Below are 57,671 nucleotides of genomic sequence, written 5' to 3' on the forward strand. Positions count from 1 at the left end.
GTCAAAAAAGTCAATGTGGTCCTGGAGAAAAAACAGCTTCAGGACGTGGTGGCCAAAGTGGTGATGGTGATGGACGCCTCTGGGAGCATGACCTCAAGTTACATGAACGGCACCGTGCAAGCGGTGGTGGACCGGGTGGGCGTGGTGGCCATGCGCCTCGATGATGATGGGGCTCTGGAAAGCTGGTTTTACGCAGACCGCTGCAAAGCCACCCCGGATGTCACCCTGGACAACATTCATAACTACGTGAAAAACCACGTCAGAGGGCAGTTTCTGGAGATTTTCAAAGGGCTCGGGGTGGGCAACAATGAGCCGCCGATCATGCGTGCCTTGATCGACAAACACCGCAACTCGCAACTTCCGGTGCTGGTGGTTTTCATCACCGATGGAGGCATCTACAAAGCCGAGGAGATTTCCAGACTGCTCCGTGACGCCTCAAATTTACCGATTTTCTGGCAGTTTGTGGGGGTGGCTGGAAGGGGCTATGGGGTGCTGGAAAAGCTGGATGACCTCTCGGGTCGGGTGATTGACAATGCCGATTTCTTTGCCGTGGATGACCTGCGCCTGATTTCCGATGACCAGCTTTTTGAACGCATGCTGAATGAATTTCCGGGCTGGATTCAGGCTGCGAAAGCCAAAGGCATCCTGAGATGAGGGACAAACAACCCCTTCCTGTCATGTGGTTTACCTCTGGTTCACTTGTGCAGATCTTTGGTTCAGTTTGCACGTAAACCACAAGCAACATTGTCCTGTTGCGGTGACAGCAAGATCGGCGTGTGGCGTGGAAGTATACACCCAGACTGTCACAACCCGAGTAACGATTGCAGAGGGGCCTGAACTTTCGGGGTATACTCCGGGATGGAACAAGCGCACAAGGGTCAAAAAACCCTTAAGGAGGAACGTTTTGAAACTCCACGAATACCAAGGTAAAGAACTGCTGCGGCGTTTCGGCGTCAACGTGCAGGACGGCAAAGTCGCCTACACCCCTGACGAAGTTCGCCAGATTGCACAGGAATACGGTCAGTCTGTGGTCGTCAAGGCCCAGGTCCACGTCGGCGGACGTGGCAAGGCCGGTGGCGTGAAATTCAGCCCCACCCCGGACAAGGCTTACGAAAACGGCCAGAAAATTCTCGGCATGGACATCAAAGGCCTGACCGTGAAAAAAGTGCTGGTCACCAAAGCCGTGGACATCGACAAGGGCAAAGAATACTACGTCGGCATGATTGTGGACCGCAACGTGCAATCCTACACCCTGATGGCCTGCGCCGAAGGTGGAATGGAAATTGAAGAACTGGCCGTGGAAAAACCCGAGGCCATCATCAAGCACCGCGTGGACCCCGTGGCCGGACTGCGTCCTTACGAGGCCCGCGAAATCGCCCTCAAGGCTGGCTTTCAGGGCAACCTGAACAAACTGGCCGACATGATGGTGAAAATGAGCAAGGCTGCCTTCGAACTGGACGCCAACCTCGTGGAAATCAACCCCCTGTTCGTTGGTGAAGACGGCGTTCCTCTGGCCCTCGACACCAAATTCGATGTGGACGACAACGCCATGTACCGCCACAAAGACCTCGCCGACTGGCGCGAACTGGAAGCCGAGCACCCTCTGGAAATCGAAGCCAGCAACTACGGTTTCGCTTACGTGAAACTGGAAGGCAACGTGGGCGTGCTGGGCAACGGAGCAGGCATCGTGATGACCTCTCTGGACGTGGTGAATCGCGCCGGAGCCAAGCCTGCCAACTTCCTTGACATTGGTGGTGGCGCCCGCGCCGACATCGTGTACAACGCCATCAAACTGGTGTCCAAGGACAGCGATGTGAAAGCCATCTTCATCAACATCTTCGGGGGCATCACCCGCGCCGATGAAGTGGCCAAAGGTGTGATTCAGGCCCTGAAAGACGGGATCCTGACCAAACCCGTGCGCATGCGCATTGCCGGTACCGCTGAAGAAGAAGCCAAGGCCCTTCTGGCCGAAGTCAACAGCGACCTGATCCAGATGTACCCTGACATGTTCCAGGCCGCAGAAGCTGCTGCTCAGGAGGCCAACAAATGAGTATCCTGATCGATCAAAACACCCAAGTGCTCGTGGTGGGCATGACCGGACGCGAAGGGGCCAACCACACCAAAGCCATGCGTGAATTCGGCACCCAAGTGGTGGCTGGTGTCACCCCCGGCAAAGGTGGCCTGACCCACGAAGGTCTGCCTGTTTACAACAGCGTCAAAGATGCACAGGCCAACCACCAGATTGACTGCGCCATCATCTTCGTGCCCCCCGCTGGTGCTGCAGATGCCGTGCTGGAATCTGCCCACGCTGGCGTGCCCCTGATCGTCCTGATCACCGAGGGTGTGCCCACCATCGACATGATGCGTGCTGTGCAGGAAGTCAAGCAACTGAACGCTGCCAGCCTTGCCGAAGGTGGCAAAGGCATCCGTCTGATCGGTGGCAACTGCCCCGGTCTGGTGTCCAGTGGCCTCAGCAAAATTGGCATCATGCCCAACAAAATTTACAGCGAAAAAGGCCGCATCGGTCTGATTTCGCGCTCTGGCACCCTCACCTACGAAGCCGCCAAGCTGCTCGGTGATGCCGGGCTGGGAACCAGCACCACGGTGGGCATCGGCGGAGACCCCATCATCGGCACCACCTTCGCTGACGTGCTTCCCCTCTTCGAAGCCGACCCCGAGACCGACGCCATTGTGGTCATCGGTGAAATCGGTGGCGCAGACGAAGAAGCCGCTGCCGAATACATCAAAAACCACATGAAAAAGCCCGTGGTGGCTTTCATCAGTGGTCGCAGTGCCCCCAAAGGCAAGCGCATGGGTCACGCAGGCGCCATCATCATGGGCAACGTGGGCACCCCCGAGTCCAAACTGGCTGCCTTTGCAGATGCCAACGTGCCTGTGGCAGACACCATGCCCCAGATCATTGACCTTGTCAAACAGGTTCTGAACAAATAAAAGCAGCTGAATTGTTTTCACTTTGCCTCTGGTGATCAGGGGTAAGTGAAAACCCCAATACAAAGCACAGGGTTCATCCCTGTGCTTTTCTTTTGCAACAGATGCCACTTTCAGAGTAAATTGGAAGCAAATCCAAACGTTCCTGTGCGGGTGCATCAGGGCTTTCTTTCCCATGTGCTCCGCACATTTTGCTTTTGGTGGGACCCCATCACAAATGTTGTGGTGTGTCTGCATCGAAAAACGACACAGGCATTCCGTACCCTTTGCGTCTTCAACCATTCTCCTCGGGAGGGATCAACCCATGCACATCTGCACCTTCGACACAGAAACCGTTGCTTCCAAAGAAACCCTCTGGCAACTGTGGACGCAGCCCAAACATTGGCCCACCTGGGACATTGAACTGGATTCTGCAGAGCTTTCAGGGGCATTCAAACAGGGCGCAACCGGAACTTTCAAATACAAAGACGGTTCCACCAGAGCATTCACCATCATCAAATGTGTGATGCTGGAGAGCTATGTGTTGTCTGTGCAATACAGCAAAGGGGTGGAACTCACCATCACCCGTGACCTTCACCAGCAAGGCGACAAAGTGCATTTCAGGCAAGAATGGAACCTGAATGGTCCTCCCCTGACCATGTTGTTTCAACGGTCCAAAAAAGACCTGCTGTACCAGCAAGGCCTGAAACAAATGGAAATTGTTCTGAAGATGCTCAACAACGAATATTCTCCCTTCAAAGAAGGGGCGGGCTCTGGGGCCAAAAGCTCTGCACTGTAACATCAAAACAAGATGTCAAAAAGAAAACAAGGAGAGGAAATTTTCTCTCCTTGTTTCAGTTGAATCTTCAGATGACTCAGAAAGCAATGTTTTCGTTGGTGATCTGGGTGACCGTGCAGCTCTGGTAAACAGGCACTTTTGCTCCAGAAGTGAACGTTGCAGTGACATTGTCGGCGGTGGCACGCACCCAGCCTCGGAAGTCACCCACCTTGTTGGAAACCGTGACAGTTTTGACCTTGTCCTCTCCCTTGGGAACAACCACAATGGCTTGCTTGTCCACCGAAGCAGGCAAAGGGTTGGTCTGGCTGTCTGCACGGAAAACAAACGAATAAGAAGTGGCATCACTGGACAATGAGCTGGCAGGCACAGAGGTTCTGAACTTGTCGTCCACTTTTTGTCTGGTTTCACTGTAGAGGCCCAACTCCAGAGCATCAAGGTCAGCGTTGGTGTTGAATTTCAGGGCAACCAGGGTGGTGGAGGATTCCGTGCCGTTGAGGTTGGTCACACGGTCACAACCCACAAAAGTCCCTCCAGCAGTGCGGTATTCGGTGCGGATCTGCATGGTGCTGGTGAGGCTCAGAACAAAAGCCACACTGCAGGCAGAGAGGGTGACGGTTCCAAGGGCAACAGGTAAAAGCCATTTTTTCATGTGGTCCTCCGGGGAGATCAGAAATCAAAAACACGTCTGGTTCGCCTGCCATGTCAACAGGCACAAACCTTCTGGCTACAGTCTGCCCCATTTCTGCTGACCATCCATTAGACCGCCATTTATTTGAATTTTAGGGAGTGTTTACCAAGCGTTAAGGGTTCAAGGTCTGGTGGATGGTTTGAAGCAATTCACCATTGTCGTGGGTCAGTTCCCAGAACATGATTCCCTGCAGGTTGCGCAACTGCATGTATCTGATTTTGGCTTTGATGGAACGTGGATTTTCGAAGGTGATGAATGTTCCCTGCTGGGCATCAAAAAGATAAGGGACTTCCGCTTCCAGATGATAGTAAGGTGCAAACCTCTGGTTGGAATCCAGAAATTCTTGCACCAGCAGCCTGTAATCCAAATCTCCATCAAAACACTCCCCAGAGTGTTTTTGGAACAGCCCGGTGTTTTGTGATGGGAGGTTTTTCCACATCCGGCCATAAAAGGGAATCCCGAGCACCAGTTTCTCTGGTGGCACACCCAGATGGATGGCTGTTTGAACCGTCTGGTGGGCACTGTACTGGGTTTCAAGGGGTGCATTTTGCACAGCGAACAAATTGTTGTGAAAGGTGGTCAAGGGTTGAACTTCACCTGTGAAGTCATAGGTCATCAGGTGGATGCGGTCTGTGACGAGAGAGAGTCCTTTGAGGTCAAAATCGTGGATCAGACGCTCTGGAGCGGCAGGAACCGCAACAGACAATTCGTAGGTCTGGCCAGTGTCCTGAGCAAGCAAATCCAGAGCTGCCCGAAATTCTTGCATCAGGAGGGTGAAATGGTGGGCGTCTTCAGGGTGATGGTGGTTGTGGTCGGGGCCACCCTGTGTGGGGTATTCCCAGTCCAGATCGAAACCATCAAAAATGCCTGCTGCATGTTCTGGAAAAACATCGGCAACGCATCCCAGCAAAAATTGACTGATGGCCGATTCGATGAACTTTGCTCTGGATTCGGCAGTGCATGCCATCTGACTGAAGTGCTGTGATCCCATCCAACCCCCAATGGACACCAGCAGTTTCAGATGGGGATGCTGGGCCTTGAGGTGCCTGAAGGCCGCAAAATTGCCTTTCAATGCCCCTTCTCCTGTGCCCACTTGAAAACCTGTCTCTGCTTTTAAATCAAGGTGTTCATCTGGCAGGGTGCAGAGGCCCTCTGGCGAAATCCCAGCAAAGGCATAACACACATGGGTGAGCATGGTGGCAGGAATGTGGGAAACAGGGAATGCACCGGATTTCCATGAAGGGAAGTAAGCAATCACAGCAGTCATGTGTTCATCACACCATGGTCAGGGTCAAATTCCCATCATGATTCCAACAATGTCTGATGGATGCACAGACACACCTTCTGAGCCACAGCGCCTGGCAGCCATTTTACAAAAATGTGACATGATGGGCAGGATTTTTAAGGCCAAACTCGGGGTTTGCCCGATTCTTTGATAGATGCTTTGCCTGAGTATGCAATCTGTATACAAAATGTTAAATTGCACTCACTCAAAAAAACAGCCTGCGCCTTCGGGGCATGGCCTTAAGGAGTTGTTTGTGAAAAAATTGCGTGCATTGTTGGCCCTCACCTTTGCTTCTGTCGCCCTGACCGCCTGTGGCACCGTCCAGACCCCAGAGAACAGCAACACTGAAGTTTCAGAACAGATCGTTTATGGCACCATCAGTGCTGTGGGCAGCCGTCCTTACATGGTCGCGGTGCAACGCTCCAATGCCCTGACCCGCAATTGGTGTGGAGGCAGCCTGATTGCCAGCAACTGGGTGATGACCGCGGCCCACTGCGTGGAAGGCTACACTGCCAGCAGCTTCAAAGTCCGTGCAGGGGTGTACAACCTGTCCAGTTCAACAGAAGGACAGACCCTCAGTGTCTCCAACATTTACATCCACCCCAGCTATTCAGATGTGGGCTATGGGTATGACATTGCCCTGCTGAAACTGTCTGCCAATGTCACCCACCCCAATGCGGCTCCTGGAGCCATTCCGAGCAGCACTGTGGACTCCACCCTGGTCCAGAGCGGGCAAACCGCCACGGTTTCAGGATGGGGCCTGACTGAGTTTGGCTCCTCTTCCAATCAACTGCGTGAAGTGACCATTCCCATCACTCCAGATGGATCCCCTTGTGGTGGCACACCCGCCAACACCATCTGTGGACCTTACTATCAGGGCAAAGATTCCTGCAATGGAGACAGTGGTGGTCCTCTGGCCCGCAGGTACAACAGCAAGAACTACATCCTTGGCATCGTCAGTTATGGTCCCACCGAGTGCCGGGGTCAGGGGGTTTACACCAGAGTGGGCAAATATGCCAGCTGGATTCGCAGCATCTCTGGTGTGGTTGCACAGTAACACCAGAACCAGCAACAGCAGAGTCAAATGGAAAGTATTGAACCTCTCGGGCGTCACCCGAGAGGTTTCTCATGCATATAACTGATAATTGAGTATCATTAATCGGTATGAAGCGTTTTCTGTTCCTGATGCTTGCACTGGGCACCTCTGCCCACGCCAAAATGAATGTGGTGGTCACCATCCAGCCTTACTACAGCATTGTGAAAAACATTGCAGGCGACAAAGCCACCGTCACCCGACTGGTTCCTGTGGGAGCCAGTCCAGAGATTTTTGAACCCACACCTGCAGACATGAAAACCGTGTCCAGAGCCAAAGTGGTGTTCATGAATGGCCTCGGGCTCGATGAATGGTTGCAACCGGTCATCAAAAACAGTGGCACCAAAGCCACCGTTACGGAGTTTGGAGAGGTCCTCAAATTCAAACCCATCGTGGCTGAAGAACATGCTGGAGAATCTGAAGAAGAACACGAAGGACACGGGCACGAAGGAACCGACCCTCACATCTTTCTGGATGCCAGCATCATGGCTCTGGCTGCCACCCGTGCTGGAGCAGACCTTGCCAAAGCCGATCCAGCAAATGCCAATTACTACCAATCCAGAGCCAAAGCCGAAAACCAGAAGCTTTTGAAGCTGCATGCAGAGCTGAAGTCCAGCCTCAAACCTGTGGCAGGCCAGAAAATCGTGACTTTTCATGGGGCTTTCAACTACTATGCCAGAGCGTATGGCCTGAAGGTTGCTGCTGCCATTGAACCTTTTCCCGGCAAAGAACCCAGTGCACGCTATGTGACCGAAGTGGTGAAACTGATCCGGCAGCAAAAAGTCAAAGCGGTGTTTGCAGAGCCTCAACTTCCAGAAAACGCAGCACGCACCATTGCAGAGAGTGCAGGAGCAAAATTGTTTGTGCTTGATCCAGAAGGAAGCAAACTCAGCAGCGATTACTACGGCATGATGCGTTACAACCGGGACAACCTGCTCAAAGCCCTCAAGTGAACCCCAACAAAAACACCCGCGTGCCGCCGCGGGTGTTTTTGCAGGAAAGGAGAAGAGGAAAGGGAGCCCTCTGGGGGTTTTATTGGACTTCTTTGTCGGTCTGAACGTCGCCGATCAGGACGTAACTGTCCAGTTTGCCTTGTGGAAAGATCAGCAGGTTCAGTTGCTTGGCAGAGCCACGGTTGGCTAGGGCCACTTCGTTTTTCCAGCCTGAAGCTTCGGTTTTGAAGTTGGAGGCATTGAGGTCCACTTGCAGGTCCGTCCATGAATTGGCTTTCAAGTCATATTGCACAGATTCGTGCCATTGCCAGTTGCCTGTGGAGATGGCCACACCAATTTTCATGTCCTGATTGGTGGGGTTGTAAACTTTCACATTGAACACGCCCACATTGCTGAAGTTCCAACCTGCATCTTTCATGGTGCTCATGACCACTTTGGCATCTGGCTTGCTGTTGCTGTTGAAGGCCAGTTTGTAGAAATTGCCCTGCATTTTGCCGGGATAATTGGCTGTGGCAGGTCTTTCTGTCAGAGACGGCACTTGTGTGATGGTCCCTGAGATCTCAGACCAGCCAGGAACTTCCCAACGCATGGCCACATTGAGCAGGGAGAAGCCAGCAAACCCAGTGGCAGGGGCAGTTGCTGCAGGCTGAGCAGGTGCAGGTTGAGCCACAGGTTGCTCTGCTGCTGGAGCAGGTGTTGCTGCAGGCTGGGGAGCAGGGACACTGGAGGAGGTGCTCTGGGTGGCTGTGGGGGCACAAGATGCCAGAGCGAGCGTGAGGGCAAATGCAGCAAGGGGTTTCCAGGTGACGTTCACATTCATTGCACAACCTCCAGAGAAGGAACCAGGTTCAAAAATGCCACCTCCTTCAGGGGTTGAGGAGGTGGAGCACGCAGACAGAGCACCTTGGTGGGCGCAAGGAGAAGGGTGCTCTGTCTTTCACTGCTGCAAAGTGTCAGAGGGATCGGCAGTGCAGGCGAAGCAAAGTGAAAGAGTGGGCCTGTTGTTACGTGTCTTGTTTAGTAAAATACAACTTTGTTTACGTCTTGTCAAGCGGTCTCAATTGAGCGTTTCAATCACCATTTTCGCTTTACATCTGACTTCACAAAGCCGATGGCATCTTCGTTATTCAACTAAACAAACTTCTCACTCTTTCACATCTCACTAAACATCAAAAAAGCCCCCTTGCGGGGGCACTGGAATCCTGTGGTTCAAGCAAAGCGGGTGATGCGTTCAACCGTGTGGCGGTGTGCAGATTTGCCTTCTTCGGCAGCTTTGCCCACAGGGAGCAAGGCAGCAATCTGGACATGCTCAGGAAGGCCAAGCAGTTCTTTCACTTGTGCAGGGTTGAAACCCAGCATGGGCACAGTGTCATAACCCAGACCTCTGGCAGAAAGCATCAAGAAGCCCAGCACAATGTTGGCCTGGGTGTTGGCCCAGACAGCACGTTGCTCCACAGACAGACCACCAAAAGAACCTTCGAAGGTTTGACGCTGACGGGTTTTGCCCTCATCGCCATACAGGGGGTGGGAGGTCTCCTCTACAGTGGCCATCACGTCTTCCATGTCGCTGTAAACCACGATGGTGTAAGGAGCAGAGGTGATTTGGGTTTGTCCATAAGCTGCGGCTTTGACTTTTTCTTTGAGCTCGGGGTTTTCAATCACCACAAAACGGGCGGGTTGTGCATTGAAAGCAGTGGGAGCCAGGCTGCCCAGACGCAGAATTTCCAGCAAGTCTTCTTTGGGCATGGTGGGTTCATACTTGCGGATGCTGTGACGGGTCTCGATGGCTTCTTTCACGGGGAGGGTTTTGGTCAGGGTGTTTTGCATATCGCTCATGAATTGATAGTAGTATATTTTTTAAATTGTTATGTGACTTATATTGCATTCGATTTTTTGCGCTATACTGGATGCATGACTGAAGATGGTTTTTGCCCCGTGCATCACGCCATTCAGATCTTGCAGGAAAAGTGGACATTGCACATCATCCGCACCCTGCTGCAAGGTCCGTGTGGTTTCAATGAACTTTCCAGAGCGGTCGGTGGTTGTAACCCCGCCACCCTGACCCACCGTCTGGAAAGCCTCGAAGAGTTGGGGTTGGTCAAGAAAGAAGTGCTGTCCATGATGCCGCCCCGCTCCAGTTACAGCCTGACTCCCGCAGGCGTCGAACTGCAAGGGGTGGTCGATGCCATTGGGAAATGGGCCATGAACCATTTGTCCACTTGCAAAGCCAAAGCCCAGAGTGTAAAATAGAACGGTTGGCTTGAATATGTAACTTTTGAAAAGTTACTGGAGTTTCAGGCCATGGGTAAGACGCCTCTGGACATGACTTTCTTGGGGGAGCACTTACCCAAGAAAGGGTTACAAATGCAGTTTAGTGATTTTGACCTCCACGCTGAGGTTGTTTCTCGTCTTGCCGCGCGTGGAATCGTTACCCCCAGCCCCATCCAGGCCGAGAGCCTCCCACACACCCTCAACGGGAAAGATGTGATTGGACGCGCCCGGACGGGCACCGGCAAAACGCTCGCCTTCGCGTTGCCCATCATTGAAGGCCTTGTGCCCAGCAAAGAATTCGGTCGCGCACCTCGCGCACTGGTGCTGGCACCCACCCGCGAACTGGCCAAACAAATCGCCGAAGAATTCAACCAGAGTGCCCCCGGGCTCTCCATCACCACCATTTACGGTGGATCCAGCTACGTCATGCAAGAGAAAGCTCTGGGACGTGGCGTGGACATCGTGGTGGGCACCCCCGGACGCATCATCGATCACCTGGACCGCAAAACCCTGGTGCTCGATGAAGTGCAGTTTGCTGTGCTGGATGAAGCCGACGAAATGCTCAACGTGGGCTTTGCAGAAGATGTGGAAAACATCCTGCGCCACACTCCCGAAGAGCGCCAGACATTGCTGTTCAGCGCCACTTTGACCGATTCGGTGATTCGTCTGGCCCGCAATTACATGCGCGCCCCCATCACCGTGGACTTGATCGGTGAAGACGCACCCAAAGCAGCCCAGACCGTAAAGCACCTTGCCGTCAAAGTGGGACGCAGTCGCACCCGCGTGCTCGTGGACCTGCTGAGCGTGTACAACCCTGAGCGTGCCATTGTCTTCACCCGCACCAAGCGTGAAGCCGATGAACTCGCCCTCGAACTCATTGGTCGTGGCATCGAAGCCGAAGGTCTGCACGGTGACCTCGCACAGGCCCAGCGTGAACGCGCTCTGGCTGCCTTCCGCAGTGGTCGCACCCGCGTGCTGGTTGCCACCGACGTGGCTGCCCGTGGCCTCGACATCCCTGAAGTGGACGTTGTGGTGCAATACCACGTTCCTCAGGACCACGAGTCTTACGTGCACCGCTCTGGACGCACCGGACGCGCCGGACGCAACGGGGTGGCCATCGTGATGTACACCCCCAAAGAGCAGTACGCCATCCGTCAGCTTGAAAATGCCACCGGAGCCCGCTTTGAAAAAATCGAGCCCCCCACCCCTGCTGAAGTGTACGCCTCCAACATGCGCAACGTGGCCAACATGGTCAAAAACGTGCCTTCCGAAGTCTCTGGAATGTTCCTCGGTCAGGCCGAAGAACTGATGGCCGAGTTCGGCGTGGAAGCCCTCGCCAAAGCACTGGCCCGCATTGCTGGAGTCACCGAGCCACCCCGCAGCGTCAGCCTGTTGAGTGGCGAAGAAGACTTCGTGACCGTCACGCTCCGTGCTCCCCGCATGACGGTTCCCCGTGCTGTGGCCCTGATTGCCCGTGGTCTGAACATCGAGTCCCGCTCCCTTGGAAAAGTGCGCCTCTTTGAAGGTGGCGCTGTGGCAGACATCCCCACCGACCGCGTGGAAGAACTGCTGGCCCTGAGCCCTCTGGAAGAAAAAGTTCAAGTGGTGAAAACCCAGGAACTGCCAGAGCTGCTGGAAACCCCTCAACGTGAAGACCGTGGTCCCCGTCAGGGTGGCGGTTACCGTGGCAATGACCGTGGTGGATACCGTGGCAACAACGACCGTGGTGGCGATCGCGGCGGATACCGTGGCAACCGTGAAGGTGGCAGCGGAAGCAGCGACCGCGAAGGCGTGTACGCTGGCAACCGTGAAGGTGGCCGTCGTCCTTACCAGAACCGCAAGCGTTACTGATCGTCAAAGCCTTAAACCTCCTGCTTGATCGCAGGAGGTTTTTTTGTGTGTTTCACACTGTCATGCTGGTCTCAGGAACTTGACATGAAGAAAGTTCGTATCGGGATTTGGAGGAGCCCCAAATGCCCAGAGGCCACAACAAAGACCGTTTTCAAATCATGGGTTACATTGCTGTTTTGATGGTGTCTTTCATGTTGAGCTGGCACATCCTGTCTGGCTTGCTTGAAAAACTCTGACATCCAGCAACAAAAAACCCGGACTTTGCCGGGGTTGGGTGGTTTTTGCTTGCTGCTCTGTTTTTTACAGGTTCAGGGTTAGAGTTCCTCTACGTATAGGTCTTCCCCATCCACTATGGCTTTGTACAGGCGCACGGCCTTCACGGCAGGCATCTTGGTGGCTTTGCCTGTGGCCAGTTCGAAGCGGGCACCGTGGGCCTCACAGGTGATCTGGCCCTCCTCAAGACGGCCCCCTTCCAGAGCCACACTCTCATGGGTGCACATGTTTCTCAAGGCATAAAATTGGTTCTGGTGGTTGACCACCAGAACACTTTGACGTCCCACCCGCACACTTTTCTGGGTGCCCTCGGGCAGGTCCTGAATTTTTCCAACCAGAACTCGCATGGTTTCCAAATTAGCACGCCTGAAGGGCAAGGACTGTCATTTGCGTCCGAAGACCACGTAATTGCTGAACCCTTGCGGTTTCAGGGCATTGATCTGGTGGGTCAGACCGGGATAACCGGGTCCCACCTGCAAACCCATCCAGAGCGGTCTCGGGCTGCGGCTGCGCAAGGTGTAAGCCAGCACCTTGAGCGCCGACACATTGGTGCTGTAGGCCATGGGAATGAACACATCAATGCCTTTCCAGCGGGTCCAGACCTGCTGGGTTTCGGGTTTGTAGAGGGGATAATAGGCGTTCACCGCAGCGGTGACCAGTCCTTTGCCTCCGGCTTCACGGTAGGCTTTGCTCATGCCCGAGGCGGCCTGTGCCAGCACGTCCTGACGGAAACTGTACCACTTCATGTTGGTGACACTGGCTTTTGAAGCGGTTTGCTTTTCAAAGGTGGCCACAGACTGAGGGTGATAACCGAAATCGTCTTTGGAGGGATAACGCAGGTAATCCAGATGCAGACCCACCTCTGGATAATTTTCAGCAAGTTCGGCACTGAGGTTGTACACCACCTGACGCACCTCAAAGAGGGCAGGATCCGCAAACCCCATGTGCAAACCCGTGTCTCTGCTGCGCACCCCACTGGCACTCAGGGTTTCCCATTCGGGATGCTCATCGAGCAGACCTCCAGAGATGCCGTACTGTTTCGGAGGTGCCCAGTAAAACACCTCCAGCCATGCATGCAAACGCAACCCGGAGAAAGCTGCCGCTTCTGCAAACTCATTGAGCAGGTCACGGCCTGTCAGCTCTGGACGCATTGGGGCCACTGCAGACGGATAAATGGTCATGCCGTGGTAAAACGTCTCGATGAAAACATCGGTGTAGCCTTCTTTTTTCAAATCGGCCATCAGGGCTGCCACATTTTGAGCCGGTGACGGTCGAACCCACACCCCCATGATTCCCTGCCGAACATTGGCCGCAGGCAGCGGAGGCAAATCGGGAATCACGATGTTCTCGGGGGTCTCCTGATCCAGCACACCCTCTGGGGCCTCTTCCTGAGCAAAGGCCAGAGAGGTGAAGGTGCACATCACCAACAACACATAACGCCACCATTTCATGGGATTCACCTTAGCAGGGAATTGTGGAAGGGGGGTGATAAAGCGGTTAGGCATGGGTGGGTCATGGGCATTTTTACCGAGCAGAAATGCTCAAGTAGGGGCGAGGCGTGCCTCGCCCCTACTTCTGCCTCCGCTTACAACTTCGGCAAATTTGGCACCGACTGGCTGCAATTGCTGGTGATCTGCAGGATCTGACACACCAGTTGCCCGGTGGAATTCACGCCTGCTGCACCAGAGGGGGCTGGAGCGTAAACCCGTTCTTTCCAGATTTGCCAGATCATCATGCCGTCACCGGGTTTGCCATTGGCCTTGATGTAATTGGCAAGGGTTTCCACGTTGTAGGCTTTGCTGGCGTCGTTCAGGCCGTCGTACATGAAGTTGCGCCATGTGGGGCCGTAATCCACGCCAGCTTCTTTGTTGAGTTTGAGGACTGCACCTCCTGCACCTTCAGGAGCAGGTTCCAGACCCATGGCAATGGGACCACTGTAAATGGCACGGTAAGATTCAAAGGATTCTCTGGGGTCAAAGTAAGTGCCTGCATCGTAAGACATCAGGTTGATGTGACTGAGTTTGCTGCCCTCTTTTTTGACGAGGTTGTACATGGTGCCACCATAAGGGGAACCCCACTGCACTTTGCCTTCTTCCCACTGGGTGCCTTTCACGTAATAAGCCCCTGTGGACCATGCAGCAATGGAAATCCCGAACTTCAGACCTCTGGATTGGATGGTGCTGTAGGTGTTGTTGAGGATGTTGATGGCTTTGGTGTCCCCGGGGCAACTGAAGTTGGTGGCATCTCCAGAGCAGGCACCTGTGGGGGCTTCCCAATCGAGGTCCACGCCATCCACGCCCAGATCTTCGGCCAGATCGATCAATCCAGAGGGGTTGAAGCTGTCCCAACCGTGCTGTTCGTTGGAGTAGGTCCATCCGCCCACCGAGAGGTACACTTTGGTGCCTCTGGCTTGCAGGGCATCGATGTTGGCAATCAGTTTTTTGGCCTGCTCGGGGGTCATTTTGACCGGCGGGCTCCAGGGGTTGGCGGCAGCCCCTTCCACGAATTGCAAGCCGGTGTTGGTGTCGCTGAAACCGTTGACCAGATAATCGCCCTTTTTGTAGGCCAGTTGGGGTTTCACGAAAGACAGGTTGACATGGGTGTAATAGCTCGGGATGTTGGCTGGCACCAGATCGTTCAGGCTGGTGTTCCAGCTTCCGGCATAACCCACATAAATCCGGTTGGGTTGAGGGGGGGCAGGCAGGTTGACGGTGGCACCCACTGCTGTGCTGGTGGTGCTGTTTCCGGCAGCATCAAACGATTTGGCAGTGTAGCTGTAACTGCCGTTCTGGGCACCGCTGGTGAAGGGATCAGCGTAAGTGTAAGGGGCGGTGGTGTCGGTGTTGATCAGGGTTCCATTGCGGTAAAACTCCACTTTGGTGACACCCACGTTGTCGGTTGCCGTCGCACTCAAGTTGATGTTTCCAGAAGCGGTCAGGTTGGCTGGCGAAACGGTCAGGCTGGCTGTTGGAGGTGTCGTGTCTCCAGAGCCGGGAATGTTCACTGTGGCGGTCACAGCAGCGCTGGTTTTGGTGTTTCCTGCAGCGTCAAAGGCTTTTGCAGTGTAACTGTAAGAACCATTCTGGGCACTGCTGGAAAAGGACTCACTGTACTCGTAAGGAGCGGTGGTGTCGGTGCCCACCAGAGCCGTTCCCTTGTAGAATTCCACTTTGGTCACGCCCACGTTGTCCGTGGCATTCGCAGTCACTTTCACCGAACCCGCAGCGGTCAGGGAAGCTGGACTGACGGTGGCAGAAACCGTGGGAGCGGTGGTGTCAGAGGGTGCACCTGCACAAGATTGACCATTGATGGTGCATGCGGTCACGCCACTGAAGGCTCCGGTGCCAGAGTAAGACACCGTGACGCTGCCTCCAGCAGGGATGTTGTTTCCACCCCAACTGTTCGGAGTAATGGTGTAGCTTCCATCGGCATTCTTCACCGCATTCCCACCTGCTCCCCAGGGGGTGCCAGAGAGGCCTGCGTTGCCGTTGAATTTGAAGTTCAGGGTCCATGTGCTTACGGCACTGGTGGTGTTGTTGGTGAGGGTGATCAGTCCGTTGAACCCTCCATCCCACGTGCTGCTGGTGCTGAACGTCGCGGTCAGTCCTGTGGCCTGTTTGTTCAATACAGCGCTGGGAACTTGGCTTTGCAACTCACTCTGGCTGCACGCGGCAAGCCCGAGGGTCAGAAGAAGCAAGGTGGTGCTTTTCAGATGTTTGATCATGGTTCACCTTCCTGAACAGGGCTTACAGAACGCCCTTGAAAATGTTGTGGTACTGGTAGGGCGCGGTGTTTTGCATGCTGCAAATGGCGAGGCCAGCGCCGTTTTTGCAGGGCTGGTCCCTCTGGATGGCCCAGAATGACACCAGTCCAAGGCCTTTTCCTCTGGCCCAGGTGGTCAGGTCTCTGGCATCTTGCAGGGTGAAGATTTCCGAGGCAATGTCGTTTTGCCCGATCATGGGGGTGGCCCCGAGCATTTTGTACACTTCTGCGTCGGTCTTGGTGGGCAGCAAAGCTTTGAGTTGCTTGAAGGTCTCCTCTACCGCAGAGATGCTGGCATCGGCCATGGTGCGTCCGCCGGAGTAGTAACTGCCGAAGTCCATGGTCATCAGGTTGACCTTGTTGATCTTGACCCCTGCTGTAAGGGCCGATTTGACCACATTCAGGCCTGCTGCAGGCAAACCTCCGGGGGTGTTCCAGCGGTCCATCGGGACGGCGGCCAGTGTGAAAGACACCTTCACATTGGGATTGGAAGCCTGGAGTCGTGCCAGAGCCTGTGCCCGTTTGCTGTTGATGGCATCGGTCATTTCAGCGGCCTGTTCGACATCGAAGTCCAGATCGGTGAGGCCGGTGCGGTCCACAAAACCTTTCAGTGCAGCGTACAACTGGTCCACGGTTTTGCAGGCCACATCGCTTTCCAGATAGGTGCCGTTGGCCCCTCCAAAAGACACTTTGAGCTGTCCTCCAGAGGCTTTGAAGGCGGCAATGTCGTTTTTCATGTCCCCTTCGATGCGGTTCACGGAGCCATCGGTGGTGATCGAGCAAGAACCGTAAGGGGCAATCACGAACGCCAGAGTGGCACCGTTCAGTCCCGTTTTGGTTTTCATGTCTGCCAGAGAACCGAACAGGTAATCGGTGGTGTTGCCCCATCCCCATGTGTAGAAGTAAGGCGCATATTCTGTGCCTGCAACAGGTCCAGTGGGAAGATTGACGGTCACTGTGGTGGCAGCACTGGTGGCATTGTTTCCTGCCGCGTCAAAGGCTTTTGCCGTATAGCTGTAGCTGCCGTTCTGGGCACTGCTGGAGAAAGATTCACTGTACTCGTAAGGAGCGGTGGTGTCGGTGCCCACCAGAGTGGTCCCTTTGTAGAATTCCACTTTGGTCACGCCCACGTTGTCCGTGGCATTCGCAGTCACTTTCACCGAACCCGCAGCGGTCAGAGAAGCTGGACTGACCGTGGCAGAAACCGTGGGAGCAGTGGTGTCTCCAGAGCCGGGGATGTTCACTGTGGCGGTCACCGCAGCACTGGTTTTGGTGTTCCCAGCAGCATCATACGATTTTGCAGTGTAGCTGTAGGATCCATTTTGAGCACTGCTGGAAAAAGCGTCCGCATGGCTGTAGGGCGCTGTGGTGTCGGTGTTGATCAGGGTTCCATTGCGGTAAAACTCGACTTTGGTGACGCCCACATTGTCGGTCGCTGTCGCATTCAGGGTCACGCTGCCAGCCGCAGTCAGGGTGCTGGGAGAGGCCGTCAAACTTGCTGTCGGAGCAGTGGTGTCTGTCACCGTGCCACCAGAGCAGCTCTGGTTGTTGATGGTGCATGCGGTCACGCCACTGAAGGTTCCGGTGCCAGAGTAAGACACCGTGACGCTGCCTCCAGCAGGGATGTTGTTTCCGCCCCAACTGTTCGGAGTAATGGTGTAGCTTCCATCGGCATTCTTCACCGCATTCCCACCTGCTCCCCAGGGGGTGCCAGAGAGGCCTGCGTTGCCGTTGAATTTGAAGTTCAGGGTCCATGTGCTTACGGCACTGGTGGTGTTGTTAGTGAGGGTGATCAGTCCGTTGAACCCTCCATCCCACGTGCTGCTGGTGCTGAACATCGCGGTCAGTCCTGTGGCCTGTTTGTTCAATACAGCGCTGGGAACTTGGCTTTGCAACTCACTCTGGCTGCACGCAGCAAGCCCGAGGGTCAGGAGCAACAAAGAGACAGATCTGAAGTGTTTGAAGGTGGATGGTCTGGCGGGGTGGTTCACAGTGCCTCCTGTTTTGCGGTCAGGGGTCATCAGGGGGATTTCGGCCAATGAAAAACCGTCAGGATGAAGTGGAGGAATCACCCTGACGGTCAAGCGGAATTACTTCAGTCCGTTGTAGATGGCTTTGGCAAGGGTGGCGTTGGCATCGTCGCCGTCCAGAGACCAGACCATGCTGCCGCCCAGTCCTTTGGCTTTGATGTAGTTGGTTTTCTCAAGGATGACCTGCTCATCGTCGTAGCTCCAGAAGGTGGTGCCATCGAAAACCCACATTTGCTTGGTGACGGGATCGCGGTACTTGGTGCCTGCGAAGTTCTTCAGCACTTTGTAGTCTTCGATGCCCGCTTCATAGGTGCCACGTGCGGCTCCGGTGGCCCTCTGGTACAGACCGTTGTTGGTGTTGGTCACACCGGTCCATCCACGTCCGTAGAAGGGAATGCCGATCACCAGTTTGTTGGCAGGCACACCTGCGGTCAGGAAGGCGTTCACGATGGTGTCCACGCTGTAGTTCTTGACCACTCCGGTGCCGGGATCGTTGGGGTTGGGGTAAAGGTTGCTGTGGAAGTTGGTGGGTCCGGTGGCATCCCAGGCACCCCGGAAATCGTAGGTCATGATGTTGATGAAATCGAGGTAGTCTTTGTACAGGTTGGGCTCTTGATTGGCCAGTTTGTCCACACCACCGGGCGCAGCAATGGTCAGTTCGTACTTCTTGCCGGTGCTGGCGGTCAGGGCGTCGAGCTGGGTGCGGAATTCTTTGAGCAGCAAGGTGAAATTCTGCTTGTCGGCTGCGCTGACCGTGTTGGTGGGCAATCCGCCACCACCGGGGTATTCCCAATCGATGTCGATGCCGTCAAACACGCCAGCACCCACTCCTGCTCCACCTGTGGCAGAGCCGGGATCCAGAGGCAGGTTGCCTTTGATGTACAGGTCGATGCAGCTTGAAACGAGGGTTTTGCGCAGGGCATCGGTGCTGGAGGCATTGGAGAACCACTTGCTCCAGGTCCATCCGCCCAGAGAAATCAGCACTTTCATGTTGGGGTATTTGGTTTTGAGTTTCTTCAGCTGGTTGAAGTTGCCTTTGAGTTTCTGGTCCCAAACGTCGGCCACACCATCCACGGATTCAGCAGCACTGAAGCCTTTCTGGTAGTCGGCCCAGCCGTCTCCCCCATCCTGATTGCCAGATTCGGCTCGGGTCACGATGCCGCACTTGTAGGTGCCATCTGGTTGTGCATAAACGTTGCCGAATGCGTAGTTGATGTGGGTGAGGGTGGCAGCCGTGCCACTGGTGTCGATGTTTTTGGGCAGGTAACCCCGGCCATAAATGCCCCACTGGGCAAAGTAAGCCACACGCTTCAAGCCGGTTGGAGGTGGGGTGGTGGGCAGGTTGACGGTCACTGTGGTGGCAGCACTGGTGGCATTGTTTCCTGCAGCGTCAAAGGCTTTTGCCGTATAGCTGTAGCTGCCGTTCTGGGCACTGCTGGTGAAAGACTCGCTGTACTCGTAGGGAGCGGTGGTGTCCGTGCCCACCAGAGCCGTCCCTTTGTAGAATTCCACTTTGGTCACGCCCACGTTGTCCGTGGCATTCGCGGTCACTTTCACCGAACCCGCAGCGGTCAGGTTGCTCGGGGTGGCAGATGCACTCACGGTGGGTTTGGTGGTGTCTCCTCCGGTGCCAGAGATGTTGACGGTGACGCTGGCAGCAGCGCTGGTTTTGGTGTTTCCAGCAGCGTCAAAAGCTTTGGCGGTGTAGCTGTAGCTGCCGTTCTGGGTGCTGCTGGTGAAACTGTCGCTCAGGCTGTAAGGGGCGGTGGTGTCTGTGCCCAGCAAGGTGGTGCCTCGGTAAAACTCGACTTTGGTGACACCCACATTGTCGGTGGCCGTTGCGCTCAGGGTCACGCTGCCAGCCGCAGTCAGGGTGCTGGGAGAGGCCGTCAAACTTGCTGTAGGAGCAGTGGTGTCTGTCACCGTGCCACCAGAGCAGCTCTGGTTGTTGATGGTGCATGCGGTCACGCCACTGAAGGCTCCGGTGCCAGAGTAAGACACCGTGACGCTGCCCCCAGCGGGGATGTTGTTTCCGCCCCAACTGTTCGGGGTGATGGTGTAGCTTCCATCCGCATTCTTCACCGCATTCCCACCTGCGCCCCAGGGGGTGCCAGAGAGGCCGGCGTTGCCATTGAACTTGAAGTTGAGGGTCCATGTGCTTACGGCACTGGTGGTGTTGTTGGTGAGGGTGATCAGTCCGTTGAACCCTCCGTCCCATGCACTGCTGGTGCTGAACGTCGCGGTCAGTCCTGTGGCTTGCTGGGTGAATTTGGCACTCTGGACGGGGGTGGTGTCACTGGAGCAGCCCACAAATGTGACGGCACCCATGAGCAGAAGACTGGTGATGAGAAATGACTTCTTCACAGTAAAAGACCTCCTTGCGTGCAGCTCTCTGCACACATGTTCGATGCAAGTTGAAAGGGTTGTGTAACCAAACCATATCAAACCACTTTAGAACCAATTTCATTTCTGTCTAGACAAATTTTACCGGTATATCAGTGGTTTTTTTCACGAAGATCGATATATTTCTCTTGTCAATCGCAAAATGTCGTCAAACTACGTGAAATCCCCAGTATCGAAAGATGAGTACCAATTTAATACCAATAGGGGCTCTGGTCCCATGTTTCAGGCTTCCAACCAGACCAATTGATCATCTGGTCTGGTCCAACTGCTCAAACTGATCAAATCATACTGGATCCAAAATACATTTCCTGATCCAGCACAAAAAAGCAGCACAAAAAAAGAGATCCGCCTGAGCTGACCCCTTCCAACAGATTCCAGAGTGAGGCTTACTGCGTTGATCAATGAAATGGGAGGATTCAAACGAATCCTCCCATTTCAAAAAACCCTTTCCAGAAAGACAACCTCTGGGTTTTCTGTCAAATGCTTTAAACTGCGCCCACTTTTTCGGCAATGATGCCCTCGATGTATTTCACCACGTTCTCCAGAGGCAAACGGGACAGCACATCTTCAAGGAATGCCGTCACCAGCATTTTCTCAGCACTGGCACGGGGAATGCCACGGGAAAGCAGGTAGAAAAGCTGCTCCTGATCCACAGGTCCGGTGGTGGAACCGTGGGAGCAACGCACATCGTTGGCATTGATTTCCAGCTGGGGGATGCTGTCGTTGCGGGCTTCGCTGGACAGCATCAGGGTGCGGTGCTTCTGGTAAGCATCGGTTTTCTGGGCACCCAGATCCACCTTGATCATGCCGCTGAACACCCCTCTGGACTCGTGGCTGTTCACGCCTTTGTACAGCAGGTCAGAGTGGGCGTGGGGAGCAGCATGGTGTTGCAGGGTGTAGTGGTCAAAGTGCTGGTCTTCGGAAGCGAAGTACAGACCCAGCATTTCACTGCTGGAGCCCTGACCACGCAGGTAGGACTGCATTTCGGTTCTGGAGAGGTCTGCACCCATGGTCACCACAAGGCTGTTGAGGGTGGCGTCACGGTCCACATCGCCACGCTGACGCTGGATGTGGGTGACCCCTCTGCCCCAGTTCTGAACGCTCACGTAACGCAGGTTGGCCCCCTGACGCACGATCAGTTCGACAGCACCGAAAGCGTAAGCATCGGAAAGTTCATGGCTGTCCTGCTCGTCAATGAAGGTGACTTTGGAGTTGGCCTCTGCAACAACCAGAGTGCGGGTGGCGGTGTAGGCTCCGCTCTCCTCCATCACGCGGAAAGAACCCAGAGGGAGGTCCACTTCCACGCCACGGGGCACGTACACAAAAGCACCGTTGGTCCAGACGGCAGCGTTCAGGGCACTGAACTTGCCTTCGGAGGGATCGGGGGATTTGCTGGGGGTGGTGCCGGGGGCAGCAATGGTGGTGTCGTCGGGCACTTCGGCAGGCACGATGCTGTACAGGTGTTTTTGCACCAGTTCAGGGTGGCTTTGCAGGGCGCTCTTCAGGTCGGTGAAGATCACCCCTTTGGCAGCCAGTTCCTCTGGAACGTGCTTGTAGACCACATCGGGACCATTGAACACCAGGTAGCCAGCCACGTCGGTGCTGGACAGACGGGCTTTGACCAGTTCAGGCAGTTCTTCAGCGCTGCTGACAGGCTGCACCACCTGAGCAGGCTTGAGGCTGCCCAGATCGATGTAGGACACATCGGTGTACTTCCATGCTTCCACCTTGCGGTTGGGCACGGACAGGGTTTCAAAAAGGCCAAAAGCCTCAACGCGTTTTTGTGAAAGCCACTCGGGCTCACCGGTTCGGTTCAAAATCTGGGTCATCTGTTCTCCTCGAATTCAGGGGACTGCACATCACAGCTTGATGGGTGAAGGATCCACCATTTCGGCTCTGGGGACAAAACTTCTCAGGAGGGCACCCACCATGTCTCTGGCGGTTTGCTGGTCACTGCCCCCGAAGTAGAAATTGCGGCTGTAATTGTAGCGCCAGAGGGTGTCTCCGGTTTTGCGTTCAATCACCCGCAAAGACACCTGCGAGATGGACTGTGGATCGTTCGGTTTGTTGCCCGAGGTGCTTTCCACATTGGCCACCAGCAAGAGGTCTCCATCGGTTCTGGCCGGATCCCACAGCAACTTGAACCTGCGGGTTTCCAGTTCGGTGGCCAGCAGGTCTTTGAAACGGCCTCCCAGAGCACCCGAGAATTCACCCATCACAAAAGCATCCACGACCATGGGCTTTTTGAGTTCTTGCTCGGGAGCAATGGGGGTGGCATTCAAAACCGAGGCCGGTGCACAGGCGGTGAACGCCGTGCAAAGCAGGAGTGCAGTCCAGAAGCGTTTCATGGTTTAACCGACAGAGCCTTCCATTTCCAGCTCGATCAGGCGGTTCAGTTCCACGGCGTATTCCAGAGGCAGCTCTTTGGCCACAGGCTCAATGAATCCGCGCACGATCAGTCCAGCAGCTTCATCCTCGGAGAGGCCGCGGCTTTGCAGGTACAGGATCTGCTCGTCGTTGATTTTGGACACTGTGGCTTCGTGGCCCACCGAAGCGTCTTTTTCCTGAATTTCGATGTAAGGGTAGGTGTCGGTGCGGGCTTCTTCGTCCAGCAGGAGGGCGTCGCACTCCACATTGGATTTGCTGCCGTGGGCACCTTCGTAGATTTTCACCAGACCACGGTAGCTGGAACGGCCCGAGTCTTTGGAAATCGACTTGGACACGATGGTGCCGGAGGTGTTCGCAGCAAAGTGCACGATCTTGGCCCCTGCATCCTGGTGCTGACCGCGTCCTGCCATGGCGATGGAGAGCACTTCCCCTCTGGCCCCTTCTTCGAGGAGGTAGCAGGCTGGGTACTTCATGGTCACCTTGGACCCGAGGTTGCCGTCCACCCATTCCATCACGGCGTTTTTGTACACCGAGGCACGCTGGGTCACCAGGTTGTACACGTTGTGGCTCCAGTTCTGGATGGTGGAGTAACGGAAGCGTCCACCTTCACGGACCACAATTTCAATCACGCCAGAGTGGAAGCTGTCACGGCTGTAACTGGGAGCGGTGCAACCTTCGATGTAGTGGGCCTGTGCGCCTTCTTCGCAGATGATCAGGGTGCGCTCGAACTGACCGGCGCTCTCTGCATTGATGCGGAAGTAGGTTTGCAGGGGGATGTCCACCTTCACCCCTTTGGGGATGTACACGAAAGAACCACCGGACCACACAGCGCTGTTGAGGGCAGCAAACTTGTTGTCCTCTGGGGGAATCACGGTGGCAAAGTATTCACGGAAAAGGTCAGGGTAATCTTTCAGACCGTCTTCGATGGACACGAACACCACCCCGAGTTTTTCCCACTCCTCTTTGAGGTTGTGGTACACCATCTCGGATTCGTACTGTGCGCCCACACCGGCCAGTGCAGCACGCTCGGCCTCGGGGATGCCCAGACGCTCGAAGGTTTGTTTGACGTCATCTGGCACATCGTCCCAGCTTCTGGCGTTCACGCCTTCGGGCTTGATGTAGTAGTAAATTTCGTCCATGTCGAGGCCAGAGAGGTCTGCACCCCAGGTGGGCATGGGTTTGGAGTAGTAGATGTCGAGGGCTTTCAGACGGAATTCGAGCATCCACTCGGGTTCCTCTTTGGCCTTGGAGATCATTTCCACCACTTCACGGCTCAGGCCTTTGGGGGCCTTGACCGCATAGCGCTCGGGGTTGGACCAGCCGAACTCGTAGGTGTTGTTGATGCTTGCGATTTCTTCAGACATTGCTGTCCTCCTGTGTGGGCCGAGTCTGCATTAGACTTCCCACGTTGAACGGTAGTCGCGGTTTTGAAGCCTGTCCAGCAGTTCTTTTTTGACGGTGAGGGTCCTGAGAAGACGGGCTTTCAAGTCTTGCCCTCCGGGGGTGTCCAGAATTTCGCCGTTTTCGATGTCGGCACTTCTGGCATAAACCATGTAAGGGTTGATGATGCACTTGAAGTCCAGCATGAGGGACATGGCCGCAGAAGAATAGGACATGTAACTGTGGTGCAGTCCACCCACACTGACAAAAGTGATGATCTTGTCGAACCAGACGGCAGTGCGTCCCAGCTCTGGGTAGTGGGTGCCCACCGTTTCGATCAGCTTTTTCAGGTTGGCGCAGATGCTCCAGTTGTACACCGGAAACATCAGGATGATCCCCTCTGCTCCCAGAATCTTCTCGCGCCAGAAGCGGTTGTTCGGATGCTGGAAAATCTGGTCGTTGTCGAAGTCTGGCAAAGGATGGTCTCCATAATCCAGCCACTCAAACTCTAGGGTGCCCTGAACATGGTCCTGCATCCATTGAGCCAGCATTCTGCCTTTGCTCTCTGGGTCAAGACTGGTTGAAATGAGGATCACTCTGGACATGGGACAACACCTCGGGAAGGTTTAGAGATGAACAACTTGAACACAAAAGGAGGTTCTTTCGAGGTTGAAGGAGATCGCATAATAAGTATCGTGGCCTTCTGAATCGGGCATTTGATACGAATTATAACCCACCTTTTCAGGCTTCTCTTTCAGCAAAGGGCAATCTTTCGATAAAGTCTTTGCTATGCGAGAAGTAAAATCATCCGCGTGCGCTTGGACCTGATAATGATGTGTCTTTCCCTGAACAGTTTCTTGGATTTCACCCCATTTGACTTTTCCGAACTCCACATCATAACAAATTCCTGCACCATCACGACATTCTGCTTTTGAACTCTTGACAAGACGAACAGACTGAGATTGCCGAGATTTCACGGACATCTTTACACCACCCTCAAAGAGATTGGATGATTTCTCAGAAAAATGAACAGTGCCTTTTTGCTCAGGAAACACTTCCTGAAAGATGGACATGTTCACCTTTTGATCATTCTGTGCAGTGATGAGAGAAACCACCGCATTCAGCCCCAGAAGAACCATCACCCCTCCAAGGCAACCCCATCGCTTTTTGAACCTTCGAGGCATTCTTACGCGTTGGCGAGTTCTTTGACCCAGTCGTAACCTTCGGTGTCCAGCTTCTTGGCAAGCTCAGGGCCACCGGATTCCACAACGCGACCATTGACGATCACGTGAACTTTGTCAGGGACGATGTAATCCAAGAGGCGCTGGTAGTGGGTGATGATCAGGCCCCCGAGGTTTTCACCGCGCATGCTGTTCACACCTTTGGAGACGATTTTGAGGGCGTCCACGTCAAGGCCAGAGTCGGTTTCGTCCATGATGATGTACTCGGGTTCGAGCATCAGCATCTGGAGGATTTCGTTGCGCTTTTTCTCGCCGCCAGAGAAGCCTTCGTTGAGGTAACGCTCCACGACGCTCTCGGGCCATTCGAGGACTTCAAGGGCTTTGGTGAGTTTCTGATAGAACTCCATGAAACCCACTTCCTCGCCTTCGGCTTTGCGGGCCTGCATGGCCAGACGCAGGAAGTTGGCGATGGTCACACCGGGGATTTCCACGGGGTACTGGAATGCAAGGAACAGGCCTTTGCGGGCGCGCTCGTCGGGTTCCATTTCGAGGATGTTTTCGCCGTCGAGGAGGATTTCGCCGGATTCCACGGTGTACTCGGGGTCACCGATCAGGACTTTGGCAAGGGTGCTTTTTCCGTTGCCGTTGGGTCCCATGATGGCGTGCAGTTCGCCTTTGGGCACAATCAGGTTCACGCCATTCAGAATTTTCTTGTCGCCGACAGAAACGTGCAAGTCACGGATTTCCAGTTGATGGGTCATGTGGTGTTGCCTCCATTTTTTGTTGTCCCACTCTGGTTTTTGGGTGGGACAGTTGGGGTGGATCAGAACCTCTCTTATTGAGACTGATTCCTAACAAGCCCCATTGTAGCCGTCCAACCCCACAAAGTCGAGTGATTTAGTGCAGATTCTGAACCCCTGTCAGAACAGCCAGAGGAACAGGAAAAGAAACTCAACTTTCCTGTACCAGTTCAATGAAAAACCGCACCACCTGAGGGTCAAAATGCTTGCCTGATTGTTCCTGAATGTAAGCCAGCACGTCTTCCTCTGGCAGGCCTTTGCGGTAAGGGCGGTCGCTGGTCATGGCGTCCCACACATCCACCACTGAAAAGATCCTTGCAGACAGGGGGATCTCATCTGCTTTGAGGCCCAGAGGATACCCCGACCCATCCCACTTCTCATGGTGATGGTAAGGGATGTCGAGGTCGTTGCGCAGGTATTCGATGTCACGCAGCATGGCTCTGGCCCACACGGGATGCTGCTTGACCACATCAAATTCCTGGGTGGTGAGCTTGCCCGGCTTGTGCAAAATCTGATCTGGAATGGCCAGTTTGCCAATGTCATGCAAGAGCGCTCCACGCCGGATGTGTTCGAGTTGCTGCCCGGAGAGGCCCATTTTTCGGGCCAGTTTCAGGCTGCCTTCCATCACCCGTTTGGAGTGGCCTTCGGTTTCCTTGTCGCGCAAATCCAGAGCCCGAACCCAGCCTTCCAGGGTGGCATCGTAGGTGTGAATCAGTTGCTGGTTGCTGATCTTCAGGTCGCGGATCAAACGGTGCTGGTACAGGGCAATCGCCAGATGGGACGCCAACAGTTCGAAGAAAGACAACGACCATCCAGAAGGCTCCAGAGGGCTTCTGTGGAAAATCTCCAGAATCCCCAGCAGGTGGCCTTTCACACTGAGGGGTGTTCCTGCATAGCCCACAAATCCTTCCCTGAGCAAGAAACCTCTGGATTGTTCATCAAAATCTGCCGGATCCAGCACCGAAACCACATGGGTTTTGATGGGTCCCAGCACCTCTCCAGCCAGACCGTAATCTCTGGAAATGCGGAACCCATATTCGGTGGGTGTGCGGTGCCCAATGGTGTCGATGAGCTCCAGCATCTGGTCCTGTTCATCCCAGAGAAAAAAGACTGCAGCATCGGCTTGCAGGGCTTCACGGGTGTAATAAAGCACCAGTTTCAGGGTGTCCTGCCATTCCAACTGGTCGGTGATGGCCACCTGCAATTCCTGAAAATACTGCAAAGCATTCAGGTAACGCTGGAAGCCGTGGTGCCGTTTCACCGCCTGCTGAACGGTGCTGGACAACTCTGGCAACAGCTCCCAGAATTCCCCCTGCAGGGTCCAGCAATGCACACGGTGGGCATCCAGAGGAACACAAAACACCTCTGGCGAAAGCGTCAAATTGGACTTTTCACAGGTCTGCTGGTGCAACACCGCAAAACCCATGTCTTGCAAAAAAAGGGTGGTGTGCTCCAGAATCTCTGGCTCTGAACTCTGTTGTGGCAGGTTTTGCAAAAACGCTGTCCAGCGCTGGAAGTACACCAGATCTGGCAAAACCAGTGTGGAAAGATCATGCAACCTGAAAAACTGCCATTTGCCCAGCTGTTTTTGCAAATGCCCACTGTGTTGAAAACCCAGTACAGCTTGCTGCAAATCATCAGACAACAGCCATCCAGAGGGGGCTTGCAGCACTTTGCCCTCTGTGCTGATGATGACAGGTATGGGTTCCACCCTCTGGCCAGTCTGCTCCATTCCTGAAATCAGTTTAGGACAAAAGCTGACTGGAGCCTGATGGGAATTCCATCCGCAAACTGCGAAAACACCCAAAACCATCAGACTTGCATTTTCAAAATCCCCTGCTGGATTGTGGGTTCACCACAGGAAGCAACGTCAGCCTGAAAGCATAGCGTTGTGCTCCACGCATCTGGGCATAACGCTGGAACAGCTCCAACAAGTCTTTTTGAAAAGCCTGCGCCTCCTCAAAGTCCAGTTGAAGGTAGGGATACATGAAATTGAGCATGATGGCTTGCTCTGGCTGCACCTCCAGATCTTGCTGGGCGGAAAGGGCCAGTCTGGCATGCAAAGCCCCCTCTGGCCCAGCACTGAACCTGAGGCCCCAATCCTGATGCTGTTCTTCGAGCAGATGCACCAGTTGGTCCCTCAGGAAAGCACCCACCTGCATTTCCACCTGCTCGAGGTAACTCTGGAGGTTGAGGGCACGGGTGACAGAGAAGGGCACAAAATACACACTGGCAGCAGCCCGGTACAGTTTCATGGGTCTGCCCGCCCGGGTTTTTTCTCCCACCTGTTCCAGCAGTCCCAGTGCAGTGAGTTTCCTGAGGGAATAAAGCAGGCTGTTGGTTTCCACACCCAGTTGCTGGGCCGCTTCATGGGCCGTGAGGGATTGTGGCAAAAAAACCGCCAATGTGCGCTGGATTTCAGGTTTCAGCAGAGCATCTGCAGCATCCTGATGCTGCACCGTCAAGGTTCTGTCCAAATTTTCACCTGTCATTTCACGTAGCTTACCTCAATACTTCAGACATGACCGTTTCAGCCCCTCAAAAATCTCAAACGCATCCTGTGGTTTTTTTGCATGGTGCAGGCATCACTTCATGGATGTGGGAAGACCTTCTGCAGGGCCTTTCTGGAGTGGATGCTTTTTCTCCCGACCTGCCCGTTTTTGATGCCCAATTCACCTTGGAACACACAGCCAGAGCCTTGCTTGCAAACATCGAACAGCGTTTTTCAGGCGAGAAAGTCCATCTGGTGGGCCACTCTCTGGGAGGGGTTCTGACCCTCAAATTGCTGGAACTTCAAGCCGAGCAGTTTCATTCTGCCGTGGTGATGGGTGCAACAGTGCTTCCCATGGGCCAATTGCAGGTTTTGCTTCCCGTGATGGAGTGGATGTTGCCCCTCAACCAGACCCCCTTGATGCTCACTCTGGCAGCCAGAGCCATGCAAGTTCCACCCCATCAACAGGACAGGTTCATCCACGATCAGCAGCGCATGACCCGTGCTGCTTTGCGTCAGGTCATGCAAGAAGTGAACCGCTACAGGATTCCAGAGGCCCTTTCAAACTGTGAGGTGCCTGTGCTGGCTCTGGTGGGCTCTCAGGAGGTGGCTGTGAACCAACGCAGTGCAACAGAACTGGTCAAACGGCTTCCCAATGCACAAATGAAAACCATTCCCAAAGGCCACCATGCATGGTTTGTCCAGTTTCCCAAGCTGTTCACTGAAATTGTGCAAACATGGCTGGCACAAAACAGCCAGCAACACAGCCCACAAGACCTTCAGATTGGGAAAGCATGACCTGCTCATGAAAACACATGGTTCTGGACAACTTTGGGAATCGTAACGTGCATCCCTACCCGAGTGCCTGACAAATTGGGTAAACTGCTCTCATCCTTCGGGGCGGGGTGAAATTCCCCACCGGCAGTGAAGGGTCCCGATGAAAAGAACGGACCCTCAGCCTGCGAAGCCTTGCAAACCCCAACCGCAAGGCCCGAACTGGTGCAATTCCAGTGCCGACGGTCACAGTCCGGATGAGAGAAGGAGACTCCCACATGCCCCCGCATGCTGGGAACATCATTTTGCACCAGAATTTTTCCCCGTCAGACACCGGTCTGATGCAGGAAGCTTTGATGCTTGCTGCTCGGGCACTGGGTCGCACCAGCCCCAACCCTCCCGTAGGCTGCGTGATCGCAGTTCACGGACAGGCTGTGGGCAAGGGCTTCCATCCCAGAGCCGGTGAACCCCATGCAGAGGTGTTCGCCCTGCGTGAAGCTGGACCTCTGGCCAGAGGCTCCACCGCTTACGTCACCTTGGAGCCTTGCTCCCATCATGGGCGCACCCCTCCGTGTGCAGATGCCCTGATTGAGGCCGGAGTGGCCCGGTTGGTCGTTGCAGCCGTCGACCCCAATCCTCTGGTGGCCGGAAAGGGCATCCAGAAACTGCGTGCTGCTGGCCTTCAGGTGGAGGTGGGTTTGCTGGAAGATCAGGCCCTGATCCAGCAGGCCGGTTTTCGCCAGAGGGTGGTCACAGGTCGCCCGAGGGTCACCTACAAGTTCGCCCAGACGCTGGATGGCAAAATGGCCCCACTGGAGCCAAAGCAACTCTGGTTGACCGGACCCGAGGCCAGAAGCTTTGTGCATGAGCTGCGAAACCAGACCGACGCCATTGCTGTGGGCAGCCAGACCGTGCTGACCGATGATCCAGCCCTCACCACCCGCCTTGAAGGGCAAGACACCCGTGATCCCAGACCTGTCATCTTTGACCGCTCTGGACGGGTGCCTGTGGATGCAAAAGTGTTCAGGCCCGGAGCCATCGTGGTTACCGAAAGCCAGCAAACGTACCCCGAGCAGGTCCATGTGATTCGCACCACCGATTTGCAGGAGGTGTTGCAGGAACTGGGCAAGCTCGGGATCAATTCCCTGCTGCTGGAAGGCGGTCCAAACCTTGCCTCTGAATTTCTGAAAGCGGGCTTGCTGGATGAACTGCTGGTCCTGATCTCACCCAAAATCATGGGCAAAGGCCAGAGTCCTTTGTGGCTGGACCTGCCAGAATTGCAACTTTTGCGGGATGTGAAGGTGCAGCAACTCGGGCAGGACACCCTGATTCATGCCCTGTTGCATGACATCGAGCGGGTCTCCATGCCTGAAATCACAGCTTACACAGAAAAAGTGGAGGATTGACATGTTCACTGGAATTGTCGAACAAACCGGAAACATCCGTCTGGCCGAGTGGTCTGACGGTCATTTGAAAGTCACCATTGATCCCCAGAAAATGTGGACGGATCTGGCTTTGGGTGAAAGCATCGCGTGCAATGGAGCCTGCCTGACTGTGGTGCAGTGGGATGACAAAGGCTTTCAGGTCGAGCTTTCGCAGGAAAGCGTGAACAAGACCTCAGCCCTCTGGAACGTTGGCGACACTGTGAATCTGGAGCGGGCCATGCCTGCCAGTGGCCGTTTCGGAGGCCATGTGGTGACCGGGCATGTGGACGGCACCGGAACCGTGCTGGAGGTGGAGGCCCAGCCCGGAGCCTACATCATCAAAGTGGCGGTCCCAGAGGAAGCCTCCCGTTACCTGATCCCCAAAGGCAGCATCACCGTGAATGGGGTCAGCCTGACCGTGGTGGATGTGGGCGGTCCTGCGGGCAGCAAAGCGGATTTGCAGGTCAATGAATTCACTCTCTGGATCATTCCGCACACGCTGGAAGTCACCAGCCTGAAAGGCATCCAAGCTGGAGATCAGGTGAATCTGGAATACGATGTGCTGGCCAAATATCTGGAACGCCTGACTCTGGTGGGAGGTGCAAAGTGATCTCCCCCACCCATGAACTGATTCAGGACATCCGTGAAGGTCGTCCGGTGGTGCTTGTCGATGATGAAAACCGCGAGAATGAAGGGGATGTGGTGGTGGCCGCAGAATTTGCCACCCCCGAGATGATCAATTTCATGGCCCACAAAGCCTGCGGTCTGATTTGCGTGTCCATCACGCCAGAGCGTGCTGCAAGTCTGGATTTGCTGCCGATGGTCAGCAAGAACAGCGATCCCAATGGAACGGCATTCACGGTCAGCATTGACCACACCTCCAACAGCACCGGAATCAGTGCCAGAGACCGTTCAAACACCATTCTGGCCCTGCTGGATGAGGATTCCAGACCAGAGGATTTCCGCAGACCCGGTCACATCTTTCCTCTGGTGGCCAAACCCGGAGGGGTCCTCAGGCGTGCTGGCCACACCGAAGCCGCTGTGGATCTGGCCCGACTGGCCGGACTGAAACCTGCTGGCGTGATCTGCGAAATCATGAACGAGGACGGCGAAATGAGCCGCCTGCCGGACCTCCTCAAATTTGCTCAGGAGCATGGCCTGAAAGTGGGCACCATCGCAGACCTCATCGAATACCGCTTGCAGCGTGAGCCATTCGTGGTCGAGCAAGCCAGAGCCAAACTGCCCACCGATTACGGCGAGTTCGAAATTGTGGGGTTTGAAGACACCCTTTCTGGGAAAGAACATGTGGCTCTGGTGATGGGTGAAATCACAGGTGAACCCGTGCTGGTTCGCATGCACAGTGAATGCCTGACTGGCGACGGTCTGCACTCTCTGCGCTGTGACTGTGGTGCCCAGAGGGACGCAGCCCTGAAAGCCATCTCGGAGGAAGGCCGAGGGGTATTGGTGTACCTGCGTCAGGAAGGCCGGGGGATTGGCCTGCTGAACAAAATCCGCGCTTACGCCCTGCAAGATGACGGAGCAGACACCGTGGAAGCCAACCAGAAACTGGGTTTCGCTGCGGATTTGCGGGATTTTGGCATTGGAGCCCAGATCCTGCATGGACTCGGGGTGCGCCAGATCCGCCTCCTGACCAACAACCCCAGGAAATTGCACTCCCTGTCCGGTTTTGGATTACAGATCGTGGAACGGGTGCCCCTGCAAGTGGGGCGCAACAAGTTCAATGAACATTACCTCAACACCAAAAAGGAGAAACTGGACCATATGCTCTAGTGCTCTGGAGCAGGGTGCAGCAGAATTCTGAGCATGAAAGATCCCATCGTTCTGGTCCACGGCATCAACGATTCCAGTGCAGGCCTGCGCACCATGCGTCAGGTGCTGGAGCACCATGGGCACACGGTTTATGCACCGGACATCAAGCCCAACGATGGCAGGCACGGCATCCCCAGAATGGCAGCGTTTCTGAAAGACTACATCGAAAGCAAACTTCACGGCAGCACCTTTCACCTGATCGCTTTCAGCATGGGAGGGATCATCAGCCGGTACTACCTGCAAAAACTGGGAGGACTGGCACAGGTGAACCGCATTGTGCTGATTTCCAGCCCCCATCTGGGAACGGTGTGGGGAAAGGTGTATCCCCTGCCAGCAGTCAGGGACATGACTGTGGGCAGCAAATTGCTTTCCGAACTCAATCAGGAACCCTCCCCTTTTCAGGACCGCCCCTGCCTGACCCTCTGGACCCCTTACGACGTGACGATCTTCCCTGCCAGACACTGCATCCTGCCCAACGCCGAAAACCATGAAGTCAAAGTCTGGAGACACGGGGCCATGATGAGAGACCCCAGAGTGATCAAAAAAGTGGTGGAGTTTCTGGATCAGGAACCCCATCCAGCCATGGAAAATCAGGCTCTATCCTGAAAGGAAGACCCCTTTGCTTGAGTTTGGGCATCCAATCCAGAACCTGTTGGGCCAGCAACGGCTCAGGAAAAATCCATTGACCTTCAAGAAACTGCTCCCTGAGAAGCCAACTGGGTTTTCCAGTGAGGCCTGCAAGGGTGGCAATGGTTTTAAGCCTGCCCTCTGGCATTTCGAGAAGGGTGAGGGTGTATTTTTGGGGGTCAGAAAGGCTTTCAGGCGAGTGGGCTGGTCTCAAGAAAGATTTTCCTCCACCCATTCCGAAAAGAATCATCCCATGTTGAGGACATCTGTAGATGATCGATGGACCTTCATTGTCAACATCAACCTGTTGATGGCACTTTGCACAATACGTCTTCCCATTCTGTTCGTAAAAAACATCATTCATCACTCTTCCATCACCGTTTTTCTCCCCTCCACCCCTATGGAGAGGTTGACCGTCCGACCTGAGCCGTGGGACCGATGGGAGGTGCCTTTCAAAACCGTGTAGGCCTGTCCGGGAGCAAGGACCACAGGTTCCCGGTCTCTGAATTCCAGCGTCAAAACACCTTGCAGGCAGACAAACGTTTCATCGCTGTCGGGGTGGTGGTGCCAGGGGTACTGCCCTGAGAACACCGAGAGGCGCACGCTGTGGTCGTTGGTTTGCGTGGTCCAAAGGTTGGTGTATGCCTCTGTGGCCTGCGCTGCAAGAGCTGCAAAGTCGATTTTTTCATTCATGGGGACCTCCCCTTTCGAAAGGTTGTGGAACATGCGCAAAGTTGAAGCAAATCTGCTGGCAAGTGGCCTGAAAATCGCCATCGTGAACACCCGCTGGAACCATTTTATTGTGGACCGTCTGGTGGAGGGGGCTGTCACCGCCTTCAAACAACATGGAGGCAACGAAGAAGACCTGACCCTGTATACTGCGCCCGGTTCTTTTGAGGTGCCGCTGATTGCCAAAAAACTGGCCCAGAGCGGCAAGTTCGATGCCGTGGTTTGTCTCGGGGCGGTGATCAAGGGCTCCACAGACCACTATGATTTTGTGGCTGGAAGTGCGACTTCAGGGATTGCCTCGGCAGCTCTGGATACCGGGATTCCGGTGGCTTTTGGGGTGCTGACCACCGACAGCATCGAGCAGTCCATTGAGCGTGCTGGAACCAAAGCAGGCAACAAAGGCGCAGAAGCAATTCTGGCCGCCATCGAGACCGTGAACCTGCTGAAATTGATCGACTGAGTTTGTTTTTGAAGCAAGCCCGTAACCCAGAGCAATAACGCTTTGGGCTTACGGGTTTGTTTGTGGGGGTGGGCCATGTGTGGGATGTCCTCTGGGGTTTGAAACGGTAGAATGTCGGTCATGGTTCACAGTTTCAAAATTGACCTGAAGGGCATCATTGACCTGCTCTCCAATCACCTGTACTCCGATCCCAGCGTGTTTGTGCGCGAATTGCTGCAAAACGCCGTGGACGCCATCACCGCCAGAAAGAATGCTGGAGAGGTGTTCGAACCCAGCATTCAGGTGCACATTGAAGAAAACGAACAGGGCAAACGCCTGATTTTTGAAGACAATGGCATTGGCCTGACCGAAGCCGAAATCCACGAATTTCTGGCCACCATTGGCCGTTCCAGCAAACGCATCTCCGAAGCCAGAGCCTCTTACCTCGGGCAGTTTGGGATTGGTCTGCTGTCCTGCTTTATGGTGTCCAGTGAAATCCGGGTCTACACCCAATCTTCCAAGGGTGGGCCTGCTGCTTGCTGGATTGCTCAACCGGATGGCACTTATGAAATCACCTCCACCACGGAAGCCCCTGAAGTGGGCACACGCGTGATTCTGGATGCCAGAGAGGATTTCGATTACCTTTTTGAATTTGACAACCTGAAAGAAGACCTGCTGGGTTACGGTGAAATTCTGCCTTATCCCATCCATCTGGGCAGCAACACCGAGCAGGTGCATGTGAACGCCACCTATGTGCCGTGGTTGGTGTACGCAGAAACCGGCGATCCTGCCTTGAAAGAGCAGGTGCTGGGCTACGCCAGAGAGCGCCTGAACCTGCAAGCTCTGGACTGCTTTCCTTTGAAAACCAAAGCAGGTGGAGTCAGTGGGGTGGCTTTCGTGTTGCCTTACAGCACGCAGGCCAACGCCAGACAGTGGCACCGGGTGTACCTGAAGAACATGCTGCTCAGTTCACAGATTGACAACCTGCTCCCAGAGTGGGCTTTCTTTGTGCGTTGCTTCCTGAATGTGCAAAACCTGCATCCCACAGCATCCCGCGAGTCTTTCTATGAAGATGACCTGCTTTCTGAAGCGCGCAATGAACTGAACCAGCAAATGCAGGCGTGGCTGCGTCACCTGACGCAGCACGATCAGGAGGGCTTGCGCAAACTGCTGCAACTGCATTACCTGCCGATGCGGGCTCTGGCCGTGGACAATGACGAGTTTTACCAGCTTCTGGTGCACAGTTTCGTCTTTGAGACCAGCACAGGTCGCATGACCTTGCAAGAATATTTGCAGCACAACACCACCATCCGTTATGTGACCAACCTGGACCAGTTCAGGCAGATTGCACAGGTGGCGTCGGCGTATGGTCACAGCGTGATCAATGCAGTGTACACCTACGACATCCCTTTGCTGCGCAAGTACACCTCGATTTTCAATGTGGCGACCGAGGAAATCGATGCCACCACCTACGCGCACACGCTGGAGGATGTGCAGTCTGACAACCTGCACAACTTCTTGCTGCTGGCGCAAGATGCCCTGTCGGCTCTGGACTGTCAGGTGACCGTCAAACGCTTCATGCCCGAGGGTTTGCCAGCACTGTTCATTGTCAGCGAGGTGCATCAGGAACTCAGCGATGTGGAGCAGGCACAGGAGGTCAGCGACGACCTGTGGTCGGATGTGCTGGAAGATTACGCTTCGGAATTGCGGTCCATGCGGGTGGCGCACTTGCACCTGAACTTCAACAACAGCCTGATCCAGAGCATGCTGCACGCCGAAAACCCCAAAGTGGTGCGCAGACTGGTGCAAATGCTGTACGTGCAGGCCCACCTGCTCGGGCACCATCCGCTCAGGCAAGAAGAACTGGCCCTCCTCACCGAAGGCTTGCAGGAAATGATGTACTGGGGTCTGCGTGCAGACCGCCTGCTCAACTGATCCCCTCTGAACCTGAAACCACATGGGTGCAAACATGGAAACCATTGAAGAACTGATTGAATTGGCCCAGTCTCAGGGCAGCGAAGAAGAAAGCCTGCCTTTCTGGGAAAGGGCCGTGCGCCTTGCAGACACCCAGAGGGACATCGAAGCCGGGTTCCGCACCCGCATGGAACTGGTGCATGCCGCCACGTTCTCTGGACATCCCAACAAAGCCCTCGTGCATTTTGCATGGCTGATGGGCACCTTCGACAAAAACCGCGAGTTGTTCCGACATCAGGAAATGTACCTGATGTGGGCCTACAAGTGGATTTTGCATTCGATCTTCGCCTACCCGAATTTTTCACTGCAAAGGGCTTACCAGTTGCAGGAAGATTTTGAACGGCGCACAAGGCAACTCGGCTCTGGGGCGCATTACCACGCTTACCAGTCCCTCAGGCTTGCCCTGCACATCGGAGACATGAAAGCCGCCGAGCAGGCCTTTCTGGCATGGCGCAGAATTCCCAGAGACGACCTCAGCGACTGCGAAGTGTGCGAGAAAAACAAGGTGATGGGTTACTACGAAGCCCGCGACGACTTCCAGAGCAGCATCCGTCTGGGCGAAGAAATCCTGCGCAGTGACCGCAAGTGCCACAACGTACCCACCGTGACTTATGGCAGTTTGCTGTATCCCCTGTTCAAACTGGGCAGGATGGATGAAGCGAAGCAATACCATCTGGAGGGGGTCATCAAAGCCAGAGGGGACCGCAACTTCATTCCCACTGTCGCTGAACATGTGCAGTTTCTGGTGCTCACCGAGAATCTGGATGCAGCCCTCAGGCTCTGGATGGACCACTTCCAGTTGGGTTACACCACCCGAGATCCGCTGGACCGCTTTGATTTTGTGCTGTCTGGTGCAGCCCTTTTTCAGGTGCTGTCCGAGACCCGCACCCATCTGGATTTGCCGTTCCCCAGCCACTTCAAAGGGTTTGAACTCTCTGGCAGGTATGAACCTTCGGTGCTGTCCAGCATGTTCTTGCAGGATGCTCAGGACCTTGCAAGCCAGTACGACAAGCGCAATGGGACCGGGCGTTTTGCAGGTGTGGCGCAGAACTGGATGACCCGTGCCACACAGGAAAGAAAAGCTTTTGCCTTGACCTGAGGTTTTGCTGGTTTTCTCCTGTCGAATCACATGAAAGTTGTGAAAAGTCTATTGAACTCTGGAGGGCTGAGGGAGAAGTGGCTTCCCCAGCCCTTTTTCATGGCTTTTTCGTAAGCGATCACGAGAATTTATGCAAAACATTTTTAAAGGCCAATGCCCTGGAAGCCGACCTTTACATTTCCAAAGAAAACCCGCATTCCTGAAAAATACTCAGCTTCAGAAAATTTCTGACCCTTTTGAGGGATTGTTCAGAGGCAGGACAATTGCCCTGCAGATCAACGAAACATTCACTTTGATTGTACTGAGTATATGAAATTTTATTCACCATTCTCTAAATTTTTGTTCTACAATGGAATTACAGTTTTAGAAGGCTGCAACTTCCCTGACAATCCACTCCACTTCTGATCTGAAGGAGGCTGAGATGAAAATCCTGAAAAAGCCCGTAAGTGTTGGCATGCTCACACCCCCTCGGCAAGTCATTTTCATCCGGGAAAGCGAACTTCCCACCAGCGATGTGCAAACCCTCAAAGACGCATTCTTTGGCGCAGAACACAACCCCTTCGTGGAAGTGCGCTGTGAACACGGTTACATCACCGCCATGGTCAGCGACCACCAGCAAAGCGGATGGTTCATGCTCACCTGCACCAGTGGCCCACGCACCACCTCCAAAAGCGTTGCCTGACCCGAGCCGCACCTCAGGCACCTCTTCACGGGGTGCTTTTTTTTGGACTTATACTGACAGCATGACTTCCCCTGAAGGGCAAAAGGGACTCTCTGACCTGCTGCTCCACCCCTACCCAAGCCCTCAACACCGCAAAGACACCCTCATGCTGTACGGCGAGCATCTGCTGGGTGCCCTACCACTGGATGTGATCGAACTGACCGCCCAGAGGGTTCCTGTGGGCGTGGCTTATGTGTTGCCTTACACCCAGCCCACCCAGCCATCCAGCAAGTGGGCAGAGGTGTTCCGCATCGAATTGTTGAAGTCTGTACAGGACAGCAACGTGCAAGAGCAGCTTCTGGTCTATCTGTACACCCTCTCCCAACAGCATCCCTTTTTGTTTCAGCAGGTGCTGCAACTGCATGGAAATGCCCTGAAACAACGTGCTGTGGAAGACGAACAGGTGTACCGCCTGCTCATCCACCATTTTGTCTTTGAAACCCCCTTGGGCCGAATCACACTGGATGAACACTTCAAACACTCAGGACACCTGCGTTACATCACCGATCCCCACCAGTACCAGCAAATCCAGAGGGTTGCTGCCGCCCAGCAACACCTGATCCTCAATGTCGCATTTGATCAGGATGCAGCCTTGCTTGCCCGGTACCACGGTTTCTACCCGGAATCCAGCGTGGACGCTCTGGATGCAGGACAGTATGCAGACCTGCTGCCTGCCATCGAAGTGACCGGGAACTGGCTGGAAACCGCCCAGAGCCTGCTTGCTCCCCAGCTGGTTCAGGTGGAGGTGCGCCATTTCCAACCTGCCCATCTGCCTGCCCTGCTGGTCGCCAGCGAAGCCCACCTGAAATTCCGCCACCAGAACCCCGCAAGGACCTCGCCTGTGGTTCAAGCCATGGTGAAAGAACTGATGTCTCAGGGACAACTTCCAGCCATGCGTCTGGTGCTCAACCATGCCCATCCTCTGGTGCAAGAACTCACCCTGATTCAGGATCAAGCTGTTCTGGAGGAGGTCCTGAAAATGATTTACCTGCAAGCCCGCATGCTGGGAAACCTGCCCATGGGCGAAACCGAACTGCAAATGGCCTCTGGCGGATTGCAGCAACTGCTGGTGTGGGGTTTGCAGGCAACGCGTTTCAGGGATGTGAATTAGGGCAGAAGGCGGAGAGCAGAAGGCAGAAGGCACTTTGAAGCTCTGGCTGACATCCAGAGGACCGGTTTTGGGTTTTCCGATGTGACCGACTTGAGCAGATCGGCCTTTAATCTTGCTTTTTCAGTCACTTTACTCGAGCAGAAAACCCATGTGGAAAACATGAAAGGCAGTTTGGGAGAGGGTTTGGAATGATTGTGGGATGTCCAGCCTTCTGCCTTCTGCAGGGTAGCCGCAAAGTCGCTGTTCGGGCGATGAAAAAAGAAAGAGCCGTCAGCCCTCACCGTTCAGCCGTCAGCCAGAAGGAAAGTCTTCTTCCAGTCGGTTGAGCTTGCCAAATCTGATGGGGCTTGGCCTTTGGGTCTTGCTGCTGTCGAAAGCAAAAGCCTCTGGATCCGCTTTTTACTGAGCGCTGATGGCTGACTGCTACTGCTGACCGCTTTCTCAGTCGGCCTGCCAAACTTCAGACTTTGCGGTGAACCTGCTGCCTTCTGCCTCTCTGGATGTCACCTTTGACCTGTACAGAGTACAATGACCACCGTGAACATTCCTCTGTTGGCCATCGATGTGGGCAACACCAGCACGGTGCTGGGTCTGCTGCAATCGGATGGCACCCCCATCCGCAGTTTCCGCATTCGCACAGACCGGGATGCCCTGCCCGACAATTACGCGCTGATGATCCGCAGCCTTCTGGACCTTGCCAAAGTGCCAGAGCCCCACAGTGCCATCATTTCCAGCGTGGCCCCTCCAGTGGGACAGAACATCATGGTGGCTTTGCAGGAGTATTGGGGCATTCAGGTGATCGAGGTCGGACACCACAACCTGAAGGTGCAAATCGACCTGAAAGACCCGACCACCGTCGGCGCAGACCGTCTGGTGAACATGTTCGGGGTGTGGGAACACGTTCCAGAGGGCAGGTACGCCATCATCGTGGATTTTGGAACGGCCACCACCTTCGATGCCATCCAGTCCCCGAGGCGCTTCATGGGTGGGGTGATTGCGCCCGGTCCATCCACGGCAGCGGATGCCCTGTTCAACAAGACCGCCAAACTGCCAAGGGTGCCTCTGGTGGCCCCGCCTGCTGCGATTGGACGCACCACCCCCGAGGCCATCCAGTCCGGTCTGGTGTATGGCTACGTGGAAATGGTGGACGGCATGATCCGCCGTCTGGGAGAAGAGATGCCCGAGAAACCCATTGTGGTGGCCACTGGGGGTTTTGCCCGCACCCTGAAAGGTCTGTGTCGCAACATCGATGTGTACGATGACGATGTGACCATCAAGGGGTTGATCAACATCTGGCACGAACATGCTGAGGATTGAGTACCAGGCCGTACCCAGAGCGGACTTTGCCGTGGGCACTTCCCGCTTCAGCATGGACCTGAACATGCGTTTTTACAGCGATCAGGACCTGATGCTGTCGGTCTCGGGGATCCATCTGGAGTGCATTTTTGACCTCAGGAACTGGCTGATCAGCGATTTCTTTTACCAGAAGCATTTTTTGATGAGTGACGCTTCTTACGACGCCCCCATCATTGTGGGTTTGATCCATGTGCCCCACGAGCAGGGGTGGCGCATTCTGGGCCATCAGCAGGAAAACCAGTATTCGGTGTTCCCGAGAATTTTTTCTGAGTCAGAAATGCATGAAGGGCTGACCCAGTTTTTTCAGGAGATCCGCGCCGATTTGCGCTCCCATGAGGTGTACCTTTAACGGTCATGTTTGAGGTTGCGGCTTTTCTCAAGGGCCTCACGGTGGGTTTCACCCTGATTGTTGCCATTGGAGCACAGAATGCATTTGTACTCCGGCAAGGTCTGGCACGGCAACAGCCGTTCTGGATTGCCCTGACCAGTGCTCTGGGGGATGCCTTCTTGATCACCCTCGGGACACTGGGCGTAGGCTCTCTGATTGCCAGTGTTCCACTTTTACGGGGTCTGGCGCTCTGGGGAGGGGCTTTGTTTTTGCTGTGGTTTGGCGTCAAAAGTTTCCGTTCTGCCTTTCAGACATCAACCCTGACCCCCATCCAGCAAGGGCAATTCCTGACGGTGAAAGCTGCCATCCTGACCAGTCTTGGATTCAGTTTGCTCAATCCACACGCCATTCTGGACACGGTGGTTTTGCTGGGCAGCATCTCTGGGCAATATGAAATGCAAGGCAGGTGGAGTTTTGCTGCCGGAAGCATCACCGCGTCTTTTGTGTGGTTTTTTGGGCTGGCTTATTGTTCTGCCACTCTGGCCCCTCTTTTTCAGAAGCCTGTGGTCTGGAAAGTGCTGGATTTTGCGATTGGTCTGGTGATGTTCTCGATTGCTGCGATGCTGGTGCTGCAGGGATAACGCAAAAAATGAAAAGGCAAGCCATGTTTGCTTTATTTTTGTTTCATTTTCCTTACAAACCTGACACCAAACTTTTTGCACTGGCATGTTACCTTCAGTCCAATTCACGAAGGAAGTGCAGGAGGTTTTTCATGTCGATTTTTCGCAGCACCCTTTCCAGCAAACTGGCGTTCACCCTCACATGTTCCTTGATGGTGACAGGGTTTGCTCTGGCACAGCCCACCATTCAGGGCTGGAACACCACAGAAGAAAACAAAGGCACCTTCACCCTGACCCCCAAAACCCTGCCCTCGGGCAAGACCTTCAAGGTCACGGTTTTTCCAGTCACGGCCTTAAAAGACCAGAGCCTGAAAAGCTGGATGACCCTCTTCATTCAGAAAGACAGCCCGAAACGCGGCAAGGTGGTTTCTCCGATGGAGGATCTGCAAGAGGATGGCCCCATGGTCACTGGAGCCCTTGGCATTGAGGCCAAGGGGGAACAGCGTGTGTTGATGTACGTGGGATTTGAGGCCTCAGCAGGAAAAGGGCAAATCCTCCTGATGGAAACCAGCATGGACCGTGAACTCACTTCGAAGTACAGTCCGGCCTTCTCACAGTTCATTGCAGAGACCATCAAGCAAACAAGCAACCAGATGGCTTCAGGGCAGAGCAACAACGCCAACTCTGGTCTTGCTGGGGTGAAACTTGGGGGTGCCCTTGCTTACGGAACCTACCAGTGCAGCAAGCCCCTGTCCAGTGGTCAGACCATCAAATACACCCTGAGCCTCTATGACAACGGCGAATACCGCATTGGCGAAGACGACACCGGGAAATTTGAATACAATACCCAGAACGGCAAAATTGACATCAATGTCCTGCGCGACCTCTACAACTCCACGTACGACGACTCCGTTTTCTCTGTGTATTACAGGGACAAGAACAACAAACCCGTGATCTACGGCGAAAACGACTACGGACTGGATGTCTGGAAAACCACCTGCCTATACGCAGGAAGAAACACTTCCCCTGCCCCATCCGTACAAACGAAATTGGAACGTGAAAAAGAAGCGGAGGAAAGGCGTTTCAAGTGGGTCACCCAACCGGGCAAAGGGGTGCAGATGAACCAGATTGAAGCCCTGGTCTTGCACTACGAACTGGATTACAACGGTTTGTCCAACATGTACCAACAGATGCCCAAACTGGCCCTGTTGCTGAGAGACGGAACCGCCTACACCGGCCTGAGGGTGCCTCCAGAGGATCTGGACCTCAAAGCCAGCCGAAAAAACGAACCCAAGACTTGGACCAAATGGAAACGCTCTGGCAAGAATTATTTGCTTTTGCAGGAAGGCAAGTGGAACAACATTGGCGAACTGGGTGTGCTTCCTGCCAGCAAAAATGAAAAACTGACCGGAGATTTCAAACACATGGCCAGTTCTTATCAGGCGGGTCTGGGCGGAACCACCTGGACCACCTTTTTCACTTTCACCCCTCAGGGGAAATTTGACATTTTGGACACTTCGCTTTCCAGCACAGGGATTTTGCAAGCCAACAATGGGTTCAGTGCTTCTGCCAGCAGCACCTCAGATGCCTCTGGGACCAGCAGTTCTGCCAGTGCTTCATCAGGAAACGGCATGGGCGAGGCTCCAACTGTGGGTGTGACCTCGCAAAACCAGAGCGACCAACCCAATCCCGAAAAAACCGGCACTTACACCCTGAATGGTTACACCTTGCAGCTCAAACTGGGCAATGGCAAGACCGAACGCAAACTGTTTTTCTTCTTCAACAAAAAGAAAGAGGACATCTGGATTGGCGAGAACCTGTTTTACAGACCGGATTGACCATCATTATGAGTGATTTTCTAAAAATCGGTCATCTGGTCCTCTGGGGGATGCATCCAAAACACACAGGTTTGCAGATGAGCTTCCACAAAACCCGATCAAAGGTTTGGAGGAACCCATGAAAAAACTGCTGTGGATTGGAACGCTCACCCTGACCCTCGCCGCCTGCACCCCCATGATGATAGCCCCCGAGACCCCCAAAGGCACCGTGCTGTACGGCCTCACTGACAATGGCAAACTGGCCATGCTGGGAAGCGACAACAGCGAGAAAAGCACCACCACCAGAGACATCTCTGGCCTGAATGGGGCCACCCTGGTGGATCTGGATGTGCGTCCCTCGGATGGCAAACTGTATGCGATCAGCTCAGATGGAAAGATGTTCAGCATTGATCCCATGACTGGTGCAGCCACCGCAGTGACCATGCCCGCAGAAGGGGTCACCCTCATGCCCACCAGCATGGATTTCAATCCGGCCGTGGACCGCACCCGTGTGTTTGCCATGAACGACCAGAACTTCCGGGTCAACCAGACCACCAATCCCTACACCCCCACCGTGGACGGCACCCTGAAGTACGCAGACACCCCCGAGCAAAACCCGGATCTGGCTGGAGCAGCTTATGACAACAGCTATCTCAACATGGGCACCCCTCCAGTGGCCATCCCAGAAGGGGAAGCCGCCACCCGACTGTTCAGTGTGGACCGTTCCACCGGTCAGTTGATCAAGCACGAAACTGCAGCAGGCAGCACCCCCGCAGGCAACTTCTCCACCTTGCGTCCTGTGGGCAATCTGGGGATCGCTCTGGGGGCCAATGTGGGCTTTGACATCGGAACCATGGGCGGTCAGATGGGCACCGACACCGCATATCTGGTGAATGGCAACATGCTGTACACCGTGAACCTGACCACCGGAATGGCCACCTTGAAAGGCAAAACCGGGGTCACCCTGAAGTCTCTGGCGGTCAAATTGACCGAGTGACCTGCTCCACAACCCGCCTTCTTCCCTACTGACTGTTGCCCTGAGAAGCCGTATGCTCAGGGCAATGCGTCTGATTCTTGCCCACGACAACGCCGACCTTGATGCCATCGCCAGTCTGGCCCTTGCCAGAAAACTCCACCCAGACGCCATTCCTGTCTTGCACGGTGGTCTGGATGGCAGCGAAAGGACCGCTTTCATCCTTTTTAAAGATGCCATTGGAATCCTGACCCCCGAGGACCTTCCCAACGAGCCCATCGAATCCCTGATTGTGGTGGACACCCACGACTTCACCCGCCTTGGAGAGTTTGCCGAGGTGGCACGCAAAGTGCCTGTGATGGTCTACGACCACCATCCTGTGGACGAGGACGCTCCGCCCGGACATTACCAGTTGGTCGGATCTTGCGCGACCTTGCTGGCCCGCAGGATCCAGCAGGAAGGCATCGAACTGACCACCCCCGAGGCCTCTCTGGCTCTGGCGGGACTGGAAGCCGACACCGACTTTTTTCAGAACGGCAACACCACCAGAGAAGATTTTCAGGCTGCCGCTTTCCTGTCCCAGTTTGCAGACCTCAGGGTGGTGCGGGAGGTCACAAGGCAATTCTTTGATCCAGATGCCCTCAACATCCTGTCTGAACTGCTGAAAAACCCTGAGTGGCGAGACATCGGGGCCTTTCGGGTGATCCTGAAGATTCTGCGTCCAGAGGAGCGCATTCCGGGTGCAGGCATCGCCATGCGCCTGATCAGCCTGACCGGAGCGGACGCAGTGTTTTTGCTGCTGCAAGATGGGGACCGAACCGACGTGGTCGCCAGAGCCCGCATGCGTGGCCCCAATGTTGCCCGCATCCTGCAAGAAGTGGGAGGTGGTGGGCACCGTCAGGCCGCGAGTGCCCGTGTGGATCTGCCACCCGAGGAGGCTCTGGAGAAAATCCTCAGGTGCCCCGCATGGCAAGAAAAACCTGTGCTGGTGATGGACCGCATGACCCGTGATGTCAGAACCCTTTCAGACACCTTGAAGGTCAGTGAAGCGATTGTGGAACTGGTGCGGATCGGGCACAACGGGGCTCCGGTGCTGCACGAAGGCAAACTGGTGGGGATGGTGTCCAGACGGGACCTCGACCGGGCCATGCGTCATGGACTGAGCAATGCTCCGGTGCTCAGCGTGATGTCCAAACGGGTGATTTCCATTGAACCAGACGCGCCTTTGACCAGAGCCACCGAACTGATCCGCAAGCATTCGGTGGGCAGGCTTCCGGTGGTCAAAGGGGGGCATTTGCTGGGCATCCTGACCCGTTCAGATTTGCTGGGCGAAGCCCCACCCAAACCCGACTTCACCGAACGGGTGCTGTCCCAACTCCAGATGCAGGACTGGGAAACCATCGAAACGGTCCGTGAAAATGCCCCGTCCAGTGCACGCATCATGCTGGTGGGAGGGGCCGTAAGGGATGCCCTGCTGGGCAAGCATCCCACCGATCTGGATGTGGTGGTCAGTGGCACCGATGTGATCGAGGTCGCCGAAAAATCCGGGCTGGATTTCAAATGCTATCCGCAATATGGAAATGCCACCCTGTCTTTGCCCAACGGCAACCACCTCGACCTGATTCAAGCCCGAGATGAGTACTACACCGCGCCCGGCGCAGATCCCACAGTCATGAAAGGCACCCTCGAACAGGACCTTGCCAGACGGGATTTCACCGTGAATGCTCTGGCCTTGCAACTCACCCCCGAGGTCAAATTGATTGACCTGCACGATGGACTCTCTGACCTGAACGCAGGTCTGCTGAGGGTTCTGCATCCCCTGAGTTTTGTGGAAGACCCGAGTCGCATCGTGCGTGGCGCACGTCTGGCGGTGCGTCTGGGATTCCGACTGGAAGAACGCACCCTGAACACCATCAAAGATGCCCTTCCTCATGCAGAATCTGCCATGAAGCGCCTGAAAACCGAGCTGCTTTTGGTGTTCCACGAAAGGATGCCCGGCGCGGTGTTTGAAACCCTGCAAAACTGGGGTGCAGGGGCACTGTATGGCTTTGGAGACATCTCTGCATTAAAGCGTGCAGATGAGGCCCGCAAAAAAGGCGAGCACGTCCCCACCGAAACCCTGATGGCCCTCTGGTTGCACTCTTTCTCTGAAAATGAACGCAAGCAAGTGGCCCGCAAATGGCAAATCCCCAAACGCACCCGTGAGGTCGCAGACCAGATCCACCCCGAGAACTTCACCCGCATGAACGACTGGGAATTCCTGTACTGGTGCTTTCTCAACCCCGAACAGGCCACCGAATATCAGGTGTTGCGCCTCACCCCTCCCCGACAGGTGACCGGCAAGGATTTGCTGGACCTCGGGATGCAGCCCGGATCCGAGATGGGGAAACTGCTTGCTCACCTGAAAGCCCTCAGGCAAGAAGAAAAGGTCAGCGGTTTTGAGGAGGAAATGGACGTGGTGCGGAGGTGGATGGGCAGGTGAGGGTTTTGTCAGGGTGAGGTGTGCCTTGCCCGTTGCCGAGAGCCGAGAGCCGAGAGCCGAGAGCATCGTGCTGTGCGTCCAGAAAATCGTCAAGGGGATTTGTAGGGGCGAGCGTGCAGAGGGATCAAGACGCGATCCCTCGTTTTGCACAAGAAGGCATGCCTCGCCCCTGAAAGCATCAGCCCAAGCATTTTTTTGCCCTTGGCCCTCGGCTCTCGGCCCTCGGCTTTAGACAAATTCCTCCGCCAACTGGTAATGCTTTGCCTGCAACCTGAACATGGCCGCGTACTCTCCATCCAGAGCCAGCAATTCCTGATGGGTGCCCTGTTCGATCAGGCATCCTGCTTTGAGCACCAGAATCCGGTCTGCCATCTGCACGGAGGCCAGACGGTGGGTCACCATGAGCACGGTTTTGCCTTCGGCAAGGCGGGCAAACTGCTCGTAGAGTTCGTGTTCGGCTCTGGGATCAATGGCTGCGGTGGGCTCGTCCAGAATCAGGAGGTCAGGGTTGCGGTAAAAGGCTCTGGCTATGGCGAGTTTTTGCCACTGCCCTCCCGAGAGTTCGGTTCCGCCAAACGATTTCCCGAGCCGGGTCGAGGTGCCTTCTGGCAAGACCTCCAATGGAAAACCGCTGTTGATCAGGGCGACTTCTGCCTTTTGAGGGTCAGTGTGTTTCAGGTCTCCGAGCATCACGTTGTCCTGCACGGTCAGGTGGTATTTGCCGAAGTCCTGAAAGACCGCTCCCATTCTGGACCTCCAATCCTGCACGTCCAGTTGATTGAGGGGCACCCCATCAATCCAGATCCTTCCCGAGGTGGGGTCGTAAAAGCGGCACAGCAGTTTGACCAGTGTGCTTTTTCCTGCGCCATTCTCTCCGACCAGAGCAACGGTCTCTCCTGCATGAAGGGTGAATGACACATCAGAAAGCACTTTGCGCCCGTCTGGATATGCGAAACCCACCCCTTCAAAACGGATGCCTTGCTGGAGCACCTCTGGGGCTTTCAGAGGAATTTTGGGCCTGGAGAGGGGGTCTTCGCTGTCCAGAAAGCGAAACAACTTCTCAAAGTACAGGATGTGCTCCGCGGTCAGGGACCAGTAAACGGTGAAGTCGTTCAGCAAGTTGTGGATGAGGGTCAGGGCCTGCACCACCACCACGATGCTGCCTGCCGTGATTTTTTGCTGCATGGCCAACAGCACCACATGTCCAAAAGCAAACACGCCCGCAGCGGTGCTCAGCAGAACCGTCAGGATGGGTTCTCTGGCGAGTCGCAGGCGGTCTTTGCCCATCACCTGCTGCAACTGGTGAAAAGCCCCCATGAGTCGACGTTCAAACTCGGTGCCCAGACCATAAATGCGCACTTCTCTGGCACTGGCTTCCTGTGTGAGCAAACTGCGAAAATAGTTGATTTCCAGAGCTTCCTTGCGTGTGGACATCAACCCTTTCCATCCGGTGGCCCGCAAAGCGGTGTTTTTGTAAATGCCCGGCAAACTGCATGCAATCAGCAAAAAAGGCATCCACCACACCAGAGAACCCACCAGAAGCATCAGTCCGGTCAGGGTGATCAGGGCACGCAAGGCGCTCACGCTGGAGACCAGCAAATTCAGGGGTTTGTGGCTGGACATCCGGTTCAGGACGTCCAGATCCTGAGAGAACGCCGGGTTTTCGAAGGGTTCCAGCCCTTGAAAACTGTTGGCTTTTGCAACCAGTCTCTGGTTGATGTGGGCGGTGTTGTGCTCGTTCAGTTGAGCGATCAGGTAACTGGTCCAAGGTTCCAGCAGTTGCCCGAGGAGCACGGTGCACCCCCACCACACCAGAATCCACAAGACCTGTTCGGTGCCCTGATGTTGCAATTGCAGCAAAGCATCAAGGGTGATTTTGGACAGGTGGGTGACCAGAGCGGGAATGCTGCCTTGAAGCACCATCAACACAAAAAGCAAGCTGGTTTCGGTGGGTCTGGATTGAAACATCAAATGGTAAGACCGATAAAACAAAACAACACGGGTTTTCAAATGTTGGCCCTTTTTGATTGCTGCCATTGCTGCACCTCCGCAGGAGATTGCAGTATAGGGCAAGAAATGTGCGTGCTGTATTGCACATTTGGCAGATTTGCATTTGAATGGACCCGTGTTACAATGAAGCCATCAAAGGACAAGTCATTGTGGGTTTCAGAAGCGAGGGGTTACGGCTTCCAGAAGTCCTTCATGGTTTCAAAAACAGGCTTGACCCTCAATTTGAAAGGTGGATTCTCCCAAGTGTCCCATGTGAAGGATTGGGTTTTGCCTTGCCACTTGAGTTTCAGGTCTTTCACTTGCACGAACCCTTCATCACGCGTGAGGTCCAACACAGATCGGGAACTCGGATCGGTGACATGGATCAGGGTCCAGGGCAAACGCACATGGGTGAAACCTTCTGCCACACAGTAATCTCTGGTGGCATCCCGACCAGAGCGTTCATCGCCTGCTTTCAGGACGCCCGGAAAATCCAGTTTTCTGGGATACAGCGTGCCCTCCCGACCAAAGCGCAATCGATTCGGCTGTGAAACGATGGGAACAAACGGTTCTCCTGCCCGAGGTCTGGCGGTTCGGTTGAAAATCAGGGTCTGGTAACTGCCGTCCTGCACCTCAACGAATGGAGCGTAAGCCGCATTGACACGGATTTCTGAAGTTCCAGAGGTGCGGATGTTCACCTGATACTCAAACCCTTCCTCGGGGTGGGTGTCCAGCCAGAACTCCGTGTCAGAGGTGGTGGGCAACCAGAGGTGCAGATATGCTGCTGTGGCAAGCGTTTTCACCCCATCTTCAAGCAATGTGGCCCCTTTGGGCGGAGGGGAACACAGGGTCACTTCTCTGGCATCTTCGGCAGAGAGCACCCCATAGTTCTGTTCAGCATCCATGACGCTGTGCCAGAGGGGATTTCGTTCTGCAGGCAATTCAAAATCCATGTAAAGCCAGTTGTGCTTGAACCACTCGTCCAGCAAGGCAAACATGATGCCTCCTGCCAGTCCAGCATCACGGATCTGCTGGAAAAGGACCCTGTTGATGCGCGCCTGTTCAGCTTCGCTGTGTCCACCGTGGGTGTAGCCCTGATTCTGAAAGTGCGCCACACTTCTGCTGCTCGGGACCCCGATTTCCGAGATCAGGAGGGGCATGCTGCCGTGATGCTTTTTCAGATTTTCCAGATACCCCTGATAGTTGGACACTGGGTGCTTGCTGTACTCGGGGTCCAGATTCATGAAATCCGGATAGTAAGGATAAGCGTGGTAAGACGCAAACTGTCCGGCCTGAAACGCAGGTGTGGGCTTGATGTTCAGGGCATCGACACCCACCTCATCGTTGTTGAATTCATTGACCAGAGGTTTCTCAAACTGCTCTCCAAGCTTGCGCCTGATGGCATTTTCTTCATCTCTGGTGGTTTCGGTGGTGTGGGTCAAAGGGTCCAGTGTGGGCCAGTTGGTGAAGGCAATCGGCGTTTGCTGGTTGTAGGTGTCCACCTGATAAGCCACCATGCGGTCCATGATGCGGGCAAGCCAGGTTTCCATTGGTGACGCTCCACGGGTCTGCAAAAACCTGCCCTGATAAGAGGTGAAATCCGGTGCCAACTGGTTGAACGCCAGCACCGAATAAGGCTCCCACTCTCTGCCCACAATGATCCCGAGCAGGTAGGGGCTCACATCGCTCTGGTACAGCCCTGAAGCATGACCGGGCACCGGAGGAATGGCGGCCCTTCCATGCACCACATTGATCACATCCCGGGCTTCTTTGAAAAACTGTTCCTCAAAAGCACCCCGGTATTCGTCGTTCTCAGGGAGTTCGGTCCAGACGCCATGAATCAGGTACAGCGGATTTTTGGGATGGGCCTTGTTGTGTTGCAACAAGGCCTCATAAAAAGCAGGAGGGAGGATGGTGTACGCCCGGATCACATTGGCGTTCATGTCTGCGGTCAACTGGATCCACTGCTGAAAATAAGCCTTCTCTGGAAACTCTGAGGGGAATTTGCCGGGCAAAGCCACCCCAAAATTCATCCCCTTCACTTCAATGGATTTCCCAGAGCGGTCCTGAAAGCCCTTGCTGTTCAGCAGGTAAGGCATTTGGAGCCGAGCAGGCCTCTGGTAGGGCTTCAGGTCTTTTTCGGTGTAAGTGCGAGGATATTTGAGGAGTTCAGCCTGAATGTCTTTGCGGTCTGGGTGCTGCTCAAGGATCTTTTCCAGCAAAACTCTGGCTGCTTCTGGTTGACCCTGTCGGCCCAGAATCAAGGCCCGCAAATAGGCAGCGTCGGGATCGGTTTCAGGAACCTCCTGCAGGGCTTTCAGGGCCAGAGGAAAATCCTGCAATTGATAGTGGGCAAAGGCCAGCAAAATGCGGGCATCGTGGTCCTGTGGAAACTCTTTCAGATGAAGGTTGAGGATCTGAACCGTTTCCTGAAACTTCTGGTTGCGGTAGGCGTTCTGGGCCTCTTGATAACTTTGTGGGTAGGTCATGGAGAAAGTGAACATCAAAAACAAGGGCAACAGCCAGCGAAAAGACATTTCAGGAAGATAGCCCATGTGGATCAGGATTTCTGCAAGAAATCTCAGGGTTGCCGGCACACCCTTTCGGTTTGAACTTTGGTCCTTCCAAGTTAAGAAAGGGGCCCAGTTGTCGTTTTCAGCAGAAACACAAAGGGCTTTCCTGACCCATCAGCCTGCAAAATCCCCTTCCAAACACTGACCGAAGGGCACATCACCTTTGTTTTTGTTCGCTGAATGCCGATGGCTGACCGCTGAACGCTGCCTTCTGCAAAAACCCCATGCCATCTGCCTCATAAAGCTTGAGTGTGGTAGTGTAAAGTACAGGTATGGATTACTACCAAATCCTTGGTGTGGAAAAAGACGCCTCACAAGAAGAAATCAAGCGCGCTTACCGTGCTCTGGCCCTCAAGTACCACCCGGACCGGAACAAGGAAGAAGGCGCACAGGAAAAATTCGCCCAGATCAACAACGCTTACGCCGTGCTCTCAGACCCAGAGAAACGCGCCCACTACGACCGTTTTGGCAGTGAACCCCAGACCGGTGGCATGCCCGGTGGTCCCGGAGGGGCCGGGGGTTTCAGCGTCGAAGACCTGTTCTCCCAGTTCTTTGGAGATGCTTTCTTCGGAGGGGGCGGACGGCGCGGCAACATGCAGCCCAGAGGCGAAGACCTTCAGGTGGACGCCGAAATCACCCTCGAAGAAGCCCGCGATGGGGCCGAAATCGAAGTGGACGTGGACCGTCTGGTCACCTGCGATGCCTGCAATGGAACCCGCAGCGAACCGGGCAGCACCCCCAAAACCTGTACCACCTGCAATGGCTCGGGTGTGGTCAGGCAACAACAGCGCACCATTCTGGGTTCTTTTGTCACCGAGCAGCCTTGCCAGACCTGCCGCGGCGAAGGTGTTTTGATCACCGATCCTTGCAAAAAGTGCAAAGGCCGGGGTCGGGTCATCAAAACCGAGAAAATCAAAGTCAAACTCCCCAAAGGCATCGACGGCGGTTACCGCCTGCGGGTGACCGGACAGGGCAACGAGGGCCCCGGCGGTCCCGGCGACCTGTATGTGCACCTCACTTTAAAACCCCACCCCCACCTGAAACGCGAAGAGGAACACCTCCACTACATCGCTGAACTGGGCATCACCGAAGCCATTTTTGGGGGCAAAATCAAGGTGCCCACCCTTGAAGGCGAAAAAGAAGTGGAAATCAAACCCGGCACCCAGCATGGGGATTACATCCGCCTGCGCAACATTGGCATGCCCCGCTTGCAGGGGGGCGGCAACGGCGACCTGTGCGTCCACTTCAAAGTCAACATCCCGAGTGCCAGCAAACTTTCCAAAGAGGCCCGTGCCCATCTGGAAGCTTACGCCAAAGTCATGGGCGAGCATCCAGACGACCACAAAGAGGGTTTCTTCGAGAAGCTGGGCAAGGCGTTTAGAGGGGATTGAAACTCGGGGGCATTGTTATGGGGCTTGGCGTGTCTTGCCCTGATGCCGAGGGCCAAGAGCATCATGCCATCCGTAAAAAAATGGTCAAGAGAACCTGTAGGGGCGTAGCGTGCTACGCCCTTGATCGCTGTGGCCAAAGCTTGCTGATGCCCTCGGCTCTCGGCCCTTGGCCCCTGATCAAACAAAGCCCCATTCTCCGCATTTCAACCAGACGTCTACTAGCACCCTCAGGCTCAAATGATTTATGCTAACTAGCGGTCTTTTAAGAACTGAGCCCACGACCTCTGGAGGTTCTCAAGGTGTTTCTGAATCAACGTCCCCTGAAAGTGTTTTCAGGTCAAAGCAACAAAGCACTGGCACAGGAAATCTGTGACAACCTGGGCATCACCCTCGGCAACAGTGAAACCCAGAAGTTCAACAATGACAACATCATCGTGCGTTATCAGGAATCCCTGCGTGAAGCCGATGTGTTCATTGTGCAAGCCCTCAGCGCCCCCACCAGCGACAACCTGATGGAATTGCTGCTGATGATTGACGCGGCCAAGAGTGCTTCCGCCTACCGCGTCACTGCAGTCATTCCCTATTACTCCTACGCCAGAAGCGACAAAAAAGACGAGCCCCGCATCTCCATCTCTGCCCGTCTGGTTGCCGACCTGATTCAGACCGCTGGTGCAGATCGGGTGCTGACCATGACCCTGCACAGCCCACAGGTGCACGGCTTCTTCAAAGTGCCTGTGGACCACCTGTCTTCCGAAGTGGTGATCGCCAACCACCTGATCACCCACATCGACAATGTGCAAGATGGTGTGGTGCTGGCCACCGATGCCGGAGACATCAAACGTGCCTCCGCGCTGGCCCGTCGCCTGAACGCCAACCTGGCTTTCATTGATAAACGCCGTCTGTCCGACACCAACGTGCAAGCCCGAGGCCTCATCGGTGATGTGAAAGGCCGCAAAGTCTTCGTGGTCGACGATGAGATCTCCACTGCGGGTTCTCTGGTCGAGGCCGTCAACGTGGCCAGAAACGCAGGTGCCACCGAAGTGTACGTGGCCGTCACCCACGGCGTGTACGTCGGTCCTGCCATTGAGCGCATCGCCAAACTGGATGCTGTGGAAGTGTGCAGCACCAACACCGTCGAAGTTCCCGAGTGGAAGATGGAACAGGGCAAGAAACTGAAGGTCTTGACCGTGGCCCCCTTGTTTGCAGAGGCCATCCAGCGCATTCACTCTGGTGAGTCTGTTTCTTCCTTGTTTGATTGAATGTCTTGAACCAACGGTTTGATTCAATCGCTGGATTTTGAACCATCCCCGGTCTTGAAGCCGGGGATGGCTTTTGACTTCCATGTCAATTGGGACATGCGCCAAACAAAATAGTGTATATACTGAATGTCATGGTTTTTTCACGCTTTCTGCCCAAAAACCCCGAGTTCATTCAGTTGTTCGTCACATCGGCCAAAAACGCCCACGAGACGGCCAAAGCCCTTGCCGATCTGATGGACAATTACACCGATGTGGAAGCCAAAGTTCGCAAAATCCGCGATCTGGAACATGCCGGAGACAAAGTCACCCACGACCTGACCAACGCCCTGACCACCACTTTCGTGACCCCTTTTGACCGGGACGACATCATGGTGCTGGCCAGCCGTCTGGACGATCTGGTCGATTCCATCGAAGAGGCTGCCCGCCGCATGTGGCTGTACCGCATGCCTGCCCCCACCCCCGAGGCACAGCGTCTGGCCCACATCATTCAGGACCAGACCGCTGCCATGGCCGATGCCATGCACATGCTGATCGACACCAAGCAAACCGAGAACCTGCGCAAAGTGGTCCGCACCGTCACCTCTCTGGAAGACGACGGCGACAAAATTCTGGACGACGTGCTCTCCAAGCTGTACGACAACGCCACCGACATCAAAGGTGTGATCTCCTCCATCCGTTGGGGAGAACTCTACCAGTACCTGGAAGACGCCACCGACCGTGCGCAGGACGTGGCCTACACCATCGAAGGAATCCTGTTGAAAAATGCCTGAAGCTGCCTTGATGGGTCTCATTGCAATCGTGGTGCTGGCGTTGGCCTTCGATTTCATCAACGGGTTCCACGACACCGCCAACGCCATTGCCACCAGTGTGGCCACCCGTGTGCTTTCACCGGGTCAGGCTGTCTTGATGGCAGGGGTGCTGAACGTGGTCGGTGCACTGACCGGCACCGCCGTGGCCAAAACGGTGGGCAAAGACATCGTGCGCCCAGAGCTGGCCACCCTTGAACTGGTCGGTGCAGCTTTGCTTTCTGCCATTGTCTGGAACCTCCTGACATGGTGGAAAGGCATTCCCAGCAGCTCCAGCCACGCACTGGTGTTCTCCATTGTGGGGGCTGGCGTGGCCTCTGGTGGATGGCAAGCCATCACCTTCAAAGGGGTTCAGAAAACCCTGACCGGTCTGGTGTCCTCCCCTGCTCTGGGCTTTGTGATTCCCATCATCCTGATGGCGATTCTGCTGTGGGTGATTGCCCGCTGGCGTCCCAGAACCGTCAGCCGGGTGTTCTCCAAACTGCAAATCGTGTCTGCAGCCTTCATGGCCTTCAGCCACGGCAGCAACGATGCCCAGAAAACCATGGGGATCATCACCATGGCTCTGGCCGCCTACTACGGCTGGAAAGGTGAAGAGTGGGGGGTGCCCCTCTGGGTCGTGCTGTCCGCTGCGAGTGCCATGGGTCTGGGAACCGCCATGGGGGGCTGGAAAATCATCAAAACCATGGGGCACAAAGTGGTGGACCTGAAGCCTGTCGATGGTTTCGTGGCAGAACTGAGTGCCGCCACCATCATTGAAACCGCCAGTCGCCTCGGGATTCCAGTGTCCACCACACACGTGATCTCTACGGCCATCATGGGGGTTGGAACCTCCAAAGGGGCCAGCAAAGTGAACTGGGGCATGGCTGGACGCATCGTGTCGGCATGGGTGATCACCATCCCCACCTGCATTGTGTTTGGTTACCTCAGCTTCAAAATCATCCACCTGTTCAACTGAGAACCCGTACTTCCAGAGCACCCCCAGAGGGTGCTTCTTTGTTTTCAGGGCTGAAGGTCCACTGGGCTCTGGCGCACCACTTCTGAAAGCAGAATGTGGGTGGTGGTCTGGCCAAATTTCATGAGTTCGCGGATCAGGGCTTCCAGATCCAGCATCTTTTGCACGCACACCTTCAGGGAAAAAGCACTTTGCCCGAGCAGGTGATGGCATTCCAGCACGGCTCTTTTTTCTTTGACGTAGCGCATGAACGCCTGCTCGTCTTTGTAAGCCACCTCAATGAGGATCAGGGCTTGCACATCGAAGCCAAGTTGCCTCAGGTCAAGGCTCGCTTGATATCCCTGAATGATGCCTGCATGTTCCAGTTTGCGAATGCGTTCGGTGACGGCGGGGGCGGTGAGGCCCACATGCCTTGCCAGATCCGAGTAACTCAGGCGGGCATTTTCTTGCAACAGGCGCAGGAGTTTCAGATCCACCTGATCGAGGGCTTTGAATTCCATGTTTTGACCTCTGCTTTCTTTGGATTTGAAAGTTTATGACACGTTTAGGCTGGTTTTTCCGATGTACACGGCAAATATTTATCTTTACAATAACAGACAACACACAACAGGTCCTCCAGCATGCTCTGGAGGATTTTTTGGAGGCTTCCCATGAAAACACAAGATTTCATTTTGCTGGACGAGGGTTACGGCGCACACAACTACCATCCTCTGGACGTGGTGATCGAACGGGGCGAGGGGGTGTGGGTGCACGATGTGGAAGGCAAAAAATACCTCGATTGTCTGAGTGCCTACAGTGCAGTCAATCAGGGACACTGCCATCCCAGAATTTTGAAAGCCCTGACCGAGCAGGCCAGCAAAGTCACACTGACCTCCAGAGCGTTCCGCAACGACCAGATGGGTTTGTTTTTGAAAGAACTCTGCGAATTCACCGGTTATGAAATGGCCCTCCCCATGAACACCGGAGCAGAGGCTGTGGAAACCGCCATCAAAGCAGCCCGCAAATGGGGCTATCAGGTCAAGGGAATTGCAAGTGATCAGGCCCAGATCATTGTGGCCAATGGCAATTTTCACGGGAGGACCACCACAGTGGTGTCTTTCTCGACGGAAGCCCAGTACAAACAGGACTTTGGACCGTTCACGCCCGGCTTTGTGGCCGTTGAATACGGCAGCATTGAAGCCCTGAAAGCCGCCATCAACCCCAGCACCGCAGCCATCCTGCTGGAACCCATTCAGGGGGAGGGGGGCGTGATCATTCCCCCAGAGGGCTACCTCAAAGAGGTGCGCGAACTGTGCGATCAGCACAACATCCTGTTCATTGCCGATGAAATCCAGTCCGGTCTTGGGCGCAGCGGAGCCCGCTTTGCCTGCGACCATGAAGGGGTGCGTCCTGACATGGTGATTCTGGGGAAAGCCCTTTCCGGTGGTTTTTATCCGGTTTCCGCGGTGGTGGCAGACCAGAAGGTGCTGGGCCTCTTCAAACCCGGAGACCACGGTTCCACTTTTGCCGGAAACCCTCTGGGCGCAGCGGTGGCCCGAGAAGCCCTGAAAGTCCTGCAAGAAGAAAAGCTGATCGAACGTTCCAGAACACTGGGGGCTTACCTCAAAGCAGAGCTGGAAAAAATCGACAGCCCCATCATTGATTTTGTGCGGGGCAAAGGACTCTGGATCGGTCTGGTCCTGAAAGAGCCCGCCCGCAAATACTGTGAAGCCCTGCGTGAACGGGGAATCCTGTGCAAAGAAACCCACGTGAATGTGATCCGGATTGCCCCTCCTCTGGTGATCGAGCAGGCCGAACTGGATTTGATTGTGTCAGAGT

Annotated in this window: 50 protein-coding genes and 1 riboswitch (2 of these 51 cut by a window edge); of the genes, 29 read left to right on the forward strand and 21 right to left on the reverse strand. The window is 54.9% G+C overall.

The features are described 5' to 3' along the window. The 4 genes from Q371_RS05730 to Q371_RS05745 all read left to right on the forward strand — a co-directional run. On the forward strand, positions 1-654 hold the 3' portion of the coding sequence (locus Q371_RS05730) for a vWA domain-containing protein (protein WP_034337361.1). 657 nt of this gene lie to the left of the window's left edge; only the last 654 of its 1,311 coding nucleotides appear in the window; its start codon lies off the left edge, out of view; it ends in the stop codon at positions 652-654. Between the two features lie 250 nt (positions 655-904). Further along, the gene (sucC, locus tag Q371_RS05735; protein WP_034337363.1) at positions 905-2,050 is read left to right on the forward strand and encodes an ADP-forming succinate--CoA ligase subunit beta; all 1,146 of its coding nucleotides are present in this window, start codon (positions 905-907) and stop codon (positions 2,048-2,050) included. Beyond that, a complete protein-coding gene (gene sucD, locus Q371_RS05740) occupies positions 2,047-2,952 on the forward strand; it encodes a succinate--CoA ligase subunit alpha (RefSeq protein ID WP_034337365.1) in 906 nt (301 codons plus the stop codon). Before sucC ends, sucD begins: the two co-directional genes overlap by 4 nt. 301 nt (positions 2,953-3,253) lie before the next feature. Beyond that, entirely contained in the window at positions 3,254-3,727 is a 474-nt protein-coding gene (locus Q371_RS05745; RefSeq protein ID WP_034337368.1) for an SRPBCC domain-containing protein, read from the forward strand. A gap of 76 nt (positions 3,728-3,803) precedes the next feature. Here Q371_RS05745 and Q371_RS05750 read toward each other — a convergent pair whose 3' ends face one another. Next, a complete protein-coding gene (locus Q371_RS05750) occupies positions 3,804-4,376 on the reverse strand; it encodes a hypothetical protein (RefSeq protein ID WP_034337371.1) in 573 nt (190 codons plus the stop codon). A 151-nt stretch (positions 4,377-4,527) separates the two neighbouring features. Next, complete coding sequence (locus Q371_RS05755; RefSeq protein WP_034337373.1) at positions 4,528-5,682, reverse strand: glycoside hydrolase family 18 protein; 1,155 nt, start codon at positions 5,680-5,682, stop codon at positions 4,528-4,530. Between the two features lie 271 nt (positions 5,683-5,953). Here Q371_RS05755 and Q371_RS05760 point away from each other — a divergent pair, with 271 nt between their 5' ends. Both Q371_RS05760 and Q371_RS05765 read left to right on the forward strand, forming a co-directional pair. Beyond that, the gene (locus tag Q371_RS05760) at positions 5,954-6,757 is read left to right on the forward strand and encodes a S1 family peptidase (protein WP_034337375.1); all 804 of its coding nucleotides are present in this window, start codon (positions 5,954-5,956) and stop codon (positions 6,755-6,757) included. 107 nt (positions 6,758-6,864) lie between these two features. Continuing rightward, on the forward strand, positions 6,865-7,746 hold the full coding sequence (locus Q371_RS05765) for a metal ABC transporter substrate-binding protein (RefSeq protein ID WP_034337379.1): 882 nt from the start codon (positions 6,865-6,867) through the stop codon (positions 7,744-7,746). A gap of 79 nt (positions 7,747-7,825) precedes the next feature. Here Q371_RS05765 and Q371_RS05770 read toward each other — a convergent pair whose 3' ends face one another. Both Q371_RS05770 and Q371_RS05775 read right to left on the reverse strand, forming a co-directional pair. Beyond that, the gene (locus tag Q371_RS05770; protein ID WP_034337382.1) at positions 7,826-8,566 is read right to left on the reverse strand and encodes a hypothetical protein; all 741 of its coding nucleotides are present in this window, start codon (positions 8,564-8,566) and stop codon (positions 7,826-7,828) included. A 389-nt stretch (positions 8,567-8,955) separates the two neighbouring features. Next, a complete protein-coding gene (locus Q371_RS05775) occupies positions 8,956-9,573 on the reverse strand; it encodes a nitroreductase family protein (protein WP_034337385.1) in 618 nt (205 codons plus the stop codon). An 84-nt stretch (positions 9,574-9,657) separates the two neighbouring features. On the opposite strand from Q371_RS05775, the gene Q371_RS05780 reads away from it, so the two are divergent. Next, positions 9,658-9,996, forward strand: a complete 339-nt coding sequence (locus Q371_RS05780; protein ID WP_034337388.1) for a winged helix-turn-helix transcriptional regulator — start codon at positions 9,658-9,660, stop codon at positions 9,994-9,996. Between the two features lie 114 nt (positions 9,997-10,110). After that, positions 10,111-11,868, forward strand: a complete 1,758-nt coding sequence (locus Q371_RS05785; protein WP_034337391.1) for a DEAD/DEAH box helicase — start codon at positions 10,111-10,113, stop codon at positions 11,866-11,868. Between the two features lie 314 nt (positions 11,869-12,182). Here Q371_RS05785 and Q371_RS05790 read toward each other — a convergent pair whose 3' ends face one another. From Q371_RS05790 to Q371_RS05855, 13 genes are all read right to left on the reverse strand, one after another. Continuing rightward, positions 12,183-12,488: a Rieske (2Fe-2S) protein gene (locus tag Q371_RS05790; RefSeq protein ID WP_034337593.1), complete on the reverse strand. Its 306-nt coding sequence runs from the start codon at positions 12,486-12,488 to the stop codon at positions 12,183-12,185. Between the two features lie 36 nt (positions 12,489-12,524). Continuing rightward, on the reverse strand, positions 12,525-13,592 hold the full coding sequence (locus Q371_RS05795; RefSeq protein WP_034337395.1) for a family 10 glycosylhydrolase: 1,068 nt from the start codon (positions 13,590-13,592) through the stop codon (positions 12,525-12,527). A gap of 134 nt (positions 13,593-13,726) precedes the next feature. Continuing rightward, on the reverse strand, positions 13,727-15,865 hold the full coding sequence (locus Q371_RS05800; protein WP_051963386.1) for an Ig-like domain-containing protein: 2,139 nt from the start codon (positions 15,863-15,865) through the stop codon (positions 13,727-13,729). A 22-nt stretch (positions 15,866-15,887) separates the two neighbouring features. Then, entirely contained in the window at positions 15,888-17,894 is a 2,007-nt protein-coding gene (locus Q371_RS27870; protein WP_245618246.1) for an Ig-like domain-containing protein, read from the reverse strand. A 99-nt stretch (positions 17,895-17,993) separates the two neighbouring features. Next, a complete protein-coding gene (locus tag Q371_RS27520) occupies positions 17,994-20,297 on the reverse strand; it encodes a glycosyl hydrolase family 18 protein (RefSeq protein WP_084571251.1) in 2,304 nt (767 codons plus the stop codon). Positions 20,298-20,821: 524 nt separating this feature from the next. After that, positions 20,822-22,165, reverse strand: a complete 1,344-nt coding sequence (gene sufD, locus Q371_RS05820; protein ID WP_034337398.1) for a Fe-S cluster assembly protein SufD — start codon at positions 22,163-22,165, stop codon at positions 20,822-20,824. 30 nt (positions 22,166-22,195) lie between these two features. After that, positions 22,196-22,684 carry a hypothetical protein gene (locus Q371_RS05825; RefSeq protein ID WP_034337401.1) on the reverse strand — a complete coding sequence of 163 codons (489 nt, stop codon included), beginning with the start codon at positions 22,682-22,684 and terminating at the stop codon, positions 22,196-22,198. A gap of 3 nt (positions 22,685-22,687) precedes the next feature. Then, positions 22,688-24,088: a Fe-S cluster assembly protein SufB gene (gene sufB / locus Q371_RS05830; protein ID WP_034337404.1), complete on the reverse strand. Its 1,401-nt coding sequence runs from the start codon at positions 24,086-24,088 to the stop codon at positions 22,688-22,690. A 30-nt stretch (positions 24,089-24,118) separates the two neighbouring features. Then, a complete protein-coding gene (locus Q371_RS05835; RefSeq protein ID WP_034337407.1) occupies positions 24,119-24,709 on the reverse strand; it encodes an NADPH-dependent FMN reductase in 591 nt (196 codons plus the stop codon). 21 nt (positions 24,710-24,730) lie between these two features. After that, positions 24,731-25,246, reverse strand: coding sequence for a hypothetical protein (locus Q371_RS05840; protein ID WP_157442543.1), 516 nt, complete (start codon positions 25,244-25,246; stop codon positions 24,731-24,733). Between the two features lie 44 nt (positions 25,247-25,290). Beyond that, positions 25,291-26,046, reverse strand: coding sequence for a Fe-S cluster assembly ATPase SufC (sufC, locus tag Q371_RS05845; RefSeq protein WP_034337413.1), 756 nt, complete (start codon positions 26,044-26,046; stop codon positions 25,291-25,293). A gap of 190 nt (positions 26,047-26,236) precedes the next feature. Next, entirely contained in the window at positions 26,237-27,817 is a 1,581-nt protein-coding gene (locus Q371_RS27690) for an HD-GYP domain-containing protein (RefSeq protein WP_051963397.1), read from the reverse strand. Between the two features lie 94 nt (positions 27,818-27,911). Continuing rightward, a complete protein-coding gene (locus Q371_RS05855) occupies positions 27,912-28,562 on the reverse strand; it encodes a helix-turn-helix domain-containing protein (protein ID WP_169743796.1) in 651 nt (216 codons plus the stop codon). A gap of 44 nt (positions 28,563-28,606) precedes the next feature. Here Q371_RS05855 and Q371_RS05860 point away from each other — a divergent pair, with 44 nt between their 5' ends. The 5 genes from Q371_RS05860 (at position 28,607) to Q371_RS05880 (ending at position 33,210) form a co-directional block, all read left to right on the forward strand. After that, on the forward strand, positions 28,607-29,374 hold the full coding sequence (locus Q371_RS05860; protein WP_034337419.1) for an alpha/beta fold hydrolase: 768 nt from the start codon (positions 28,607-28,609) through the stop codon (positions 29,372-29,374). A gap of 89 nt (positions 29,375-29,463) precedes the next feature. Further along, positions 29,464-29,623, forward strand: a riboswitch (FMN riboswitch). A gap of 5 nt (positions 29,624-29,628) precedes the next feature. Next, positions 29,629-30,756: a bifunctional diaminohydroxyphosphoribosylaminopyrimidine deaminase/5-amino-6-(5-phosphoribosylamino)uracil reductase RibD gene (gene ribD / locus Q371_RS05865; protein ID WP_157442546.1), complete on the forward strand. Its 1,128-nt coding sequence runs from the start codon at positions 29,629-29,631 to the stop codon at positions 30,754-30,756. Position 30,757: 1 nt separating this feature from the next. Next, positions 30,758-31,384, forward strand: a complete 627-nt coding sequence (locus Q371_RS05870; protein WP_034337421.1) for a riboflavin synthase — start codon at positions 30,758-30,760, stop codon at positions 31,382-31,384. Then, a complete protein-coding gene (locus Q371_RS05875; RefSeq protein WP_034337423.1) occupies positions 31,381-32,565 on the forward strand; it encodes a bifunctional 3,4-dihydroxy-2-butanone-4-phosphate synthase/GTP cyclohydrolase II in 1,185 nt (394 codons plus the stop codon). Before Q371_RS05870 ends, Q371_RS05875 begins: the two co-directional genes overlap by 4 nt. A gap of 33 nt (positions 32,566-32,598) precedes the next feature. Then, positions 32,599-33,210, forward strand: a complete 612-nt coding sequence (locus Q371_RS05880) for an esterase/lipase family protein (protein WP_034337425.1) — start codon at positions 32,599-32,601, stop codon at positions 33,208-33,210. A 384-nt stretch (positions 33,211-33,594) separates the two neighbouring features. Here Q371_RS05880 and Q371_RS05885 read toward each other — a convergent pair whose 3' ends face one another. Further along, positions 33,595-33,924, reverse strand: coding sequence for a cupin domain-containing protein (locus Q371_RS05885; RefSeq protein WP_034337429.1), 330 nt, complete (start codon positions 33,922-33,924; stop codon positions 33,595-33,597). A gap of 31 nt (positions 33,925-33,955) precedes the next feature. Between Q371_RS05885 and ribH the strand changes: the two genes are divergently transcribed. The 11 genes from ribH to Q371_RS05940 all read left to right on the forward strand — a co-directional run bounded on the left by ribH (position 33,956) and on the right by Q371_RS05940 (position 46,880). Then, entirely contained in the window at positions 33,956-34,420 is a 465-nt protein-coding gene (gene ribH, locus Q371_RS05890) for a 6,7-dimethyl-8-ribityllumazine synthase (protein WP_034337610.1), read from the forward strand. A 120-nt stretch (positions 34,421-34,540) separates the two neighbouring features. Beyond that, positions 34,541-36,334 carry an HSP90 family protein gene (locus Q371_RS05895; protein WP_034337613.1) on the forward strand — a complete coding sequence of 598 codons (1,794 nt, stop codon included), beginning with the start codon at positions 34,541-34,543 and terminating at the stop codon, positions 36,332-36,334. A 34-nt stretch (positions 36,335-36,368) separates the two neighbouring features. Beyond that, entirely contained in the window at positions 36,369-37,472 is a 1,104-nt protein-coding gene (locus tag Q371_RS05900) for a hypothetical protein (RefSeq protein ID WP_157442547.1), read from the forward strand. A 421-nt stretch (positions 37,473-37,893) separates the two neighbouring features. Further along, entirely contained in the window at positions 37,894-38,154 is a 261-nt protein-coding gene (locus tag Q371_RS05905) for a hypothetical protein (RefSeq protein ID WP_034337434.1), read from the forward strand. A gap of 61 nt (positions 38,155-38,215) precedes the next feature. Then, a complete protein-coding gene (locus Q371_RS05910; protein WP_034337436.1) occupies positions 38,216-39,304 on the forward strand; it encodes an HSP90 family protein in 1,089 nt (362 codons plus the stop codon). 528 nt (positions 39,305-39,832) lie between these two features. Beyond that, entirely contained in the window at positions 39,833-40,621 is a 789-nt protein-coding gene (locus Q371_RS05915; RefSeq protein WP_034337438.1) for a type III pantothenate kinase, read from the forward strand. Further along, positions 40,608-41,009, forward strand: a complete 402-nt coding sequence (locus tag Q371_RS05920; protein WP_034337441.1) for a hypothetical protein — start codon at positions 40,608-40,610, stop codon at positions 41,007-41,009. Before Q371_RS05915 ends, Q371_RS05920 begins: the two co-directional genes overlap by 14 nt. 5 nt (positions 41,010-41,014) lie before the next feature. After that, the gene (locus Q371_RS05925; RefSeq protein ID WP_034337444.1) at positions 41,015-41,629 is read left to right on the forward strand and encodes a LysE/ArgO family amino acid transporter; all 615 of its coding nucleotides are present in this window, start codon (positions 41,015-41,017) and stop codon (positions 41,627-41,629) included. A 131-nt stretch (positions 41,630-41,760) separates the two neighbouring features. Continuing rightward, positions 41,761-43,446 carry a hypothetical protein gene (locus tag Q371_RS05930; protein ID WP_157442548.1) on the forward strand — a complete coding sequence of 562 codons (1,686 nt, stop codon included), beginning with the start codon at positions 41,761-41,763 and terminating at the stop codon, positions 43,444-43,446. Positions 43,447-43,564: 118 nt separating this feature from the next. Next, positions 43,565-44,422 (forward strand): DUF4394 domain-containing protein, encoded by an 858-nt coding sequence (locus Q371_RS05935; RefSeq protein ID WP_034337449.1) that lies wholly within the window; start codon positions 43,565-43,567, stop codon positions 44,420-44,422. A 64-nt stretch (positions 44,423-44,486) separates the two neighbouring features. After that, entirely contained in the window at positions 44,487-46,880 is a 2,394-nt protein-coding gene (locus tag Q371_RS05940; RefSeq protein WP_169743797.1) for a CBS domain-containing protein, read from the forward strand. Positions 46,881-47,108: 228 nt separating this feature from the next. Here Q371_RS05940 and Q371_RS05945 read toward each other — a convergent pair whose 3' ends face one another. Beyond that, complete coding sequence (locus tag Q371_RS05945) at positions 47,109-48,917, reverse strand: ABC transporter ATP-binding protein (protein ID WP_051963403.1); 1,809 nt, start codon at positions 48,915-48,917, stop codon at positions 47,109-47,111. 143 nt (positions 48,918-49,060) lie between these two features. Next, positions 49,061-51,358 carry a tetratricopeptide repeat protein gene (locus Q371_RS05950; RefSeq protein WP_169743798.1) on the reverse strand — a complete coding sequence of 766 codons (2,298 nt, stop codon included), beginning with the start codon at positions 51,356-51,358 and terminating at the stop codon, positions 49,061-49,063. 356 nt (positions 51,359-51,714) lie between these two features. Here Q371_RS05950 and dnaJ point away from each other — a divergent pair, with 356 nt between their 5' ends. The 4 genes from dnaJ to Q371_RS05970 all read left to right on the forward strand — a co-directional run bounded on the left by dnaJ (position 51,715) and on the right by Q371_RS05970 (position 55,856). Beyond that, positions 51,715-52,833: a molecular chaperone DnaJ gene (gene dnaJ / locus Q371_RS05955; protein WP_034337454.1), complete on the forward strand. Its 1,119-nt coding sequence runs from the start codon at positions 51,715-51,717 to the stop codon at positions 52,831-52,833. A gap of 299 nt (positions 52,834-53,132) precedes the next feature. After that, positions 53,133-54,092 carry a ribose-phosphate diphosphokinase gene (locus tag Q371_RS05960; protein ID WP_245618247.1) on the forward strand — a complete coding sequence of 320 codons (960 nt, stop codon included), beginning with the start codon at positions 53,133-53,135 and terminating at the stop codon, positions 54,090-54,092. 131 nt (positions 54,093-54,223) lie between these two features. Beyond that, on the forward strand, positions 54,224-54,862 hold the full coding sequence (locus tag Q371_RS05965) for a DUF47 domain-containing protein (protein ID WP_034337459.1): 639 nt from the start codon (positions 54,224-54,226) through the stop codon (positions 54,860-54,862). A 10-nt stretch (positions 54,863-54,872) separates the two neighbouring features. Continuing rightward, positions 54,873-55,856 carry an inorganic phosphate transporter gene (locus tag Q371_RS05970; protein WP_245618249.1) on the forward strand — a complete coding sequence of 328 codons (984 nt, stop codon included), beginning with the start codon at positions 54,873-54,875 and terminating at the stop codon, positions 55,854-55,856. Positions 55,857-55,900: 44 nt separating this feature from the next. Here the strand turns inward: Q371_RS05970 and Q371_RS05975 are convergent, their stop codons facing one another. Then, positions 55,901-56,353, reverse strand: coding sequence for an Lrp/AsnC family transcriptional regulator (locus Q371_RS05975; protein ID WP_034337464.1), 453 nt, complete (start codon positions 56,351-56,353; stop codon positions 55,901-55,903). 150 nt (positions 56,354-56,503) lie between these two features. Here Q371_RS05975 and rocD point away from each other — a divergent pair, with 150 nt between their 5' ends. After that, on the forward strand, positions 56,504-57,671 hold the 5' portion of the coding sequence (gene rocD, locus Q371_RS05980; protein ID WP_034337467.1) for an ornithine--oxo-acid transaminase. Its footprint extends 41 nt past the window's final position; 1,168 of the gene's 1,209 nt are visible here — the first part of the coding sequence; its start codon is at positions 56,504-56,506; the stop codon falls past the right edge of the window.

The sequence above is a fragment of the Deinococcus misasensis DSM 22328 genome (assembly GCF_000745915.1).
GTDB lineage: Bacteria > Deinococcota > Deinococci > Deinococcales > Deinococcaceae > Deinococcus_C > Deinococcus_C misasensis.

Bases quoted from the DNA above. Each gene is read 5' to 3' on its own strand.
- sucD (WP_034337365.1), top strand. From the start codon at position 2,047: ATGAGTATCCTGATCGATCAAAACACCCAAGTGCTCGTGGTGGGCATG.
- Q371_RS05745 (WP_034337368.1), top strand. From the start codon at position 3,254: ATGCACATCTGCACCTTCGACACAGAAACCGTTGCTTCCAAAGAAACC.
- Q371_RS05750 (WP_034337371.1), bottom strand. From the start codon at position 4,376: ATGAAAAAATGGCTTTTACCTGTTGCCCTTGGAACCGTCACCCTCTCT.
- Q371_RS05755 (WP_034337373.1), bottom strand. From the start codon at position 5,682: ATGACTGCTGTGATTGCTTACTTCCCTTCATGGAAATCCGGTGCATTC.
- Q371_RS05765 (WP_034337379.1), top strand. From the start codon at position 6,865: ATGAAGCGTTTTCTGTTCCTGATGCTTGCACTGGGCACCTCTGCCCAC.
- Q371_RS05770 (WP_034337382.1), bottom strand. From the start codon at position 8,566: ATGAATGTGAACGTCACCTGGAAACCCCTTGCTGCATTTGCCCTCACG.
- Q371_RS05775 (WP_034337385.1), bottom strand. From the start codon at position 9,573: ATGCAAAACACCCTGACCAAAACCCTCCCCGTGAAAGAAGCCATCGAG.
- Q371_RS05780 (WP_034337388.1), top strand. From the start codon at position 9,658: ATGACTGAAGATGGTTTTTGCCCCGTGCATCACGCCATTCAGATCTTG.
- Q371_RS05785 (WP_034337391.1), top strand. From the start codon at position 10,111: ATGCAGTTTAGTGATTTTGACCTCCACGCTGAGGTTGTTTCTCGTCTT.
- Q371_RS05790 (WP_034337593.1), bottom strand. From the start codon at position 12,488: ATGCGAGTTCTGGTTGGAAAAATTCAGGACCTGCCCGAGGGCACCCAG.
- Q371_RS05795 (WP_034337395.1), bottom strand. From the start codon at position 13,592: ATGAAATGGTGGCGTTATGTGTTGTTGGTGATGTGCACCTTCACCTCT.
- Q371_RS05800 (WP_051963386.1), bottom strand. From the start codon at position 15,865: ATGATCAAACATCTGAAAAGCACCACCTTGCTTCTTCTGACCCTCGGG.
- sufD (WP_034337398.1), bottom strand. From the start codon at position 22,165: ATGACCCAGATTTTGAACCGAACCGGTGAGCCCGAGTGGCTTTCACAA.
- Q371_RS05825 (WP_034337401.1), bottom strand. From the start codon at position 22,684: ATGAAACGCTTCTGGACTGCACTCCTGCTTTGCACGGCGTTCACCGCC.
- sufB (WP_034337404.1), bottom strand. From the start codon at position 24,088: ATGTCTGAAGAAATCGCAAGCATCAACAACACCTACGAGTTCGGCTGG.
- Q371_RS05835 (WP_034337407.1), bottom strand. From the start codon at position 24,709: ATGTCCAGAGTGATCCTCATTTCAACCAGTCTTGACCCAGAGAGCAAA.
- sufC (WP_034337413.1), bottom strand. From the start codon at position 26,046: ATGACCCATCAACTGGAAATCCGTGACTTGCACGTTTCTGTCGGCGAC.
- Q371_RS27690 (WP_051963397.1), bottom strand. From the start codon at position 27,817: ATGGAGCAGACTGGCCAGAGGGTGGAACCCATACCTGTCATCATCAGC.
- Q371_RS05860 (WP_034337419.1), top strand. From the start codon at position 28,607: ATGACCGTTTCAGCCCCTCAAAAATCTCAAACGCATCCTGTGGTTTTT.
- ribD (WP_157442546.1), top strand. From the start codon at position 29,629: ATGCCCCCGCATGCTGGGAACATCATTTTGCACCAGAATTTTTCCCCG.
- Q371_RS05870 (WP_034337421.1), top strand. From the start codon at position 30,758: ATGTTCACTGGAATTGTCGAACAAACCGGAAACATCCGTCTGGCCGAG.
- Q371_RS05880 (WP_034337425.1), top strand. From the start codon at position 32,599: ATGAAAGATCCCATCGTTCTGGTCCACGGCATCAACGATTCCAGTGCA.
- Q371_RS05885 (WP_034337429.1), bottom strand. From the start codon at position 33,924: ATGAATGAAAAAATCGACTTTGCAGCTCTTGCAGCGCAGGCCACAGAG.
- ribH (WP_034337610.1), top strand. From the start codon at position 33,956: ATGCGCAAAGTTGAAGCAAATCTGCTGGCAAGTGGCCTGAAAATCGCC.
- Q371_RS05895 (WP_034337613.1), top strand. From the start codon at position 34,541: ATGGTTCACAGTTTCAAAATTGACCTGAAGGGCATCATTGACCTGCTC.
- Q371_RS05900 (WP_157442547.1), top strand. From the start codon at position 36,369: ATGGAAACCATTGAAGAACTGATTGAATTGGCCCAGTCTCAGGGCAGC.
- Q371_RS05905 (WP_034337434.1), top strand. From the start codon at position 37,894: ATGAAAATCCTGAAAAAGCCCGTAAGTGTTGGCATGCTCACACCCCCT.
- Q371_RS05910 (WP_034337436.1), top strand. From the start codon at position 38,216: ATGACTTCCCCTGAAGGGCAAAAGGGACTCTCTGACCTGCTGCTCCAC.
- Q371_RS05915 (WP_034337438.1), top strand. From the start codon at position 39,833: ATGACCACCGTGAACATTCCTCTGTTGGCCATCGATGTGGGCAACACC.
- Q371_RS05920 (WP_034337441.1), top strand. From the start codon at position 40,608: ATGCTGAGGATTGAGTACCAGGCCGTACCCAGAGCGGACTTTGCCGTG.
- Q371_RS05925 (WP_034337444.1), top strand. From the start codon at position 41,015: ATGTTTGAGGTTGCGGCTTTTCTCAAGGGCCTCACGGTGGGTTTCACC.
- Q371_RS05930 (WP_157442548.1), top strand. From the start codon at position 41,761: ATGTCGATTTTTCGCAGCACCCTTTCCAGCAAACTGGCGTTCACCCTC.
- Q371_RS05935 (WP_034337449.1), top strand. From the start codon at position 43,565: ATGAAAAAACTGCTGTGGATTGGAACGCTCACCCTGACCCTCGCCGCC.
- Q371_RS05940 (WP_169743797.1), top strand. From the start codon at position 44,487: ATGCGTCTGATTCTTGCCCACGACAACGCCGACCTTGATGCCATCGCC.
- Q371_RS05945 (WP_051963403.1), bottom strand. From the start codon at position 48,917: ATGGCAGCAATCAAAAAGGGCCAACATTTGAAAACCCGTGTTGTTTTG.
- Q371_RS05950 (WP_169743798.1), bottom strand. From the start codon at position 51,358: ATGACCTACCCACAAAGTTATCAAGAGGCCCAGAACGCCTACCGCAAC.
- dnaJ (WP_034337454.1), top strand. From the start codon at position 51,715: ATGGATTACTACCAAATCCTTGGTGTGGAAAAAGACGCCTCACAAGAA.
- Q371_RS05965 (WP_034337459.1), top strand. From the start codon at position 54,224: ATGGTTTTTTCACGCTTTCTGCCCAAAAACCCCGAGTTCATTCAGTTG.
- Q371_RS05970 (WP_245618249.1), top strand. From the start codon at position 54,873: ATGGGTCTCATTGCAATCGTGGTGCTGGCGTTGGCCTTCGATTTCATC.
- Q371_RS05975 (WP_034337464.1), bottom strand. From the start codon at position 56,353: ATGGAATTCAAAGCCCTCGATCAGGTGGATCTGAAACTCCTGCGCCTG.